This window comes from Nonomuraea dietziae, assembly GCF_014195505.1.
In the GTDB taxonomy this organism is placed as follows: domain Bacteria; phylum Actinomycetota; class Actinomycetes; order Streptosporangiales; family Streptosporangiaceae; genus Nonomuraea; species Nonomuraea roseola.
In genome coordinates, this window is the sequence record NZ_JACIBV010000001.1 from 5,100,495 (window position 1) to 5,155,984 (window position 55,490).

55 protein-coding genes and 1 pseudogene (1 of these 56 only partly in view) are annotated in these 55,490 nt (G+C 70.0%); 15 read left to right on the forward strand and 41 right to left on the reverse strand.

The annotated features are described in order from the left end of the window. Window positions 1-156 precede the first annotated feature (156 nt). On the reverse strand, window positions 157-1,536 hold the full coding sequence (gene lpdA, locus FHR33_RS24245) for a dihydrolipoyl dehydrogenase (RefSeq protein WP_183651916.1): 1,380 nt from the start codon (window positions 1,534-1,536) through the stop codon (window positions 157-159). Between the two features lie 74 nt (window positions 1,537-1,610). On the opposite strand from lpdA, the gene FHR33_RS24250 reads away from it, so the two are divergent. Both FHR33_RS24250 and FHR33_RS24255 read left to right on the forward strand, forming a co-directional pair. Next, window positions 1,611-2,126 carry a TetR/AcrR family transcriptional regulator gene (locus FHR33_RS24250; RefSeq protein ID WP_183651919.1) on the forward strand — a complete coding sequence of 172 codons (516 nt, stop codon included), beginning with the start codon at window positions 1,611-1,613 and terminating at the stop codon, window positions 2,124-2,126. Between the two features lie 75 nt (window positions 2,127-2,201). Next, the gene (locus tag FHR33_RS24255) at window positions 2,202-2,630 is read left to right on the forward strand and encodes a DUF4267 domain-containing protein (protein WP_183651922.1); all 429 of its coding nucleotides are present in this window, start codon (window positions 2,202-2,204) and stop codon (window positions 2,628-2,630) included. A 140-nt stretch (window positions 2,631-2,770) separates the two neighbouring features. Here FHR33_RS24255 and FHR33_RS24260 read toward each other — a convergent pair whose 3' ends face one another. The 3 genes from FHR33_RS24260 to FHR33_RS24270 are packed head-to-tail and all read right to left on the reverse strand — an operon-like array spanning window position 2,771 to window position 4,199. Beyond that, on the reverse strand, window positions 2,771-3,373 hold the full coding sequence (locus FHR33_RS24260) for a DUF3618 domain-containing protein (protein ID WP_183651925.1): 603 nt from the start codon (window positions 3,371-3,373) through the stop codon (window positions 2,771-2,773). Next, entirely contained in the window at window positions 3,349-3,747 is a 399-nt protein-coding gene (locus tag FHR33_RS24265; protein WP_246452064.1) for a phage holin family protein, read from the reverse strand. Before FHR33_RS24265 ends, FHR33_RS24260 begins: the two co-directional genes overlap by 25 nt. Next, complete coding sequence (locus FHR33_RS24270) at window positions 3,747-4,199, reverse strand: hypothetical protein (RefSeq protein WP_183651931.1); 453 nt, start codon at window positions 4,197-4,199, stop codon at window positions 3,747-3,749. The genes FHR33_RS24265 and FHR33_RS24270 overlap by 1 nt, the downstream gene beginning before the upstream one ends. A 240-nt stretch (window positions 4,200-4,439) precedes the next feature. On the opposite strand from FHR33_RS24270, the gene FHR33_RS24275 reads away from it, so the two are divergent. From FHR33_RS24275 to FHR33_RS24295, 5 genes are read left to right on the forward strand one after another with little or no spacing between them, the layout of a single operon-like run. Beyond that, entirely contained in the window at window positions 4,440-5,039 is a 600-nt protein-coding gene (locus FHR33_RS24275; RefSeq protein ID WP_183651934.1) for a biotin transporter BioY, read from the forward strand. Between the two features lie 7 nt (window positions 5,040-5,046). Next, on the forward strand, window positions 5,047-6,363 hold the full coding sequence (locus FHR33_RS24280) for an AMP-binding protein (RefSeq protein WP_183651937.1): 1,317 nt from the start codon (window positions 5,047-5,049) through the stop codon (window positions 6,361-6,363). Window position 6,364: 1 nt separating this feature from the next. Next, on the forward strand, window positions 6,365-7,468 hold the full coding sequence (locus FHR33_RS24285; RefSeq protein ID WP_183651940.1) for a thiolase family protein: 1,104 nt from the start codon (window positions 6,365-6,367) through the stop codon (window positions 7,466-7,468). Then, window positions 7,469-8,143 carry an energy-coupling factor ABC transporter ATP-binding protein gene (locus FHR33_RS24290; protein WP_183651943.1) on the forward strand — a complete coding sequence of 225 codons (675 nt, stop codon included), beginning with the start codon at window positions 7,469-7,471 and terminating at the stop codon, window positions 8,141-8,143. Beyond that, on the forward strand, window positions 8,140-8,736 hold the full coding sequence (locus FHR33_RS24295; RefSeq protein ID WP_183651945.1) for an energy-coupling factor transporter transmembrane component T family protein: 597 nt from the start codon (window positions 8,140-8,142) through the stop codon (window positions 8,734-8,736). Before FHR33_RS24290 ends, FHR33_RS24295 begins: the two co-directional genes overlap by 4 nt. On the opposite strand, the gene FHR33_RS24300 is transcribed toward FHR33_RS24295, so the two are convergent. Beyond that, window positions 8,733-9,557, reverse strand: coding sequence for an NmrA family NAD(P)-binding protein (locus FHR33_RS24300; protein WP_183651948.1), 825 nt, complete (start codon window positions 9,555-9,557; stop codon window positions 8,733-8,735). The two genes, FHR33_RS24295 and FHR33_RS24300, sit on opposite strands and share 4 nt — an antisense overlap. 243 nt (window positions 9,558-9,800) lie before the next feature. On the opposite strand from FHR33_RS24300, the gene FHR33_RS24305 reads away from it, so the two are divergent. Further along, window positions 9,801-10,172, forward strand: a complete 372-nt coding sequence (locus tag FHR33_RS24305; RefSeq protein WP_183651951.1) for a hypothetical protein — start codon at window positions 9,801-9,803, stop codon at window positions 10,170-10,172. A gap of 23 nt (window positions 10,173-10,195) precedes the next feature. Here the strand turns inward: FHR33_RS24305 and FHR33_RS24310 are convergent, their stop codons facing one another. From FHR33_RS24310 to FHR33_RS24330, 6 genes are read right to left on the reverse strand one after another with little or no spacing between them, the layout of a single operon-like run. Then, window positions 10,196-11,458, reverse strand: a complete 1,263-nt coding sequence (locus tag FHR33_RS24310; RefSeq protein ID WP_183651954.1) for a DUF3089 domain-containing protein — start codon at window positions 11,456-11,458, stop codon at window positions 10,196-10,198. Next, window positions 11,458-12,672: a PucR family transcriptional regulator gene (locus FHR33_RS52770; RefSeq protein ID WP_183651957.1), complete on the reverse strand. Its 1,215-nt coding sequence runs from the start codon at window positions 12,670-12,672 to the stop codon at window positions 11,458-11,460. Before FHR33_RS52770 ends, FHR33_RS24310 begins: the two co-directional genes overlap by 1 nt. A gap of 1 nt (window position 12,673) precedes the next feature. Then, the gene (locus FHR33_RS24320) at window positions 12,674-14,737 is read right to left on the reverse strand and encodes a hypothetical protein (RefSeq protein WP_183651960.1); all 2,064 of its coding nucleotides are present in this window, start codon (window positions 14,735-14,737) and stop codon (window positions 12,674-12,676) included. Then, window positions 14,724-16,685 (reverse strand): glycoside hydrolase family 3 C-terminal domain-containing protein, encoded by a 1,962-nt coding sequence (locus FHR33_RS52775; protein ID WP_376773208.1) that lies wholly within the window; start codon window positions 16,683-16,685, stop codon window positions 14,724-14,726. Before FHR33_RS52775 ends, FHR33_RS24320 begins: the two co-directional genes overlap by 14 nt. Further along, a complete protein-coding gene (locus tag FHR33_RS53360; protein WP_376773209.1) occupies window positions 16,655-17,083 on the reverse strand; it encodes a glycoside hydrolase family 3 N-terminal domain-containing protein in 429 nt (142 codons plus the stop codon). The genes FHR33_RS52775 and FHR33_RS53360 overlap by 31 nt, the downstream gene beginning before the upstream one ends. After that, a complete protein-coding gene (locus FHR33_RS24330) occupies window positions 17,080-17,649 on the reverse strand; it encodes a TetR/AcrR family transcriptional regulator (protein ID WP_183651963.1) in 570 nt (189 codons plus the stop codon). Before FHR33_RS24330 ends, FHR33_RS53360 begins: the two co-directional genes overlap by 4 nt. 47 nt (window positions 17,650-17,696) lie before the next feature. Here FHR33_RS24330 and FHR33_RS24335 point away from each other — a divergent pair, with 47 nt between their 5' ends. Continuing rightward, complete coding sequence (locus tag FHR33_RS24335; protein WP_183651966.1) at window positions 17,697-18,626, forward strand: alpha/beta hydrolase; 930 nt, start codon at window positions 17,697-17,699, stop codon at window positions 18,624-18,626. On the opposite strand, the gene FHR33_RS24340 is transcribed toward FHR33_RS24335, so the two are convergent. From FHR33_RS24340 to FHR33_RS24360, 5 genes are all read right to left on the reverse strand, one after another. Then, on the reverse strand, window positions 18,604-19,962 hold the full coding sequence (locus tag FHR33_RS24340; protein ID WP_183651969.1) for a carboxylesterase/lipase family protein: 1,359 nt from the start codon (window positions 19,960-19,962) through the stop codon (window positions 18,604-18,606). The genes FHR33_RS24335 and FHR33_RS24340 overlap by 23 nt on opposite strands. Continuing rightward, on the reverse strand, window positions 19,959-21,305 hold the full coding sequence (locus FHR33_RS24345; RefSeq protein WP_183651972.1) for an MFS transporter: 1,347 nt from the start codon (window positions 21,303-21,305) through the stop codon (window positions 19,959-19,961). Before FHR33_RS24345 ends, FHR33_RS24340 begins: the two co-directional genes overlap by 4 nt. Before the next feature lie 74 nt (window positions 21,306-21,379). Then, the gene (locus FHR33_RS24350) at window positions 21,380-22,015 is read right to left on the reverse strand and encodes a phosphotransferase family protein (RefSeq protein WP_221241222.1); all 636 of its coding nucleotides are present in this window, start codon (window positions 22,013-22,015) and stop codon (window positions 21,380-21,382) included. Window positions 22,016-22,231: 216 nt separating this feature from the next. After that, window positions 22,232-23,218, reverse strand: coding sequence for a CU044_5270 family protein (locus FHR33_RS24355; protein ID WP_183651975.1), 987 nt, complete (start codon window positions 23,216-23,218; stop codon window positions 22,232-22,234). Next, window positions 23,211-23,801, reverse strand: coding sequence for an RNA polymerase sigma factor (locus tag FHR33_RS24360; protein WP_183651979.1), 591 nt, complete (start codon window positions 23,799-23,801; stop codon window positions 23,211-23,213). The genes FHR33_RS24355 and FHR33_RS24360 overlap by 8 nt, the downstream gene beginning before the upstream one ends. A gap of 258 nt (window positions 23,802-24,059) precedes the next feature. Between FHR33_RS24360 and FHR33_RS24365 the strand changes: the two genes are divergently transcribed. Further along, window positions 24,060-24,614: a YceI family protein gene (locus FHR33_RS24365; RefSeq protein WP_183651982.1), complete on the forward strand. Its 555-nt coding sequence runs from the start codon at window positions 24,060-24,062 to the stop codon at window positions 24,612-24,614. Between the two features lie 372 nt (window positions 24,615-24,986). Here the strand turns inward: FHR33_RS24365 and FHR33_RS24370 are convergent, their stop codons facing one another. The 4 genes from FHR33_RS24370 to FHR33_RS24385 form a co-directional block, all read right to left on the reverse strand. Beyond that, window positions 24,987-25,241 carry a hypothetical protein gene (locus tag FHR33_RS24370; RefSeq protein ID WP_183651985.1) on the reverse strand — a complete coding sequence of 85 codons (255 nt, stop codon included), beginning with the start codon at window positions 25,239-25,241 and terminating at the stop codon, window positions 24,987-24,989. A gap of 402 nt (window positions 25,242-25,643) precedes the next feature. After that, window positions 25,644-26,276 (reverse strand): Pr6Pr family membrane protein, encoded by a 633-nt coding sequence (locus FHR33_RS24375; protein ID WP_246453070.1) that lies wholly within the window; start codon window positions 26,274-26,276, stop codon window positions 25,644-25,646. A gap of 62 nt (window positions 26,277-26,338) precedes the next feature. Next, window positions 26,339-27,181: an NAD(+) synthase gene (gene nadE / locus FHR33_RS24380; RefSeq protein WP_183651991.1), complete on the reverse strand. Its 843-nt coding sequence runs from the start codon at window positions 27,179-27,181 to the stop codon at window positions 26,339-26,341. Window positions 27,182-27,352: 171 nt separating this feature from the next. Continuing rightward, window positions 27,353-27,874, reverse strand: a complete 522-nt coding sequence (locus FHR33_RS24385) for a GbsR/MarR family transcriptional regulator (protein WP_183651993.1) — start codon at window positions 27,872-27,874, stop codon at window positions 27,353-27,355. A gap of 90 nt (window positions 27,875-27,964) precedes the next feature. On the opposite strand from FHR33_RS24385, the gene FHR33_RS24390 reads away from it, so the two are divergent. Together FHR33_RS24390 and FHR33_RS24395 are read left to right on the forward strand one after the other, a co-directional pair. Next, window positions 27,965-28,894, forward strand: coding sequence for an ABC transporter ATP-binding protein (locus FHR33_RS24390; RefSeq protein WP_183651996.1), 930 nt, complete (start codon window positions 27,965-27,967; stop codon window positions 28,892-28,894). Continuing rightward, entirely contained in the window at window positions 28,891-30,483 is a 1,593-nt protein-coding gene (locus FHR33_RS24395) for an ABC transporter permease (RefSeq protein ID WP_183652000.1), read from the forward strand. The genes FHR33_RS24390 and FHR33_RS24395 overlap by 4 nt, the downstream gene beginning before the upstream one ends. 54 nt (window positions 30,484-30,537) lie before the next feature. Here the strand turns inward: FHR33_RS24395 and FHR33_RS24400 are convergent, their stop codons facing one another. The 3 genes from FHR33_RS24400 to FHR33_RS24410 all read right to left on the reverse strand — a co-directional run bounded on the left by FHR33_RS24400 (window position 30,538) and on the right by FHR33_RS24410 (window position 33,116). Continuing rightward, window positions 30,538-31,866, reverse strand: a complete 1,329-nt coding sequence (locus tag FHR33_RS24400; protein ID WP_246452065.1) for a serine hydrolase domain-containing protein — start codon at window positions 31,864-31,866, stop codon at window positions 30,538-30,540. A 260-nt stretch (window positions 31,867-32,126) separates the two neighbouring features. Continuing rightward, the gene (locus tag FHR33_RS24405; protein ID WP_183652003.1) at window positions 32,127-32,336 is read right to left on the reverse strand and encodes a hypothetical protein; all 210 of its coding nucleotides are present in this window, start codon (window positions 32,334-32,336) and stop codon (window positions 32,127-32,129) included. Window positions 32,337-32,366: 30 nt separating this feature from the next. After that, the gene (locus tag FHR33_RS24410) at window positions 32,367-33,116 is read right to left on the reverse strand and encodes a L,D-transpeptidase (protein ID WP_312895701.1); all 750 of its coding nucleotides are present in this window, start codon (window positions 33,114-33,116) and stop codon (window positions 32,367-32,369) included. Window positions 33,117-33,206: 90 nt separating this feature from the next. Here FHR33_RS24410 and FHR33_RS24415 point away from each other — a divergent pair, with 90 nt between their 5' ends. After that, complete coding sequence (locus FHR33_RS24415; RefSeq protein ID WP_183652008.1) at window positions 33,207-33,893, forward strand: response regulator transcription factor; 687 nt, start codon at window positions 33,207-33,209, stop codon at window positions 33,891-33,893. Beyond that, window positions 33,890-35,683, forward strand: a complete 1,794-nt coding sequence (locus FHR33_RS24420; RefSeq protein WP_183652012.1) for a sensor histidine kinase — start codon at window positions 33,890-33,892, stop codon at window positions 35,681-35,683. The genes FHR33_RS24415 and FHR33_RS24420 overlap by 4 nt, the downstream gene beginning before the upstream one ends. A gap of 46 nt (window positions 35,684-35,729) precedes the next feature. Here FHR33_RS24420 and FHR33_RS24425 read toward each other — a convergent pair whose 3' ends face one another. After that, window positions 35,730-36,701: a DUF418 domain-containing protein gene (locus FHR33_RS24425; RefSeq protein WP_183652014.1), complete on the reverse strand. Its 972-nt coding sequence runs from the start codon at window positions 36,699-36,701 to the stop codon at window positions 35,730-35,732. 627 nt (window positions 36,702-37,328) lie between these two features. Then, a complete protein-coding gene (gene msrA / locus FHR33_RS24430; protein ID WP_183660263.1) occupies window positions 37,329-37,982 on the reverse strand; it encodes a peptide-methionine (S)-S-oxide reductase MsrA in 654 nt (217 codons plus the stop codon). Window positions 37,983-38,091: 109 nt separating this feature from the next. Between msrA and rarD the strand changes: the two genes are divergently transcribed. After that, on the forward strand, window positions 38,092-38,988 hold the full coding sequence (rarD, locus tag FHR33_RS24435) for an EamA family transporter RarD (RefSeq protein ID WP_183652016.1): 897 nt from the start codon (window positions 38,092-38,094) through the stop codon (window positions 38,986-38,988). 224 nt (window positions 38,989-39,212) lie between these two features. Here rarD and FHR33_RS24440 read toward each other — a convergent pair whose 3' ends face one another. The 16 genes and pseudogenes from FHR33_RS24440 to FHR33_RS24515 form a co-directional block, all read right to left on the reverse strand. After that, window positions 39,213-40,202 (reverse strand): polyprenyl synthetase family protein, encoded by a 990-nt coding sequence (locus FHR33_RS24440; RefSeq protein WP_183652020.1) that lies wholly within the window; start codon window positions 40,200-40,202, stop codon window positions 39,213-39,215. A 9-nt stretch (window positions 40,203-40,211) separates the two neighbouring features. Then, the gene (gene nuoN, locus FHR33_RS24445) at window positions 40,212-41,714 is read right to left on the reverse strand and encodes an NADH-quinone oxidoreductase subunit NuoN (protein WP_246453072.1); all 1,503 of its coding nucleotides are present in this window, start codon (window positions 41,712-41,714) and stop codon (window positions 40,212-40,214) included. 44 nt (window positions 41,715-41,758) lie between these two features. Beyond that, a complete protein-coding gene (locus FHR33_RS24450; protein ID WP_183652026.1) occupies window positions 41,759-43,276 on the reverse strand; it encodes an NADH-quinone oxidoreductase subunit M in 1,518 nt (505 codons plus the stop codon). Then, the gene (gene nuoL / locus FHR33_RS24455; RefSeq protein WP_183660264.1) at window positions 43,276-45,102 is read right to left on the reverse strand and encodes an NADH-quinone oxidoreductase subunit L; all 1,827 of its coding nucleotides are present in this window, start codon (window positions 45,100-45,102) and stop codon (window positions 43,276-43,278) included. The genes FHR33_RS24450 and nuoL overlap by 1 nt, the downstream gene beginning before the upstream one ends. 66 nt (window positions 45,103-45,168) lie before the next feature. Next, window positions 45,169-45,465, reverse strand: a complete 297-nt coding sequence (nuoK, locus tag FHR33_RS24460; RefSeq protein ID WP_183652029.1) for an NADH-quinone oxidoreductase subunit NuoK — start codon at window positions 45,463-45,465, stop codon at window positions 45,169-45,171. Beyond that, a complete protein-coding gene (locus FHR33_RS24465) occupies window positions 45,462-46,295 on the reverse strand; it encodes an NADH-quinone oxidoreductase subunit J (protein ID WP_183652032.1) in 834 nt (277 codons plus the stop codon). The genes nuoK and FHR33_RS24465 overlap by 4 nt, the downstream gene beginning before the upstream one ends. Next, on the reverse strand, window positions 46,288-46,803 hold the full coding sequence (gene nuoI / locus FHR33_RS24470; RefSeq protein WP_183652035.1) for an NADH-quinone oxidoreductase subunit NuoI: 516 nt from the start codon (window positions 46,801-46,803) through the stop codon (window positions 46,288-46,290). Before nuoI ends, FHR33_RS24465 begins: the two co-directional genes overlap by 8 nt. Beyond that, window positions 46,790-48,130 (reverse strand): NADH-quinone oxidoreductase subunit NuoH, encoded by a 1,341-nt coding sequence (gene nuoH / locus FHR33_RS24475; RefSeq protein ID WP_183652038.1) that lies wholly within the window; start codon window positions 48,128-48,130, stop codon window positions 46,790-46,792. The genes nuoI and nuoH overlap by 14 nt, the downstream gene beginning before the upstream one ends. Further along, window positions 48,127-50,499, reverse strand: coding sequence for an NADH-quinone oxidoreductase subunit G (locus FHR33_RS24480; protein ID WP_183652041.1), 2,373 nt, complete (start codon window positions 50,497-50,499; stop codon window positions 48,127-48,129). Before FHR33_RS24480 ends, nuoH begins: the two co-directional genes overlap by 4 nt. After that, window positions 50,496-51,785: an NADH-quinone oxidoreductase subunit NuoF gene (nuoF, locus tag FHR33_RS24485; protein ID WP_183652044.1), complete on the reverse strand. Its 1,290-nt coding sequence runs from the start codon at window positions 51,783-51,785 to the stop codon at window positions 50,496-50,498. Before nuoF ends, FHR33_RS24480 begins: the two co-directional genes overlap by 4 nt. Beyond that, a complete protein-coding gene (gene nuoE, locus FHR33_RS24490) occupies window positions 51,782-52,438 on the reverse strand; it encodes an NADH-quinone oxidoreductase subunit NuoE (protein WP_183652047.1) in 657 nt (218 codons plus the stop codon). Before nuoE ends, nuoF begins: the two co-directional genes overlap by 4 nt. Beyond that, complete coding sequence (locus tag FHR33_RS24495; protein WP_183652049.1) at window positions 52,435-53,760, reverse strand: NADH-quinone oxidoreductase subunit D; 1,326 nt, start codon at window positions 53,758-53,760, stop codon at window positions 52,435-52,437. The genes nuoE and FHR33_RS24495 overlap by 4 nt, the downstream gene beginning before the upstream one ends. 46 nt (window positions 53,761-53,806) lie before the next feature. Further along, the gene (locus FHR33_RS24500) at window positions 53,807-54,484 is read right to left on the reverse strand and encodes an NADH-quinone oxidoreductase subunit C (RefSeq protein WP_183652052.1); all 678 of its coding nucleotides are present in this window, start codon (window positions 54,482-54,484) and stop codon (window positions 53,807-53,809) included. Continuing rightward, complete coding sequence (locus FHR33_RS24505; protein ID WP_183652055.1) at window positions 54,481-55,032, reverse strand: NuoB/complex I 20 kDa subunit family protein; 552 nt, start codon at window positions 55,030-55,032, stop codon at window positions 54,481-54,483. Before FHR33_RS24505 ends, FHR33_RS24500 begins: the two co-directional genes overlap by 4 nt. Before the next feature lie 3 nt (window positions 55,033-55,035). Further along, window positions 55,036-55,395 (reverse strand): NADH-quinone oxidoreductase subunit A, encoded by a 360-nt coding sequence (locus FHR33_RS24510; RefSeq protein WP_183652058.1) that lies wholly within the window; start codon window positions 55,393-55,395, stop codon window positions 55,036-55,038. Between the two features lie 76 nt (window positions 55,396-55,471). Further along, a pseudogene (locus FHR33_RS24515) lies at window positions 55,472-55,490 on the reverse strand (geranylgeranyl reductase family protein) (it continues 1,221 nt past the right edge of the window).

Sequence of the window (55,490 nt, forward strand, 5' to 3'; positions counted from 1 at the left end):
CTCTGGAGAGGATAGACCGCCGGGACGGGAGCGCCGCAAGAAGCAACCGGCTCTGCGAGCCACCGGACGACGACAGACCGCCGGGGCGGGCGGGCGCGAGGAGCGGTGATCGGCTCCTCGGGCCGCTGGGGGCCCGAGGACGCCTGTGTGCGGACGTCACATGTTGATCATGTGGCCCGCGAGGCCGTGGATCGCCTCCTTGACCGCCTCACCGAGCGTCGGGTGGGCGTGCACGTTGCGCGCCACCTCGTGGACGGTGAGGTCCCACTGCTGGGCCAGGGTCAGCTCGGGCAGCAGCTCGGTGACCTCGGGGCCGATCAGGTGGGCGCCGAGCAGCTCGCCGTGCGTGTCGTCGGCGATGATCTTCACGAAGCCCTGGGCGTCGCCGAGCCCGTGGGCCTTGCCGTTCGCGGTGAAGGGGAACTTGACCACCTTCACGTCGTAGCCCAGGTCGCGGGCCTGCGCCTCGGTGAAGCCGAAGCTGGCGATCTGCGGCTGGCAGTACGTGGCGCGCGGGATCATCGGGAAGTCGAGCTCCATGGTCTCCGCGCCGCCGATCGTCTCGGCCGCGATGATGCCCATGGACTCGGCGGCGTGGGCCAGCATCAGCTTGGCGGTGACGTCGCCGATGGCGTAGATGTGCGGCACGTTGGTGCGCCCGCGCCCGTCCACCGCGATAGCGCCCCTGTCGGTCAGCTTGACGCCGGTGTTCTCCAGGCCGTAGCCCTCCACCCGCGGCTGGAAGCCGATCGCCTGCAGCACCTTGTCGGCCTCGAGCACCTGCTGCTGGCCGTCCTTGGAGACCGTGACCTTCACCGAGGCGCCGGTGTCCTCGATGTTGTCGACCTTGGTCGAGGTGAGCACGTCGATGCCGAGCTTGCGGTAGCGCTTGGCCAGCTCCGCCGACACCTCCTCGTCCTCGAGGGGCACCACGCGGTCGAGGAACTCCACGATCGTCACCTTGACGCCGTAGTTGTGCAGGACGTAGGCGAACTCCACGCCGATGGCGCCCGCGCCCGCGATGATGATGCTGCCGGGCAGGTCCTCGGTGAGGATCTGCTCCTCGTAGGTCACCACGCGCTCCGACAGGCTGGTGCCGGGGATGAGGCGGGTGGTGGTGCCCGCGGCGATGATGGCGTTGCCGAAGGTGATGCTCTCGCCGTTCACCTCGATGGTGTTGGCGTCGACGAAGGTGCCGCGACCGTTGTACTCGGTGATCGAGTTCTTCTTCATCAGGTAGTGCACGCCCTTGACGCGCCCGTCGGCCACCTTGCGGCTGCGCTGGAAGGCGGCTCCGTAGTCGAAGCTCACCTCGCCGCTGATGCCGAAGGTCTTGGCCTCCTTGGTGAAGATGTGCGCGAGCTCCGCGTTGCGCAGCAGCGCCTTGGAGGGGATGCAGCCCACGTTCAGGCAGACGCCGCCCCAGTACTTCTCCTCGATGACGGCCGTGCGAAGGCCGAGCTGGGCGGCGCGGACCGCCGCCGTGTATCCCCCGGGCCCCGCGCCGAGGACGACAACGTCGAAGTGAGTGCTCATGCTCCGGACACTATTGGACGCGGATTGTTCCGCCGAACTTGACCCCGTTAGTGATTAGCCACTAACTTTCTTGCATGGTCAGAATGAGCGCCGAGGAACGGCGCGAGAGCGTCATCCGTGCCGCGATCTCCGAGTTCGCGCACGGCGGCTACCACGGCACCTCGACCGAGACGATCGCCCGCCGCGTCGGCGTCAGCCAGCCGTACCTCTTCAGGCTCTTCCCCGGCAAGCAGGCCATCTTCCTGGCGGCGGCCACCCGCTGCCTGTCGGAGACGCGCCGGGTGCTGGAGGAGGCCCGCACCGACGCCGACCCGCACATGTCGATGGCCGCGGCCTACAAGGACCTCATCAAGGACCGCGACATGCTGCTCATGCAGATGCAGGTCTACGTCGCCGTGGCCGCCATGGAGGACGAGTTCGGCGCGGAGATCCGCAAGGTGTGGGAGGACTGGTGGGACTCCATGCACCTGCTCCTCGGCACCGACACGCACGAGACGACCTTCTTCATGTCGTACGGCATGCTCATCAACACCCTCGTCTCCCTCGGCTTCCCCTCCAGCCATCGCGTCTGGGCCGACTTCGCCCCCTGATCCCTCATCGGGGCGCGCCGGCGTCGCCGCACACCCATGAAACTTAGTGACTAATAACTAATCAAGGAGTCTGTCATGAACCGCGTCGCCACTGTCCTCGCCGTTCTCGGCGCTCTGTTCATCGCCTACATCGGCGTCGGCTACCTCTTCGCGCCGCAGGCCACCGCCGCCGGGTTCGGCCTGCCCGTCATCCCGTCCGACAACGGGTTCCTCCAGGTCAAGGGCGTCCGGGATCTGGTGTCAGGGCTCATCGTCGTCGCCCTCCTCGCCACCGGCCAGCGCCGCGCCCTCGGCTGGACGATGCTCGCCATGGCCCTCATCCCGTTCGGCGACGCCGCCCTCGTCCTCGGCCACGACGGGTCGGCAATCATGGCGTACTTCGTCCACGGCCTCACCGCCGTCCTGGTCGCCCTGACCGGCGCGCTGCTCCTGCGGACCGCTCACGGTCGCCCCGCGAACACCTCCGGCGCCCTGCCCCGCCACGACACGGCCTCCACCAGCTGAGCCGCCCCTGAAGGCCAGCCCTTCCCCGCCACATCCGCCCCTCGCCGGGGCCCCCGCCCCGGCGGCCGATCACGAGCGGGTGGTCTGGCAGGAGGGAGCCGTGGGCGTGGGTCCTGGAGCGCGCCCACGGCGGTACCGGTCTAGAAGCCGTCCCTCCTGACGTTCTGGGCCTGCTCGCGCGCCTCCTGTCCCGTCGAGCGGGCGGCGTCGGCGGCGGTCTGCCTGACCTGCTCACCGGCCTGGCGGGCGGCCTCCTTCGCCTCCTGCCCCAGGTGCTGGGCCGATTCCTTCAGCGACTCGGCCATGGGCTCCACGTACTCCCTGGCCTGTCGCGCGGCCTCGCGCTCCGCGCGGGTCTCGGGGATGACGCTGGCCGCGAGCAGCCCCGCGCCGAAGGCGATGAGGCCCGCCGCCATCGGGTTGCCCCGAGCCGTACGGGCCGCCTGGGCGGGAACCGAGGCGACGGCGTCGACCGCCTGGCGTCCGGTCTCCGCCACCTGGTGGGCGGCCTGCCGTCCGGTCTCGGCGGTCTGGTGGGCGGCCTGCCTGCCGGTCTGCGCCGCCTGGGTGGGGACGCCCATGACCCGCTCGCGCCACGTGCGGGCGGCCGCGCGGACGCGGGCGGCTCGGCGCCTGGCGATCCGCGAGGGGCTGGTGCGCTCGGCGAGCCTGTCGACGTCGCCGGTCAGCTCCGCTCGGGTCTGGCTGATCTCTTGCCTTATCTCGTCAGGTCTCGTGCCCATCGAGCATCCTCCTTGAGCGTTTCGACGGTCTGCTCCGGCTTGACGGACACCTCGCGCGCGAGGGTGCGGCCCTTGCCGTACAGCACCGCGCCGGCGACGGCCCAGAGGGCCGCGACGATCAGCGAGGCCCAGCCCGCGTCCATGACGTTGGCCAGCCCGAACACCAGAGCCAGGCTGAGCAGGACGGCGGTCATGACGCCGGCGAAGCCGGCGCCGCCGAACATGCCTCCCGCCTTGGCGGCCTTGCGCGCCTCTTCCTTGATCTCCGCCCTGGCCAGGGCGACCTCCTGCCTGAACAGCTTCGACAGGTCCTCGCCTATCTCACCGACCAGCTCGCCGATCGAGCGGTCGGGCCGACCGATCGGCTCGCTCATCATGGGCCTCCTGTGGTGCTCGGCCCGGTGTACGGATCCCTGACCTGCCGGTGCGTCTCCTCCTGGGCGACGTCGGCCCCTGCCTTGATGATCCGTCCGACGAGGAATCCCACGGCGGCGGCGCCGGCGAGGAAGACTCCTGGACGCGTGCGGGCGAAGTGCTGAACCTCCCGCACGACCCCGGACAGGCCCTGCTCCTCCAGGTAGTCGGCGGCCCGCTGGCCGGTGTTGGCCACCTGGTGAGCCGCCGAGCGCATGGGCGAGTCGGGCTTGCTGCTCTCCGCCATCGAGGCGAGATCGTCGGCCCACTGGCGGATGCTCCGCGCCGCCTTGTGCGTCTGGGAGTCGGCCTCTCTGCCGACTCGGTCCTTGAGGTGTCCCGCGACCCTGCTCGCCTGTGACCTGGCTTCGCCCGTCACCACGGCGGCCTGACGGCGCGCGGTATCTGCCACCTCTGATGCCGGTCTGTTGCCGGTTGACTGATATTCAGTCACCTTGCCTCCAGATGCCTAGCTTTGAACGGCTGCGGCTACCCGGACGCGAGGCGGCGACTCTTTCCGCGAGGACACGGGTCTGTTGCTTGTCCGAGAGGCAGGTACCGTTGTCACGTCCGTGTAGCTCAGACGAACACCGAGAATGTTGTGGGATCTCTCCATGCTTGAACCCAGACGTCCTGGTGTGGGATCAGACGCATGACGAATGAATCCCCCCGCCGCAGGTTCCCTACCGGCGACCTGGCCAGGATCAGCGTGTTCGCGGCTCTGATCGCCGTGCTCGGCCTGCCCGGTGCGCTCAACGTCTTCGGCAACGCCGTCCCCATCACCCTCCAGACGTTCGGCGTGATGCTGGCGGGAGCCATCCTCGGATCGTGGCGCGCCGCCCTCGCGGTCGCCGTGCTGATCCTGCTCGTCGCCGCGGGCCTGCCGCTGCTGGCGGGCGGACGCGGCGGGCTCGGCGTCTTCACCGGGCCCTCGGTCGGCTTCCTGCTCGGCTGGCTGCCCGGAGCGGCCCTGACCGGCTGGATCGTGGAGCGCGGCGGCAGCAACCCCGGCATCGTACGGCTGGTCGTCGCCTGCCTGGCGGGCGGCGTCGGAGTGATCTACCTGTTCGGCATCCCCGTCCAGGCCGCGGTCACCGGACTGCCGCTGGTGCAGGCGGCGCTGCTCAGCCTGGCGTTCGTGCCTGGCGACGTGGCCAAGGCGGTGCTGGCCGCGGTCGTGGCCAGGGGCACCCAGCGGGCCTACCCCGACGCGATCCCCGCCGTCCACAGCGAGCGCGTCAAGGCCGGTTGAGCCGAGCATGCCGGTCGCCGCACAGGTCCTGCGTCACGCCACCGAACGTCCCCACCAGCTCGCGCTGTGCGGCCCCGGAGGCTCGCTCACCTACGCCCAGCTGTGGGAGCGCGTCAGCACCCGGCGCCTGGGCGACAAGGGACTGGTCGCGATCAGCCTGGCCGACCCCGTGGAGCAGCTGGTGACGGCGCTGGCCGCCGACCTGGCGGGCGCCACTCCGCTGCTGTGCGAGGCTGATCAGTTCGCCAGGGTGACGGCCGCGGTCCCCGTGAGCATGCACGTCGAAAGCGCGCTGCCCGAGGCTCCCGACCCCGCTCCCTCGCCCAGCGAAGGGCCCGACGACCTGGCGTGGGCGTGTCTCACCTCGGGCAGCACCGGCAGACCGCGCGCGGTCGTGCGCACCCGCCACTCGTGGACGGGCTCCTTCCCCTACCTGAGCGAGCTGGCGGGCATCGGCCCCGACGACGTGGTGCTGGTGCCGGGCCCGCTGGTCTCCTCCCTGTACGGCTTCGCCGCCGTGCACGCGCTGGCGGCGGGCGCCACGGCCATCGTGCCCGGACGCTGGTCGCCAGGAACGCTGACCGTCCAGCTCAGGCGGGCGAGCGTGGTCCACCTGGTGCCGCACAGGCTGCCGGGCGTCCTGGCGGTGGTGGAGGAGGTCGGCGGGCCGCTGCGCACGGCGGTGGTCGGCGGCGCGGCGCTTCCTGAGCGCTCCCGCGCCATGGCGGCGAAGGCGGGGGTGCGCGTCGTGTCGTACTACGGCGCGACGGAGATGTCCTTCGTGGCCGTGGACGCCGACGGCTCGGGGCTGCGGCCCTTCCCCCAGGTGGAGATCGAGGTCAGGCGCGGCGAGGTGTGGGCGCGCTCGCCGTGGATGGCGAAGGGCTACCTCGCGGGGGCGGCGGGCCCGCTCACGACCGACGCCGAGGGCTGGACGAGCGTGGGCGACCTGGCCGAGCCGTACCGCCCAGGCGAGGTGCTCAGGCTGCGTGGCAGAGGCGACGGCGCGATTCAGACGGGTGGCGCGACCGTGGTGCCCGAGGACGTGGAGGCGGTGCTGCGCGACGTGCGGGGCGTGACCGACCTGGTCGTCATCGGCTCGCCGCATCCGCAGCTCGGCTCGGTCGTCACGGCGGTCGTGGAGGGCTCGCCCTCGCGGTCGGCGCTCGAGACGGCCGCGCGTGAAGGTCTCGACCCCGCGCAGCGCCCCCGCCGCTGGTACGCCATGGGCGCGCTGCCCCGCACGCCCACCGGCAAGCCCGCGCGCGCTCTGGTCGCCGCGCGCCTGGCCGATGACGATCCCGCGATCAGCCGGCTGGTGTGAGATGAGCGAGCAGCCCGTCGTCGTGGCGGCGCGCCGTACCCCCATCGGTACCGCGGGCCACGCCTACAGGTCGCTGACGGCCGACCGGCTCGCCGCGCCCGTCATCGCGGCGGTCGCGGCCGAGGTGTCCCACCTTGCCGTCGAGGACGTGGTGCTCGGCAACTGCATGGGGCCGGGCGGCAACCTGGCCCGCGTGTCGGCGCTGGCGGCGGGGCTCGGGCACGAGGTCCCCGGTGTCACCGTGGACCGCCAGTGCGGCAGCGGGCTGGCCGCGATCCTGCTGGCGGGCCAGGCGATCCGCGCGGGAGACCTGGAGCTCGTCGTGGCGGGCGGGGTGGAGAGCGCCTCCACCGCGCCGCTGCGGACCATGCGCGGCGCGGCCGGGCCGTACCCGAGGGCGCCCTTCACGCCCGAGGGGCACCCCGACCCCGACATGGGGCCCGCGGCGGAGGCGCTGGCGACGGCGCGCGGCGTGAGCAGGGAGCGGCAGGACGCCTACGCCCACCGCAGCCACGCCCTGGCGCTGGCCGCCGACTTCGGCGAGGAGATCGTGCCCGTCGGCGGCAGGTCCGCCGACGAGCGGCCGCGCGCGCTGCGCATGGCCACGCTCGCCCGGCTTCCCTCGGCCTTCGTGCCCGGCGGCACGGTCACGGCGGGCAACTCCTCACCCATCAGCGACGGCGCCGCCGCCGTGGCCCTGGTCCCCGACCGGCTGCGCGAGGGGCTGCCGGGGCTGCGGCTGGTGGCGGGCGCGGTCGTCGGCTGCGACCCCTCTCTGCCCGGCTGGGGCCCCGTGCCCGCCGTACGGCGGGTGCTGGGCCGTACAGGGGTGACGATGGAGCAGGTCGCCGCCGTGGAGATCGTGGAGGCGTTCGCCGCGCAGGTGCTCGCGGTGACCGACGCGCTCGAGGCCGACCTGGACAGGGTCTGCGCCCAGGGTGGCGCGCTCGCCCTCGGACACCCGTGGGGCGCGACCGGCGCGGTGGTCGTGACCAGGCTGTTCAGCAGGCTGGTGCGGGCGGGCGCGCCCCAGGGCACGCTCGGACTCGCGGCGGCCGCGGTAGGCGGCGGCCTGGGCGTCGCGGCCCTGTTCGAGGTGGTGTGAGTGATCGAGTTCACCGACGTCCACGTACGGCTCGGCCGGCGCGACGTGCTGTCCGGCATCACGCTCTCGCTGACCGAGCGCCGCGTCGGCGTGGTCGGCGCGAACGGTTCGGGCAAGAGCACGCTCGCCCGCCTGATCAACGGCCTGGCCATGCCCACCTCGGGCACGGTCACCGTCCTCGGCCACGACACCCGCCGCCACGCCGCCCGCATCAGGCGCGAGGTCGGCTTCCTGTTCACCGATCCCGACGCGCAGATCGTGATGCCCACGGTCGCCGAGGACGTCGCCTTCTCCCTGCGCCGCAAGGGCCTGTCCGCCGCCGAGGTGGCGGACAGGGTGGAGCAGGTGCTGTCGAGGCACGGCCTGGCCGACCACGCCGACCACCCCGCCCACCAGCTGTCCGGCGGGCAGAAGCAGCTCCTCGCGCTCTGCTCCGTCCTGGTGCTCGAACCTCGGATCCTGATCATGGACGAGCCCACCACGCTGCTCGACCTGCGGCACTCCCGCGTGGTGGCCGAGCTCCTGGCCGAGCTCCCCCAGCAGGTCGTCGTGGTCACCCACGATCTCGGGCTGCTCGACTCCTTCGACCGGGTGCTGGTCCTCGACGAGGGCAGAATCGTCGCCGACGGGCTGCCCTCGTCGGCGATCGACCACTATCGCAAGCTCATGTCGTGATCGGGATCTACGTTCCCGGCGACTCGCTCCTGCACCACCTGCCCGCGTGGGCCAAGGTGCTGGGCCTGGTCGTGTCGTGCACGGTGCTCGTGCTGCTCGGCTCCCTCGCCGCGCTCGCCGGGTTCAGCGCCTTCGTCGCGATCCTGTACGTCGTCTCCGGCGTCGGGTTCACCGCCGCGTGGGCGCAGATCCGGCCGCTGCGCTGGTTCGCGCTCGTGCTGTTCGTGATGCAGTTCGTGCTGATGGGCCTCGACACGGCCGTCGTCTCCACGCTGCGCATCGTCCTCGCGGTCGCCCTGGCAGGACTGGTCACCCTCACCACCCGCTTCGCGGACATGATGACCTTCTTCGAGCGCTGCTTCGGGCCGCTGCGCGGGGTGGGCGTCGATCCCTTCCGCGTGTCGCTGCTCCTGTCCCTCACCGTGCGCAGCGTGCCGGTCATCTCGGCGCTCGCCACCCGGGTACGCGAGGCGCAGCGGGCCCGAGGGGTCTCGTGGAGCATGCGCGCCTTCGCCATCCCGCTGGTGGTCAGCGCGCTCCGGCACGCGGACGCCCTCGGCGAGGCCCTGAGCGCCCGCGGCCTGGACGACTAGCCCTGCTGGAAGCGCTCCGCGTGCTCGGCCGCCCACTGGGCGAACGTGCGGGGCGGGCGCCCGATGATCCGCTCGACCGTCGGCACCACCGTGTACGCCTCGGGCGGCGGGTTGCCCTGCCAGTCGGCCAGCAGGTCGATGAGCTCCTCGTCGTAGCCCGCCTTCCTCCAGCGCTCCCTGGCCTGCTCCTCGCTCAGCTCGACGAACTCCAGCCTCCTGCCGAGCACCTCGGCGAGCGTGCTCAGCCGCTGGCGCGCGGTGAGCGTCTCGGGGCCGGTCAGCGTGTAGGACCTGCCGCCGTGCCCGCCGTCGACCAGCACTCTCGCGGAGACCTCGCCGACGTCCGCCTCATGCACGACCGCGCCGGGCACGTCGGCGAACGGCTCCTCCACCCTGCCCTCGGCCTTGATCGCCGATGCCCAGTGGAGCGTGTTGCTCATGAAGTCGACGGCCTCCAGCCTGGTCCACTCCAGGTCGCTGGCCGCGAAGGCCTCCTCGACCGGACCGGTCTTGCCGTTCCACAGCAGGGTGACCCGCCGTACGCCGGCCTTCTCCATCAGCTCGGCGAGCTCCGGTCCTGTGCGCAGCGTGGCGTAGTCGTCCCCGCCCATGGTCAGCAGATGCGCCCCTGTCACGCCGTCGAGCGCGGGCCCGAGGCTGGCGGGGTCGGTGAGATCTCCTCGCACGACCTCCACCCCCTCGGGCAGGTTCGCCTTGGCGGGGTCGCGGGTCAGCGCCCTGACGCGCTGCCCCTCCTTCAGCAACTGGCCGACCACGTGCCTGCCGGCTTTCCCTGTCGCCCCTGTCACGAGAAACGTCATAGCCGTGGACGCTACGCGCTCGTACCCGCGTCCCACCTCGGCCGCCGGGCCGGGCCTGCCGTACGGCTTTGGGCCTAGGACTCACCGGCGCGTGAGGCCGAGGGCGCTGACCCCGGCGGCCGGGGCGAGCGGGACGAGCGGGGACGGCGAAGGCGGGGCGGTGCTGTCGGCGCGATCCTGCGAGGTGACGACGACGGCAAGGATGATCTAGATCTGTCGTAGCCGCTCGCTACCGTCTCGCACATGACCCACGAGAGCGTGATAGCGACCTGGCGGCAGCTGCTGCATCCCGGCAGGTCGTGGGTGCTGTTCGCCAACGGCACCTGCGTGATCCTGATGGAACCCGACGGCGATCTGGCCGGGCAGGCCAGAGACCTGCTCCGCGAGTTCGGCCCCGTCCAGGCGGGCACGCCTGCGGGCGACTTCACCACCATCGGCCTCGACGACGCGCCCGGCTGGGCCGTGACCTGCCACCACCCCGACATCCTGACCTACGTCGCCGACGACGAGCTCGAGGCCGACGACGATCTGACCGTCGGCCTCTTCGGGCGGGGCAAGCGCGACCAGGACGGGCACGAGCTGGTCGTCGTCCATGTCGAGGACAAGCGCTCCTAGCCCGATCGGGGGCACGGCGGCCGTCATGGTCTCCAGACGGCAGCCTGGGCGGCGACGAGCGCGGCCACGTCGCCGAGGACGACGCTGTGGTCGGCCACGTGCAGGCCGAGCACGTGGTCGGGCGCGGTCGAGGGGAACAGGTGGTCGCCGCCGCTGACCTGCAACCAGTTGACAGGCCCCTTCTCGTCCACCGCTCTGGCGCAGCGTCCGCGCAGGGTGTCGGTGTAGCGGTCGTAGCCGGTGGGGTGCCGGCTGAAGCGGTAGCTGCCGAGCAGCAGGGTGAGTGAGCCGTTCGGGGTGAGCGCGTTGCCGTTGAGCAGCTTCCTGGTGGGCAGGTAGGCGTCGAGGTAGGGCTCCTCGCCTCCGCGCAGGAGCTGGGCGGGGTTGACGCAGACGACCTCGTTGCCCGGCGTGGTGGTACGGCCGAAGGCTCCGTCCGGCGGCGCGCCGTCCGGCCTGTTGTAGGCGGAGAAGGAGACCAGGCAGCCGGTCGGCACCGGGTCGGCGGCCGAGGGCCTGCGGCAGACGGGGACACCGCCGTACGCGTCGGTGGCCACCGGCACGTCGATGTTGCCGCCGAGCAGGATCGCCGACACCAGGTTGCGCTGCGAGGGCGTGCCGTCGATCTTGTCTCTGAGCAGCGTGGCGAGCTGCCAGGTGCCCTGCGAGTGACCCAGCAGGACCACGCCTCTGCGCCTGCCCGTGACGGGGTCGGGGTTGTCGTGCGTCCAGTAGTGCTCCCACGCCTGCTGGACGTCCAGGGTTCCCGGACGCATGTCGGTGGGCAGCCCCGTGATGATGCCGACCGCGAGCGCGCTGAGCGGCACCTGACGGTAGACCGGCACGAACAGCCTGCACGTGGTGGCGAGCCTGCCGATCTGCACGAGCGTGACGGCCAGTTCCTCGTCACGCGGCAGCGGGGGCAGCGAGCCGATCTGGAGCAGCGGGTTGGAGACCAGGTCGACGGTGGGATAGGCGTAGAAGCAGTCGACGGGCGGCGGGGCGGCGACCTCGAAGGGCTCGTGGGTGAGCGTGCCGTCCGCGCCGACCCTGGTGGCGTCGAGCGGGGTGGTCGCCCCGCTGGGGTAGCGGGGCAGGGCCTGGGGAAGCCCGGCGGCGTCCTGGCCGCACAGGTTGTTCGGCTTGCCCGGTTCGCACAGCCACACAGGTTCGGCCAGCGGCCCGGTGATGCCGACGGACTCCTCGGGCGCGCCGGCCGCCGCGGGCGGCGCCCCCGCCATGGCGATGACCAGTGCGGAGAGCAGGGCACGTACGGCTCGCGACATCATCGCCTCCAGCGGGGACGGGCTGTCCCCAGATCCTGCTGGAACGATGTTCTGGAGTCACTAGGCCCGGGACGCCGCTTCCGAGCGGACTCCTGTGCGGGCGCACAACCCGTGAGGCGCAGCGCGAGCACTCCCGTGTAGAGCGCGGCCACGTCCTCAGGGCGCTCCAGCGACCTGCCGGTGAGCTGCTCGATCCTGTCCAGCCTGTTGCGGACCGTGTTGCGATGACAGTAGAGCCGCCTGGCCAGGTCGGCGGTGGACTCCCCTGTCTCCAGCCAGATCTCGAGCACCTCCAGCAGGCGGGCGCTCTCCCTGCTGCCGAGCAGCGGGCCCAGCACCGTGCCCGCCAGCCGTTCGGCGAGGTCGGGGCTTGCGGCCAGCAGCGCGCCCACGGGCCGAGCGTCCACCGTGGCCACGCCCGGGACACCCTCGGGCAGGCTCGCCCGCGCCAGCGTGGCAAGACGCAGCGCCGCAGCCGTCTCGGTCAGCCGCTCGTACGGCGGGCTGACCCCTGCCCTGCCGTCCATGCCCTCGAAGGCGCGGACGGGCAGCACCCCCACCTGGTCCTCGGCGCGCAGCCGCCACGCGCTCCCCCTCGGCATCGTCACGCCGGGGTCGGCGACCACGCACAGGTAGGGGCCACTGGCGGGCAGGCCGAGCGCCTGCGCGCTGCCGTCGAGCGCCGTCCAGTCGCTCACCCTGCCCTCGATGAGCAGGTCCAGCAGCACCAACCGTTTCCGCTCGTCGTGCCTGGTCAGCTCGACCACGGTCTCCCTGTAGCTCTCGGTGACCGCCACCGAGTAGGCGTCGACGAGGGTCCAGACCGTGGTCATGGAGGTGGCCAGCGTGTCGACGGGGTAGCGGGGATCGGCCGTCGCCCGCTCCACCAGGCTCTCCCAGACCACCCTGAACCCGATCCTGTAGGCGTGGAGCAGCGCCCCCAGCGGGAAGCCCTGCGCCGCCCGCAGGCGAGCGGTCTGCCTGGCCGCCTCCGTGGAGGGCGGGCGCTGCTCGGCCAGGTCGGTCAGCTGCGTGACGAGGTTGCGCCTGTTGTGCTCCCTGACCTCGGCCAGTCTTTCTGTGTCGAGCGCGGCGTAGGTCGCGTCCTCGGCCACGATCGCCGTGAAGACCCTGCGGGTCAGCTCGGGAACCTCCCGCAGCAGACCGGCGGCCAGCCGGGCCACGGGAGGGTGGTCCACCCTGTGCGGTCGCACATCATCCCCCTGAGGAGGGGTCTGCGTCGGAGGGGAAGTCGCCCAGCCCCTCGTGGCGGACCCGCCAGGAGCCGTCGCGGGGGAAGCCTTCCTGTTTGGCCATCATCGCGACGGCGGCGAGCAGGCCGCCGTTGGCGGGCAGGTAGACGCTCAGCCCTCCAGGGAACTGCGGCACCTGCCCGCTGACGAGTGTCATGTTCTTGCCGGTGTCCATGAGCAGCGCGTCGACCGCCGAGGCGGGCCTTCCGAGCTTGGTGGCGCACATCGCCAGCACGGGGTAGTCCCAGCCCCAGGTGGTGCAGAAGTCCCAGCGGGCCAGCACGTCGTCGTAGGTCGCCGCCATGGTCTCCAGGTCGATCAGCGGGGTCCTCGGCAGGAAACCGAGCGCCATCAGCATCGAGGGATGGTCGTCGGGCAGCGTGTAGGGCTCGACCGCCACCGCCGCGTAGCGGCCCTCTCGGACGGCGGGCCTGGCCAGGCCGTCTATGACGGCGTCCCAGTCGACGCGTCTTTCCATGCCGAGCCGCTCCCTCCAGCTCTGCGCGACGCCCAGCGCCCAACGCCAGTAGGCCAGCTCGAACGTCGGGTCGGCCGTACGCGCCCTGCCCGGGTAGTAGGTCTCCTGCGCGGGCACGACGGGCGGCCCGAGATGGCAGGTGCCGCCGTCCCACTCGGCGAAGTCGGCCATGAACTCGGCGGTCTCGAAGACGATCTCCTTGTGCCGCTCCAGCACGTCGGGGTCGTCGCCGTTCAGCCTGAGCAGCTCGGCGTAGTAGATCGGGTGCGGCTGCTGCCAGATGATGAACGCGCCCACCTCGGACGGCGACTCGCGCCCGTCGGGGCCGGTCTGCTTGGGCCAGCGCACTCCGGCGTAGCCCTGCCGCCGCGCGCTCTGCCTGCCCACGCCGAGGATCGACCCGTACCAGCCGAGACCCCTTTCGAGCAGGTCGGGCCTGCCCCACACGGCGAAGTGCGCGGCGTGCCACCAGTGCATCTCCAGGTGGAACTTGCCGCCCCACGAGTTGTGGACCAGCCCCGACTCCTGCGGCGGCAGCACGCCCGCGCTGTGGACGGCGGTGAGGTAGCGGGACAGCACGACCCTGCGCTCGAGCTCGGGGGCGCGGGGGTCGGAGCTGCCCTCGAAGCTCACGGCGGCGCCGCGGGTCCAGAAGTCGCGCCAGTGCGCGGCGGCCGCCGCCCTCACCTCCTCGAAGCCCGGCAGGTCGCCTGTCCGCACCGGGCCGAAGGCGACCGTGGCGTGGAGGGCGGGGGCTGCGGTGGAGAGCTCCAGCTCGGGGCCGATCACGCCGTCGGTCGCCACCCGCACGACGTAGCAGGCGTCGCCGACCGTCCGTACGGCCGACGCCCTGCCGTACACGGTCTCCTGCGTCAGCCGTTCGTCCTTCGCCAGAGGGTCGCCCTGGTCGGGGAAGGACAGCCTGAGCCGCAGCTCCCCTGCTGCCAGGAGCGGCGACTCCACCCTGGTGGCCACCAGGGGGAGGCGCGGGTGGGCGACCGTCCACACCTCGACGGGGCGGCCCAGCACCTCGAAGCGCGCGTGCACGCAGCCCGTCCACAGGTCGAGCTCGACGCGCGTGGCCTCAAGGTCGCCGAGCGCGACCCGTCCGCAGGGGAAGTCGAGGCCGAGCCTGCCGAGGTCGAGCCTGCGTGGGTTGGCGTACAGCCACGCCGCCGCCTCGGGCACGGGACCGAGCCCGTCGGGATAGCGCACCTCGCCCCGCCTGGTCGCGTAGCCCGTGGAGGCCTCGTCCAGGGTGTACGGCGCGGCAGGCTCCGTGGCGTACCACCCCCACGTGGACTGGGTGCGCAGCGGCACGGGGAAGTCGTCGAGGTCGAACTCCTTCACGGGCAGCCGCCTGACGCCGTGCTCGTCGGTCACCAAGGCCGGCCTGGGCAGCAGCTCATGCTCGGCGGGGAAGGTCTGCAGCCCCGTGACGTCCACGTTGAAGGCGAAGTCGCCGTTGCCGACGCTCAGCGTCGAGGAGGGATGCCACGCCGTCACGACGACGTTGTGGGCGCGGACCAGCCGCTCACGGTCGATCATCGCGCACCCTCGCCGCCAGTTCCTCGAGGCTGTCCGGGTCGATCTTCGAGCCGGGGAACCTGGCCAGGCGGCTCAGCGGGATGGAGCCGAGGGTCCTGGCGTACTCCTCGCTCAGGAAGCGGGACGGCTCCCGCGCCACGCCGAGCAGCGCCGTACGGCCCGCGTCGTCGGCGAACCAGTCGCCGAGCGGCGAGTCCGGCGTCAGCGGCGGCCGCCTGCCCGCCACGTCGAGGGTGACCTCCGTGTGCAGGCGCAGGTCCCTGGACGAGGCGCCCACGTGGACGCTCGCCGTGCCGGGTTCGGCCGCCCATCGGCCCTCCCGCACGTCGAAGTAGGAGAAGTCGCGATAGCCGAGGGCGAAGCGGATAACGGCGCTCTCGCCCGGCTCCAGCGCGACCTTGGTGAAGCCGCGCAGCTCCCTGACCGGCCGTCTGACCGTGGCGCTCGGCGCCGACACGTAGAGCTGCGCCACCTCGCGCCCCTGCCTGCCGCCCGTGTTGGTGACGCGGGCCGCGACCTCGACCTCGATCTCCTCGTCGGCTCCCTTCACCGACACCGTGAGGTCGGAGTAGGCGAAGGTGGTGTAGGACAGGCCGTGGCCGAAGGGGTAGCCGACCTCGCCGCGCACGGCGTCGTGGTAGCGGTAGCCGACGAAGACGCCTTCGCCGTACCTCACCTGGTCGGGGTCGCCGGGGAAGTTCAGGAAGCTGGGGGTGTCCTCCAGGCGGAGGGGGATCGTCTCGGCCAGCCGTCCCGACGGGTTGGCCACGCCGTACAGCAGGTCGGCGAGGGCGCCGCCGCCCGCCTGGCCGAGCAGCCAGCCCTCCAGGATCGCGGCCACCCGCGCGTCCCATCCCGACACGGCCACCACGCCGCCGTTGGACAGCACGACCACCGTCCTCGTGCCCGTGGCGATCACGGCGTCGAGCATCGCGCGCTGGCCTGCGGGCAGGTCGAGGTGGGCGCGGTCGTAGCCCTCCGACTCCTCGCCCTCGGGCAGGCCGAGGAAGACCACCGCGACCTGCGCCGCGGCGGCGACCTCACGGGCCTGCTCGACGAGCGCCTCGTCGGGCTCGCCGTGGTCGAGGCGGTAGCCGGGGGCGAAGGGAAGGTCGGCGCCGGCGAGGGCGCGCATCTCGGTGAGCGCGTCGTCCAGCCTGGTCGGCACGATCTGCGAGCTGCCGGCGCCCTGGTAGCGGGGGGTGCGGGCGAGCTCGCCGAGGACCGCGACGGAGGTGGAGGTGGCCAGCGGCAGGACGCCGTCGTTCTTCAGCAGCACCGCGCACTGCGCGGCGACCTCGCGAGCCAGCCGGTGATGCGCGCAGGCCCGCACCCCGTCGATCTCGACGGCCCCTCCGCCCTCGGCGACCATCACGGCTCCGGGTCGCGCGCCGGGGGCCGACGCGAGGAAGGCTTCGGGCTGGGCGGAGGAGGACTCCGCGAGGAAGGCTTCGGGCTGGGCGGCGCCGGCTTTCACGACGAAGGCTTCGGGCTGGGCGGCGCGGGCTTTGGCGACGAGGGCCACGACGCGCGAGACGGCGAGGTCGAGCAGGGCGGGGTCGAGCCTGCCGACCCTCACGGCCTCGACGAGCAGCGCGTCGGTGATGCCGCCCGAGGTGGGCATCTCCAGGTCGAGTCCGGCCCACACCCCCGCCACCCTGTCGTCGACCGCGCCCCAGTCGGACATGACCAGGCCGTCGAACCCCCATTCCTCGCGCAGGACGGTGGTGAGCAGCCAGCGGTTCTGGGAGGCGTACTCGCCGTTGACCTTGTTGTAGGCGCACATCACGGTCCACGGCCTGGCGCGCTTCACCACGTGCTCGAAGGCGGCCAGGTAGATCTCGCGCAGCGTGCGCTCGTCCACCTCGGCGCTGACCCTCAGCCTGTTGGTCTCCTGGTTGTTGGCGGCGAAGTGCTTCAGCGCGGCGCCGACGCCGCTCGACTGCACGCCCTCGACGAGCGCCGCCCCGAGCAGCCGCTGACCAGCGGATCCTCCGACAGGTACTCGAAGTTGCGACCGCACAGCGGCGAGCGCTTGATGTTGATGCCGGGGCCGAGCAGCACCTGCACGCCCAGCGCTCGCGCCTCGGCCCCGAGAGCGGCGCCCATCCCGCGTAACAGGTCAGGGTCCCAGGAGGAGCCGAGGGCGACGGCGGGCGGCATGCAGGTGGCGGGGATGCTGCGGCCGATGCCGAGATGGTCGCCGCCCGTGAGCTGACGGCGCACCCCATGGGGGCCGTCGCTCAGCGTGATCGAGGCGATGCCCGCGCGTTCGACGGGCTTGGTGGTCCAGAGCGACGCTCCCGAGGTCAGCGCCGCCTTCTCGGTGAGGGTCAGGTCGTTCACGGCGTGATCGTGTCCAGGTAGGCCTCGAGCGAGGCGAGCAGGTCGAATTCGGGGTCGATCAGCCACTGGGTCTGCAACCCGTCGAGGACGGCGATGAGCACGGGACCCGTGGCCCTGACGGCGACCTCGCCCCTGCTCTGGGCCTTGGCGAGCGTGGTGGAGAACAGTTCACGGCTGGTGCGGTAGCGCTGCACGAAGAAGTCGTGGGCGGGGTGCTCGGGATCGCAGGCCTCGGCCGAGAGGGTCACGAACAGCCGCATGACGCCCGCGGTGTCCATGTTGCGGATCATGAGCTCGCGGACCGCGAGGCGGAAGCTGCCCAGCTCCTCCCACGTCTCCTCGAACCAGGTGGTGTCGGCCTCGCTGCGCTCCTGCAGCAGCGCGGCGAGGAGCTCCTCCTTGGAGGGGAAGTAGTGCAGGACGCCCGCGAGCGTGAGCCCGACCTGGGCGGCCACGTCGCGCAGGGAGGCTCCTCTGTAGCCCTTGAGACTGAACAACTCGCGGGCTGCGGCGAGGATCTGCTTTCTGCGTGCGACGCCCACGGAGGAGGGCTTTCGAGCGGTCATGAGATCAAGGCTAACAAAAACCACCAATCAGTTGGTAGGTTTTTTGCATGCCCCTCGACCCCCTGCTCGTTCCGCTGCTCGAGGTCCACTCCTCACTGCCTCCCGCCCCCGAAGGGAAGAGCGCCGCCGAGCGCCGCCGCGAACGCGACGAGGCCAGGCGATCGGCCGATGGGAGCCCCTACGCCAGGTACATCGAGGCCGCGCCCGACGTGGACGAGGTCTACGAGGACAGCGTCCCGCCCGACGGCGTCGCCGTCCGCGTCTACCGTCACGGACTCGTGAGTGCGGGCACGCTCGTCTACTACCACGGCGGCGGCTGGTGGTCGGGCCACCCCGACGACTCCGACACCCGGTGCAGGACCATCGCCGCGGGCACCGGCCTGACGGTGGTCAGCGTCGACTACCGCCTCGCCCCCGAACACCGCTTCCCTGCCGGGGTGGAGGACTGCTACCGCGCGCTGGAGTGGGCGGCCGAGAGCTTCGGCCCCGGCTGGCTGGGCGTCACGGGAGAGAGCGCGGGCGGCAACCTCGCCGCGGTCATGGCGCTGCTGGCGAGAGAGCGCGGCGGGCCCTCGCTCGATCTCCAGATCATGGAGATCCCCGCCTTCGACCTCACGCTGTCCTCCCCCTCGATCGCGACGTACGCCGAGGGTTACGTGCTGACGGCCAAGGAGCTGCGCTGGTGCGTCGAGAACTACCTCGGCGGCCACGACCCCGCCGACCCGCTCGTCTCCCCGCTGTTCGCCGACGACCTGACAGGGCTGCCTCCCGCGGTCATCCTGACGGCCGAGTGCGACCCGCTCGCCGACGACGGCAGCCGCTACGCCGCACGACTGCGTGAGAGCGGGGTGCCCGTGACGCACGTGGAGTTCGAAGGGCAGGTCCACGGCTCGCAGATGCTCACCGGGCTCCTGCCCGTCGCCCGCGCCTGGCGGGAGACCCTGCTCGACTCCATCAGGGCGAGCCTGAAGTCCTGACCACACCGCCGCCCGGTGAGTCGAAGACCATCACCGGGCGGCCCTCGTCCCACGCGGGCCAGCCCGGGTCGCCGTCCTTGACGAAGCGCACCCACGCGGCGTGCATCCTGTCGGCCAGCTCCCGCGGACGGCCGGGCCCGCCGATCATCTCGGCGTCGGAGCTGTCGAGCGTGTCGAAGACGTAGGCCAGCTCCGTCGCGTGCGCGGCGCCGAGATCCATGACGGGCGAGCGCCACGCGAACTCGTACATCCACGTGCGCCCTCGGCGGGCGTCGGCCAGCGTGTTCATCGGCCTGCGCAGCAGCGCGTCGGTGACCAGCGCGCCGAAGACGTCGCCGCTGCTCGCACCTCGGCGGGCCGCGAAGTCCCTGAAACGCACCCTGGCAGCCAGCACGTGGAGCCGGCCGATCTTGTCGATCTTCCCTGTGGGCACCGTCCACAACCTGAACTCCTCGGCCGTGTGGCCCATCATGAGCGGGATGCCCGCGCCCGCGCCCGCCAGCAGGGCGGTGCCGGGGTCCGAGGGAACCAGCTCGTCTCCCGGCACCACGCCGAAGCCCACGCCCTTGGCCAGCACCCGCGTCTGGCAGGCCAGCAGCTCCTCGGGCGGCACCCGCGCGAACGCCTCCCGCGTCGCCCGCACTCCGAGCTCCTTGGCCATCAGGCGGGTGATCCGCCTCGCCTTACCCGCCCGCCCCGGAGCCAGGGGACCGCTCTGCACGACGGCCTGGGCGAACAGCTCGCCCGCCGAGGGATGGGCGAGCAGCGCGGCCACCGCCCCGCCGCCCGCCGACTGGCCCGCCACCGTCACCCTGCCCGGATCCCCTCCGAAGGCCGCGATGTTGTCGCGCACCCAGCGCAGCGCGGCGAACTGGTCGGCCAGCCCCAGGTTGGCGGGCGCGTCGTCGAGCACGGAGAAGCCCTCGGCGCCCAGCCGGTAGTTGATCGACACCAGCACGACGCCGTCACGGGCGAAGGCGCTCCCTTCGTAGGTGGCGAGGGCGTTGCCACCCCTGGTGAGCGCGCCGCCCGGCACCCACACCATGACGGGGTGCCCCGTGCCCTCCGCCGGCGCCCAGACGTTGAGGTTGAGCACCTCCTCGCCGTGGATGATCACGCTGGGCAGGACCTTCTCCAGCCCTCCGGCGTACGGCACCTGCGGCGGCGTGGGGCCCATGCTCCTCGCCTCTCGCACGCCGGCCCACGGGTCGTGCGGCCTGGGCGGCGCGAACCTGTCGGCCCCGTACGGCGCGGCGGCGTAGGGCACGCCGAGGAACCTGGCCACGCCACGCTCCACCGTCCCTCGCACCCTGCCCTGGGCGGTCTTGACGATCATGCCGGCTCCACCACGGCCGTGCGCCGCTCGGCCAGCCGCCGCGAAGCCTCGCGCGCCACCTCACCGCTGATCGGGTAGAGGAGGAAGGCCAGCGCGCCCACCAGGCCGATCCCCGCGGGAACGAGACTCTGCGCCATGAGGATGCCGTCCAGCGTCTCCTCGCTCTGCGCCACTCCGCCGCTGCGGTAGCCGGTCAGCGCCAGCGTGTACGCCAGCAGGCCGCCGCCCACGCCCCCGCCCGCCTTGGTCGCGAACGAGGTCATCGCCGCGAGTGAGGCCTCGGTCCTGAAGCCGTGCTTCCACTCGGTGTAGTCGGTCAGCTCGGCCAGCAGCACCAGGCTGAGCGACACCGCCCCGCCCAGGCCCACCCCCGTCAGGGCGAAACAGGCCAGGACAGGCACGGGATCGGGCGGCACGGCCATCAGCGCCGCCAGGCCCGTGATCGACACGCCCAAGCTCGCCACGTAGAGCGGCTTGGCCCCGGCCCGCCTGGCCAGCACGGGCACCGCCACGGCCCCCGCCACCATCGGGATCGCCATCACGAACGCCGCCGCCGACAGGTACACCGTGTCGCCGATGTAGTAGAGGAAGAAGTACGGCATCGCCGCCGTGAGCGCCCCGCCGGCCGCCTGCACCGACACCTTCGACAGCAGCAGGATCGGTACCGCCCTGCCGGAGAAGAACACCCTGCGCACGTCCGACAGGCGGTAGCGCTCGGGCGAGAGCGGCACCACCCTCTCGCGCACCCGCAGCACCATGACGACGACCAGGCAGAACCCAAGGATCGCGGAGCCGATGACGTAGGTGAGCCATCCGCGCGTGCCCCCTCCCAGCAGGTTCACGACCGGCAGCGTCAGCCCCGTGGCCAGCGCCGCCGCGAACAGCCCCGTGACACCGACGATCGCGGCGAGCTGGCCGCGCGCTCCCTGGTCTGCGCTCATCGCGGGCACCAGCGAGGTCATCGGGATCTGGAACAGGTCGAGCAGCAGGCCCCACAGCAGGTAGGTGATCCACAGGGCGACGAGCGCGTCGGGCAGGAGCGCGGGAACGACGAAGAGCGCGATGACGCAGCACACGCATAACACCGCGCCGACCAGCACGTACGGTCTGAACCTGCCCCATCGCGTGGGAGGGAGATGGTCGACGAGGTAGCCCATGATCGGATCGCTGGCGCCGTCGGCGACCCTGGCGACCAGCATGAGCGTGCCGACGGCCGCCGCGCCCAGGCCCACGATGTCGGTGAGGTACAGCAGGAGGAAGCCGGAGCCCGCGCCCATCAGCACGCCACCCCACACCCCCGAGAAGAAGGCGAACTTCTCCGCCATGCCGGGTCTGTCGTCCATCCCGCCACTCCTCGTTCGAAGACCTACCAACTGATAGGTAGATGCTTCAGGCTAGAGTCGGGCGTCATGCACCGTCAATGCTCGCCGCGCTCCAGCAGGCGCACCGTCGACTCGACATGACGATCGACCACGTGTGGCGGCTCGCCGTTCACGAGGGCCGAGCCGACCTGCTCGATCGCGAACGTCCCCGCCCACACGCGCGCTCTCCTGTAGGTCTCGCCGTCCACCGCCGACCTCACGGCGTCCCACCCGTGCCAGGCCAGACAGGCGGCGTCCACAGCGGGATCGAAGGGCTGGGCGAGATCCCAGTCGAGCACCCCGATCAGGTCGCCGTCCGAACTCCAGTGCACGTTGTCGCCGCCCAGATCCCCATGAACCAGACTCGCCGTGACCTTGTCGAGCTCGAGGGCCGCCTCGATCCTGCGCCGCGCCTCCGTCCGCACATGGACGGGCAGCCGGGGCAGCACCTCCTCCACGAGGATCTCCTCCCAGCGCTCCCTGCCCGCGTAGGCGTGCGGCTCGTCCAGCACGTCCTCCACCAGCCGGAGGTCCACGGAGGCGAGGGCGTCGAGCAGGCCGCGAAGCTTCGCGGGATCCCCGCTCCCCCGAGGATGCGCGGTGCCGTCCACCCAGCTCACGGCGACGGCCACGCGGCCTGCGACCGTGGAGACGGGGACGAGCGGGGTGGGCACCTGGAAGGGCAGGTCCATCCGGGCCAGCCGAGCCAGCAGTCGGCGCAGCGGGGCAACGAGGCCGCCGCCGCTTCCGTACGCGCGACACGGACGGCGGCCGCGCCGGGGAGGAGAACCACGTCGTGGAACTGCCCTCCGCCGAACCGCGCTCCGTCGAGGGACACGCCGGGCAGCAGCTCGGCCGCCAGGTCGAGAAGGTGGGGAGAGGGGGAGATCGACATCCGCCGACACTACCTACCCGGGGAGCTCGCCGGGCTCGTCCACGACGCCCGCCGCGACTTCGGCACTGGCGTAGAAGCTCCCCGCGGTGAAGACGACGTCGCCGTTGATGACGTGGTCGCGCACGTAGTCCACCCGCCTGCCGAGGAACTCGTAGGTCGTGGCGTCGAGGACCAGGTACGACCTGGCCACCACCTGGCCGTTCGCGTCGCGCTCGGTGCCGACGCCTGGAGCACCCCACTCGTAGGCGATGCCGATGCCCGTCCTGCCCGCCGCGTCACGTACGCCGGAGTCCACCCGCACGCCGGGGATCTCGGCGAGGGCGCGGAAGATCGCTCCCCGCAGCCTGGGCGGCACGGGCACCTCCTGCTCGAGGTACACCGACAGCACCCGGAAGGCCCGCGCGTCTGGATGCTCCCCGAGGCCCGCCTCCTCCTTCGGCTTGGTCGCCCAGTGCCTGTCGCCCTTGACGTGCGCCAGGAGCCTGCTGGGGTCGGTGGGCAGCTTGGCCAGCCTGGCCGCGTACCCCCGCGGGCTCAGGTCGTCGTCATCCGGGTCCGGCCTGTGGCGGTGCTCCTCCAGCGGGCCCTGCCCCTGACGGACGGCCTGCCGGGTGCCGTCGTAGCGGGTCCAGTACTCCTGGACCTCGGCCGTCGCTTCGCCCGGCTGCTTGACCAGGGTCTTGCGGTACAACCACTGGTCGGGGCGTGGCGCCGGGGCGGGAGCGCGCCGCTCGGAGACCTGAGCGGCCTGTCTCAGCACAGCCTCCGCGCTCATGGGCACCGTCCCGGTGATGACGATCGGGCGCGTGCCCTGGGTGGGCGCGCCGATGCCGCTCACCACCGCCGCCGCCGCCAGCGCCCCGGCCACCGCGAGCAGGGACGGCGCCATCCAGAACCGGCGCCGGCGCCTCAGCGCCCGGACGCGCAGGGCCTTCAGCCGCTCCACCCCGGGCTCGGGCGCGTCCGCTCGCATGCCGCTCAGCAGCTCCAGGTCATCCACGGGTGGTCTCCTCTTCGACAGCGGACGGGTCGACCCCGCCCAGAGCCGCACGGGTCTTCCTCCGGGCCCGGTGCAGGCGCGAACGCACCGTGCCGACAGGGATGCCGAGCGCCCGTGCCACCTCCTCGTAGCTGAAGTCGGCCCAGGCGATCATCAGCAGGACCTCGCGGTCCTCGGGCGACAGCACCGCGAGCGCCTCCGCCAGCTCCTGGTGCGCCGCCGAGGCCGACACGCGGGCCTCCACTCTGTCGGCGTAGCTCTCCGCCACCTCGTCCGTCCCGGTTCTGGCCAGCGCCAGGTACGCCCTGACCTCGGCGCGGCGGTGTTTGCCGATGAGGTTGGCGGCGATGCCGTACAGCCACGGGCGGGCGTCGCGGTGGGCGGTGTCGTAGCGGGTGAGCCGGCGGAAGGCCGCCAGGAACGTCTCGGCCACGACGTCGTCGGCCAGCGAGTCGCCCAACCGGCGGGTCACGTATCGGTGGAGCGCGGGAGCGTGCCGGTCGAACAGCACGGAGAAGGCGGCGGGATCTCGCCGGGCACGGTCGATCACCTCCGCGTCGTCCGGTTCGCCATGGGTGATCAAGCGTGAGCTCCGTTCCTTGGGGCCGATCACTCCCTTTCACCCGCAAGCGGCGATCGAGTTCTCATCGCGTGTCCGGCGTCGCCCACCGAGGGACCGGCCCCTGACGTTGTCAGCAGCCCACGCCAGTTGGACCAGCCATCATCATGGTGCGCACCCTCCAGCAGAGCACGCAGGCGACGAGAGACGCGCGCCGCCGCCCGCCGAATTAGGCGCCGAGCGGGATACTGCAGACCCTCCAGCCGGAGCTAGCCTGGAAAGGTGAGCATCACCGCTGGTGGCTACGCGTGGGGACCCGAGTCTGGTCGGCTCCTGGTCAATACGACGCGTACCGGGCTGGGCGCGAAGGCCGGCCATGATCTCACCATCGGGGTCACGCGCTGGCGCGGCGACGCCACGGTCGACCCCGCCGACCCGGCCAACTGCTCGGTGACCGTCGAGGTCGACGCCGAGTCGTTCGAGGTCCAGGAAGGAACCGGCGGCGTCAAACCGCTGACGAGCTCCGATCGTGAAGAGATCGCGAAGATCGTTCGAGAGAAGGTCCTTCACAGCGGCCGCCATCCCACGATCACGTTCAGGTCGTCACGGATCGAGGGAAGCGCGGAGTCGTTCCGCATCGAGGGCGACCTCACCATGGTCGGCGTCACCCAACCTGTGACGGTGCAGGGCGCGCTGACCGAGGGCCGCGTACACGGCTCGGCGACCGTCCTGCAGTCCCGCTGGGGAATCCGGCCCTACTCGGCGTTCTTCGGCGCCCTCAGGGTCAGCGACGAAGTCGAGATCCACTTCAACCTCACCCTCACACCGAAGCAGTAACCCCGACCGCGCACCCGACTCCTCAGCGCGGGCATCGGATCCGCCCGACAGGAGCCCGCTCGAACGGGTCACCTAGCTTGACGTTGGCACCGCCGATTTCGCGGTACCCGTTGGGGGCCTGGGTATGGACTTCGCGCGTACGGTCACGTCTGCTCGTCGGGCGTGAAAGGCCAGACGTAGCGTGAAGGTGTCCAAGGTGAACAGGTGGGCGCCGTCCCAGTCGAAGCATTCGACTTGCCCAGGCGGGGCGTCAGACTGAGCGGCCATGCTGTCATGACCTTGCCGGCGAACTCGGTCACGGACATGAGCACATGGTCCTACAGACGGAAACGGCTTGGGCAGGCTCCGAGCAGTGCCAGCGGTGAAGTCTCCCTACCGCCAGAACGCGTGACTGGATCGGTTGTCCTCCGCGCGGTCGTAGATCGCGCGAAGCCACGGTTGGCGAACCTGCGGCAGCCGGGCCAGCGTGTGGAGGAACACCCCTCGGTCGGCCCGGAACGAGAAGGCCGGCAGCAGCGGTGGAGGGTCGTCGCGATAGACGCCCTCGGGTAGCCCGCCCGACGCGGGGCAGAGTCGCCGATCGCGGTTGAAGGCCAGATACATCCACACATCGGCAGCCAGCGGCACCGTCGCTCCCGCGCCGGACGACCACGTCTCCCCGGTCTGCGGATGCCGCGGAACCAAGGTGATGTCCGCGGCCGTGGCGGGCAGGCCCGGCCCGGCCAGGGCCAGGCTCTTCCCCGGCGACCTGGGTGGGAGCAGGGCATCGAGCGCCGGACGGAACGCATCAGCGACAGGGCCATCGGGAGGTCATGGCCGTAACGCTGATGGGCGTGGGCGGGGAGCACGACCTGCGACACCGGTGAGGTCAGCACGGTGCCACAGCCGGCGCACGCGAACACAGCCATTTCCATCCAGCCTCACCGTGCCTGGATCATCCTTGCTCAGAGCCGGTCTTGAGGGAACCGCTCGACGCTGATCCAGCGCCAGTCACACGCTCACAGGGCACCCGCCCGCGCATCGACCACTTCACATGGAGTCGACCGCCGTACGGTTCCGGTGATTGACGAGGCGGTGGAGGGCGATCAGCCCATAACCGAGCAGCGCGAAGCAGACGGCCAGCGCCACCGCCATGAGCAGGACTCCGCCGTACCCGAACCTGTCCACGTTCAGAAACGGATAGGGGTATCGCTTCCATGCGTGTGGAGGCAGCAGGGCGCCCCGGACCAGGGCAAAGACCATATACACCACCGGATAGGCCAGCCAGGCAGGGGCCGCCGCCCACCTCGGCCGAGGGGCGGTCCTGTCGAAGGCCAGCCAGTCGATCACGGCCATGATCGGTGTCACGTAATGGAGGAGGAAGTTGCCGAGGCCGGGACCGGTGAGAGAGAGGTGCTCGAAGGGGTTGGCTCCACGCATGCGCAGAAAGTGCCACACCAGCCCGGTTATCACGATGTAGAGCGTCACCGCCCCCTTGACCCCGGTGGAGGGCCGCCGTCTGGTCACCACCCGCCAGGAGCAATATCCCGCGAGCATCAGATTGCTCTGCACGGTGAAGAGCACGAGCGGGTTCAGCGGGTCGGCCAGGGCCATCCACGTACAGCTCAAGCCGGTCACCGCGACCAGGATCAACACCAAGCGGAACATCGTCGCCCAAACCATGAAGATCACGGTCGCACGCCCATGTCGTCCGCGCTGAAGAATCGACAGCGGTTACCGCGGGATCAACTGCGCCACCAGTCGTCGAGGGGGGTGACCGGAACGGTCCGCTTGTGCCGGGTCGCGAGGTAGGCCGACTCCACCTTCGCCGCCAGGTCCGGCGCGACGTCGAGACCTTCCAGATAGTCGTCGATCTGGGTGTACGTCAGGCCGAGCGCCACCTCGTCGGGCAGCGCGGGCCGGTCGTCCTCGAGATCGGCGGTCGGGACCTTCTCCCAGACACTCGGCGGTGCGCCGAGCTCCTGCAGCAGGGCGGCGCCCTGGCGCTTGGTCAGTCCGGTCAGCGGGGTGAGGTCGACACCGCCGTCGCCGTACTTGGTGAAGAAGCCGGTCACCGCCTCGGCGGCGTGGTCGGTGCCCACGACCAGCATGCTCAGCTGACCGGCGATCGAGAACTGGATCACCATGCGTTCGCGGGCCTTGATGTTGCCGCGCACGAAGTCCCGCAGTTTGGGCTCATCGCCCAGCAGCTCCCGCAGGCCCAGCGCCGTCTCGGCGGCGACGGCGTCCGCGCCCGGCTTGACGTTCACCGTGATCGTCCGGTCGGGCTGGATGAACTTCACCGCGATCTGCGCGTCGTGCTCGTCGGCCTGCACGCCGTACGGCAGCCGCACCGCGATGAAGGTGGCCTCATGCCCCTCGGCCCGCAACTCCTCGCTGGCGAGCTGGCACAACCTGCCGGTCAGCGTGCTGTCCTGGCCGCCACTGACCCCGAGCACGTAACCCTTGGCCGAGGTCGACCGCAGGTAGTCCTTGAGGAAGTCGATCCGTTGCCGGATCTCGACCTTGGGCACGATGGTCGCCTTGACGCCGAGTTCGGCGAGAATCTGCTCCCGTAGGTTCGCCATCCGCGTACTGTACTGGCCGGGATCGAACCACGCGAAGACGGGTCTGCGCGGAGCGACCCGACGGCGATGTCGTGTCGGACCGGTACGAGCGATCGGGCCCTCAAGCTCAGCGGTCGCCGCCGACCCGGAGGCGACCGGCCGTACGGGGCCCTGGCCGACACCAGATGCGACTCATCGGACGGCTCGATCCGGATCGCCTGACTGCTCCGCGGGCTGGGCGTTCACCTCGTTCCACTTGTGCAGCAGTTGGGGGACCTCCCTGCGCAGGAACGCGAAGAAGCGCCGGGTCTCGTCCATCCGGGCGCCCGCGGGCGTGTCCGTGCCGAGCACCTCGACCCCATCGCGCGCGCCCTCCTCGAAGCGACGGAACACCTCGTCACTCGACGCCGCCGCCTTGTACCACGCCGTCTGGTCGACACGGTAATGATCGCGACGCTCACCGGGGTCCCGCTCACGGGTCACCATCCCGACCCGCATCAGGTACTTCACCGCGCCCGAGACGGCCGACGGGCCGACCTGCAGCATGTCGGCGAGTTCAGCGGCGGTACGCCGGCCGTCGTCGGCGATGAGGAGCGCCGCGAGCACGCGTGCGGCCATGCGCGGGTAACCCGAGTCGGACATGATCACGGCGAAGCGTTCGAGGAACCTCAGCGCGTCGGCCGTGCCGCTCTCGTCGTCAACTCTCTTGGTCATGCACACCCTCTGCGCGTCGTCTCCGGCAGGCCCCAGGCTACAGACTATCGATAGTTCACGAATTTCGTGAATTTCATGTAGCCTGCAAACATGTCCAACATGATCTCCGTGTCCGGTCTGGTCAAGACCTTCGGCCGGACACGGGCACTCGACGGTCTGGACCTGACGGTCCGGGCCGGTGAGGTGCACGGGTTCCTCGGCCCGAACGGGGCCGGCAAATCCACCACCATCCGGATCCTGCTCGGCCTGCTGCGCCAGGACGCGGGCACGGCTCGGCTGCTGGACGGCGATCCGTGGCAAGACGCGACCGCACTGCATCGCCGACTGGCGTACGTGCCAGGCGACGTGACCCTGTGGCCGGACCTGACCGGTGGAGAGACGATCGACCTGCTCGGCCGGATGCGCGGCGGGCTCGACCCCCGGCGCCGAGCCGAGCTGCTCGAGCGCTTCGAGCTGGATCCACGCAAGAAGGGGCGGGCCTACTCCAAGGGCAACCGGCAGAAGGTGGCCCTGGTCGCGGCGCTGTCCTCGGATGCCGACCTGCTCATCCTGGACGAGCCCACCTCCGGCCTCGACCCGCTGATGGAGGCCGTCTTCCAGGAAAGCATCCAGGAAGAGCGGAACAAGGGACGCACGGTGCTGCTGTCCAGTCACATCCTCGCCGAGGTCGAGGCCCTGTGCGACAGGGTGAGCATCATCAGGCGCGGCCGTACGGTGGAGACGGGCACGCTCACCGAGCTGCGTCACCTCACCCGCACCTCGATCACGGCCGAGCTCGCCGGTCCCGTCCCCCAGCTCGCCGGATCGGTCGGCGTGCACGACCTGTGGACACAGGGCAGCCGGTTGCGCTGCCAGGTCGACGGCGACGCGCTCGACCCGCTGCTGGGCGAGCTCGTGAAGGTCGGTGTGCGGAGCCTGGTCAGCCGGCCGCCGACGCTGGAGGAGATGTTCCTGCGCCACTACGAAGACGATCTGTCCGGCGCGGGCGCGACCGGAGAGCACGCGGCGGTACGGCGATGAGCACTCTCACCGGCACCGGCGGACTGATCCGGCTCATCCTGCGACGCGACCGGGTGAGGTTACCGGCCTGGTTCGGGCTCGTGGCGATGCTCGTGATCGGCGTCGCGAGCTCGGTGGCCGCTGCCTATCCCACCGAAGAGGCGCGGCAGGCGTTCCTCCACACGACCAACGGCGACCCGACACAGCTCATGATGATCGGCCCGATCTACGACTCGTCCGCAGGAGGGCTCGCCGCGTGGCGAGTACGCGGGCAGGCAGCGCTGCTCATCGCGCTGGCGAGCCTGTTGCTGGTGATCCGCAGCACCCGCGCGGAGGAGGAGGCGGGCCGGAGCGAGCTGCTGGGCTCGACCGTGGTCGGCAGGCACGCGGCGCTGACGGCCGCGCTGACCGTGGCGTTCGCCGCCAACCTGGTCACCGCCCTTGTCGTGGCACTGGGTCTCATGGGCCAGGGGCTGCCTCCGCGGGGCTCCCTGGTGATGGGGCTGTCGGTCGCCGCCGCCGGCTGGGTCTTCGCCGCGGTCGCGGGCCTGGCGGCCCAGCTGACCGAGAGCTCTCGTACCGCCGGCGGCCTCGCCGCCATGGCGATGGGCATCCTGTACGCGGTGCGCGCGGGCGCGGACGTCGAGAAGAGCTCCTGGGTGTCCTGGCTGTCGCCGTTCGGCTGGACCCAGCACATGCGCCCCTTCGCCGGTGACCACTACTGGCCGCTCCTGCCTGTCGTCGGCCTGATCCTGCTGCTGGTGGCAGGCGCCTACCGGATGTCCGCACGCCGGGACCTGGGGGCCGGCATCCTCCCGCCCCGGCTCGGTCCGGCCGACGCGGCGCCGAGCTTGCGCACCTCGATTGCCCTGGCATGGCGGCTGCAGCGGGGCACGCTGCTCGCCTGGGCCATCGCGTTCACCGCGTTCGGCGCCGGCCTGGGAGGCGCCGCGCGGAGCGCCGCCGACCAGCTGAACGCGAGCGAGGCCCTCAGGGAGCTGATCGAGCGGATGGGTGGTGGTGGCCGTCCCGCCGACGGCTTCTTCGCCTTCGTCATCTACCTGATGAGCCAGGTCATCACGCTCTACGCGATTCAGGCGACCCTGAGACTGCGGGCGGAGGAGATCTCCGGCCGTGCCGACCTCATCCTGACCGGCCCGGTCGGCAGACTGCGCTGGGCAGGCGGTCACCTGGCCATCGTCGCGGCCGGGTCGGGGATCGTGCTCGCCGGGCTCGGCGTTGGTATGGGTCTGGTCCACGGGCTCTCCACGGGAGATCCGGGCGGCGAGATCGCACGGCTGGTGGGTGCGAGCCTGACGCGATTGCCCTCGGTCCTGGTGCTGGCCGCCGTCTCGACGCTGGCGTACGGCCTGCTGCCACGGCTCGCCGCGATCATCCCCTATGCCGCGCTCGGCCTGTGCCTCGTGCTCGAGTTCGCGGTGGAACTGCTGGGCGCCGACCCGTCGATCTTGCAGGTGTCGCCGTTCGCGCAGACCCCTGGCCTTCCGGTCGCCGCGTTCACCGTGACGCCGCTGGTCCTGCTGACCGTCGTCGCCACCGGGCTCACCGCCGTCGGGCTGGCCGGGCTCCGCCGTCGTGACCTCGGGTGACCCTGAAGGCCACCGGGCAGTTCACCGTCCGCCGAACACAGGGACGCCATCAAGCTAGTCAGCGACGGTGGGGAGGGAGAGGCCGGCGTAGATCTGGTTGAGGGCCGTGGGCAGCAGGGCCTGGGCCGTGGTCTTGCCGTCCGGCGACAGGGTCAGGTTCGTCCAGATGACGAGCGTGACCTCGTTGTCCGGGTCGTGGCCGATGAAGGAGTTGAAGCCGGGCAGCTCACCGCCGTGGTAGTACATCGAGGCGCTCGGACCGAAGCGCTGGTAGGCGATGCCGTAGCCGTACTTCTGCCCCTCGGGCGCGGCCGGGTCCTGGGCTTGCGGGCTGTGGAGCCACTGCTGCTGGAAGTGAGGATGGAGGACCTTGCCCGTCACCAGGGCCCGGATCCAGGTGGCCAGGTCGTCGGCGGTGGAGATGACGCCTCCGGCCGCGGTGGCGTAGGAGGGGTTCTGGTGAGTGTAGTCCGCCGGCCGGAGCTTGCCCGACCTGGCCGCCGCCTGCATGTCGTCGGGGTAGGGCCGGTCGACCAGCGCGTAGGCCGATCCTCCGTACATGTAGCCGTGGGAAGAGGGGGCGGGGAGGGACAGGTCGTCGGCGGCGGGCAGCGAGGTCCCCACCAGTCCCAGCGGGACGAACAGCCGGTTTCGGAACTGCTCGGCCAGCGGGTGGCCGCCCGCCTTCTCGGCGACGAGGCCCAGCAGCGCGTAGTTGGTGTTGCTGTACTCGTAGGACGCGTCCGGCGCGAAGTTCGGCGGGCGCCGGAACGCGATGTCCAGCATCGCCTGCGGCGTCTCGACCCTGCGCGGGTCGGCGTCCAGTGCCGCCGCGAGTTCGGGCGCGCTGGTGTAGTTGTAGAGTCCGCTGCGCATCTTCAGCAGGTCGGCGATGGTGATGTGTTCGCCGTTGGGCACTCCGGGGACGTAGGCGGAGACCGGGTCGCTCAGCCGGAGCCTGCCGTCCTGGGCGAGGAGGATGATCAGCGCCGAGGTCATGGTCTTGGTGTTGGAGGCGATCCTGAAGTGGTCGCCCGTGGTGGGCGCCTTGGCCGTGCCCAGCTCGGTGGTGCCGACGGTCGCCCTGAAGGTTCCCTGCGGGGTGCGGAGCAGGACCACCGCGCCGGGAACCATGAGCTTCCTCGCCGCACGCTCGACGGCGGACTGGAACGCGGCCGGATCCACGGGCTTCAGCGCCGACGGGGTGGGGCTGGGGGCGCTCGCGGCCGCCGCAGGTGCGGGCGACATGGCGGATACGGCCGTGAAACTCGCCTCTGACGGCAGGGCGCAGCTCGCGATCAGCAGGGCGGCGCACGGTGCCAGCAGAGCCACGCGGCGGGCGGCGCGGTTCGGCGCGTCGTCGTCAGCTCGGGACATCTTCATGCCGGCATCACAGCCCCCGCGCTCGGCGGTCCGGTACCGCGGTCAGGGTGATACGAAAGCGAGGCGGCACGACCAAAGAGGCACAAAACGGAATAAGAGCTGCAATTCTATCGTCTTCGAGCCCGCGCAGGCGGTGTGGACGCACGGGGTCCTGCTCCTGCCCGCGATGGCCTGGTCGCTGACGCGACCGCGGGCAGGAGAGGGCTGCGGGCGCCGGGGCGCGGCGCCGCAGACCCGGGGGCTGCGGCGCCGTACCACGATCAGCCGGTGTAGGCCGGCCTGGCGACGACGGGTTCCTCCGGACCCGCTGGCGTCTTGACCGCGGGCCGCTCGGCCGGCGCCGGGGCGGGCGTGGCGGGCGTGGCGGACGGCTTCTTGGGATCGGCCGCGGCCGGGCCCGAGAAGCCTGAGAGTCCTGCGGTCAGGGCCAGCACCGCGCCGATGCCGATGAGCGTGGCTTTGATCTTCATATGGGTTCCCCTGTTCATTCGAGTCGGGCTTCAGCCCTGTACGACGACCGGAGTACCGATCGCCAAGTTCTTCGCCATCCAGGTGATGTCGTCGTTGCTGATCCGGACGCAGCCGTGGCTGGCCCGCGTGCCGATGCCGGAGGGCCTGTTCGTCCCGTGGATCGCCAGCTGGCCCGGGCCACCGGCGAAGCTCTTCAGCACCGGCGAGAAGCCGCTCAGCCCGAAGGCGTAGGCGCCGTAGGCCCCGCCCTGGTCGACGGGCTTCACCAGCTCGGTGAAGAAGTAACGACCCGGAGGTGTCGGCGTGCCCGCTTCGCCCGTCGCGACCTTGCCCGTCCTGACGGCCCTGTCGCCGTCATAGACCGTGAACCTGAACGCCCCGCGATCGATCTCCACCCGGTAGGAGGTCTCCGCGAGCGTCACGTCGGTGGCCTTGATCCAGCCCTTGCTGCCGTTCGGCCGGATCGGCAGCAGCACCTGGAGCCACTCGCCCTCGTCACGTTCCACCAGGAAGACACGCCTCGCGCCGTAGTCGTTGGGACTCGTGATCGTCCTCTGTGCCACCCCTTCCTTGGTTCCGTAGACCGTGATCCGAGACCCCTTGACGCTCGCGATCTTCGACCTGGCGCCGGTCGCCGGCACCTGCCGCACGGCGCTGCTCGCGGAACTGGCGCCGGTCGCCGGCTCGCGCCCTACGGCGCTGCTCGCGCTGCCCGCACAGCCGGCCAGCAGGAACGCGAGTGCCGCCGCGGCAGCCGTACGAAGCAGGTTGGTTCTCACCTGACGCAGCCTGGCGACAGAATGTGTGGAACCTGTTTGGTTGTCATGCGGATCCCATGTGCACCCATGAGATGGACATAGCCTCAGCCCATGTGCGCGTACGTGCTGGTCGCCGAGGACGATCCCAAGCAGGCCGAACTGCTCAGGCGGTATCTGGAGCGGGAGGGCCATGAGGTCCTCGTCGTGCACGACGGGCGTTCCGCGATCGACGAAGCGCGGCGGGCCGATCCCGACCTCGTGGTGCTCGACGTGATGATGCCGAAGGTCGACGGGTTGGACGTCTGCCGGGTGCTGCGTGCCGAGTCCGACCTGCCGATCCTGATGCTGACCGCCAGGTCCACCGAGGATGATCTGCTGTTGGGGCTCGACCTCGGTGCTGACGACTATGTCGCCAAGCCGTACAGCCCGCGTGCGCTGATGGCTCGCGTGCGGACCCTGCTGCGCCGTACCGGGAAGTCCCAGGACGCCGACCGGCAGGTGTTCCAGGCGGGCGACCTCCTCGTGGACCCGGTCAGGCACACCGTCACCGCGGCGGACACGCTGGTGGACTGCACGCTCGCGGAGTTCCGGATCATCGAGACGCTGGCTGCCGAGCCGGAGCGGGTGTTCACCAGAAAGCAGCTGCTGGAGCGCATCCACGGCTTCGACAGGTTCATCACCGAACGCACGGTCGACGTGCACGTGATGAACCTGCGCAAGAAGATCGAGCCTGATCCGCGCCGCCCGGTCCGGCTGCTGACCGTGTACGGCGTCGGCTACAAACTGACCAACGCATGAGGTCATTGTTCGTCAGGCTGCTCACGAGTTCGGCTGTCGTGGCGGTCTGCTCGATCACGGCGACCGCGTGGCTGGCTGCCAGCAGCACCTCCGGCGCCATCCAGCGCGAGCAGGGCCAGACACTGGCCAGCGACGCACGGATCAACAACAGCCTGCTCGGCTACGCCTCGCGCCATTCGGACTGGTCGGGCGTCGCACCCACCCTGCGCGATCTCGCCGCCCAGACCAGCCGCCGCATCGCGCTGACCACCGAGAACGGCGCCCTCATCGCGGACTCGGCGACCGCCGGGACCCCACTGCCCGCCAAGGTGTCGGCCGTCGTCGACCCGCTGGCCGTGGACGTGACCCTGGTGCCCGGGGCGGCCAGGGACCGCATCGATCCACGAGCGGTGGGCCCTTTCCTGCTGTCCGCCCGCGATCGCACCCGGCTGAAGAAGGCCGCCGACACCTATGCCGTCTGCGCGCGCCGCACCGGGCAGGCCGTACAGGTGAGCGTCTCGAACACCGGCAGGCCCCTCGTCACGACGCTCGGCCAGGAGGTCAGTCAAAAGCCGAGCCCGGTGCGCAGCCCGATGCCGGTCGCGACCCCCGTCGTGATGGGCGTCTGTGACGCGACCACCTTCAGCACGCCGACGCGCGCCGAGAAGGCCGCGTTGAAACAGCTCAACCTCCTGGTCAGCAGGTGCCTCAAGGGCAAGGGCGCGGAAAGGGGCTCGGTCGGACTCGACTTCACCTGGGTCTCCAAGGAGAAACCGCCGATGGCGCCGGTCGCCGAACCCGATCAGGTGATCTCCTCCTGCATCGTCAGGGCCCGCAAAGAACAACTCGATCCCTACGTCGCACCCGCGGCGTACCTGTACATCGGCTCCCCCGCCGAGGCCACCGGCCAGCGCATCCCGCTGCCCTCGATCGCCGGTGCCGCCCTCCTCGTGCTCGTGCTGACGGTGGGCGTGAGCGTCATGGCGGCCAGGCGCCTGGTCAGACCCGTCAACGCGCTCACCCACGCCGCGCAACGGATGCGTGACGGGGACAGCTCCGCCCGCGTCACGGTCAGGACCACCGGCGAGATCAGCGAGCTCGCCACGGCGTTCAACGAGATGTCGGAGCACCTCCAGCGCATGGAGGAGCAGCGCAAGGCCATGGTCAGCGACGTCTCCCACGAGCTGCGCACCCCGCTGAGCAACCTCAGGGGCTGGCTGGAGGCCGCCCAGGACGGCGTCGCCGAGCTGGACCCGGCGCTGATCGCCTCGCTGGTCGAGGAGATCCTGCTGCTGCAGCACATCGTCGACGACCTCCAGGAGCTCGCCCTCGCCGACGCGGGCAAGCTCCGTCTGCACGTCGAACCCGTCCACCTCGGCGACCTTCTCGACCAGGTGGCCACCGCTCACCGGGGCCGGGCCGAAGCCGCAGGGCTCACGCTGACCACCGAGGTGACCGATGACCCCCAGCTGACCGCGGATCCGGTACGGCTCCGCCAGGCCATCGGCAACCTGGTGACCAACTCCCTGCGCTACACGCCACGCGGCGGGCACATCACGCTGGGCGCCCGCCAGGATGGCGACCAGGTCGTCATCGAGGTGACCGACACGGGCATCGGGATCCGCGCCGAGTACCTTCCCCACGTCTTCGACCGGTTCTGGCGGGCCGAGAAGTCCCGCAACCGCCAGACCGGCGGCAGCGGGCTCGGGCTCGCCATCGTGCGCAACCTGGCCGAGGCGCACGGCGGCACAGCCACGGTCGCCAGCGTGCCAGGCGTCCGCACGACGTTCACCCTGCGCCTTCCGTCGTAGCGGAGCCCACGGTCAGCAAGCAGGTGTCGGCGTGCGCCTCCGGTAGTCAAGAGATCGTAGAAATGCGCAGGGATGAGCGGTGGGCCCAGGTGGCCCAGCGCCAGAGCCACTCGATGGGGCCCTGGCGGTGGCGGCGCAGCCAGAGGGTGGACAACAGCCACTGGGCCGCCAGGATGGCTCCCGCCGTCCAGGACGCCGCCGTCAAGGACTGACCGATCGGCAGGCCGAGGATGTGACTGGCCGCCAGAACGAGGAGTGTGGCGGTCAGATAATTGGTCAGTGCCATCCGGCCCAGGGGCGCGAAGACGAACTGCAGCGCCGGTCGCAGGGGCGTTCTGAGCAGGACCAGCATGCCGCACACGTACACACCGACGAGCAGTAGATCAGCAAGGCTGGACGTGGAAGACAGGTACGTCGTGGCCCCCACGGCCCGCATGCTGGCCTGCACCCACAGGGCAGAGGCCAGTCCCGCCGCGAAGACCAGGCCCAGCAGGAGCGGTCCTCGGGTGGACCGATCGATCTGCGCGATCACTCCGTAGCGGACCAGTGCCGAGCCCAGCAGGAACAACCCTGCGATCAGCAGAGGCCCGCCCCCGCTGAGGATCAGCGCCGCCGGGATGAGTACAGCGGCGAGGCCGGCCATGGCCCACCGGGGCAGCCAGGTCGAGGGCAGCAGCACCAGGATGCCGACGACGGCGTAGTCGGTCAGGATCTCGCCCGGCCATAGCAGCATGTGCACGAGGCCGATCGCGAGCAGCGCCCCCAGCCGGCGCAGCAGAGCCAGGCGTGGGCGGGGGACGCGGCTCGCGGCGGAGTCCAGCAGCAGCGCGAACCCGATGCCGAACAGCAGGGAGAAGATCGGCATTCCGAGCCAGGGGTCCCAGTCGCCCATGGGCTGCGTCACGACGGCGGAGCTGCCGGTGGCCATGAGCTGGATGTTGGCGAACAGGATCTCGCACAGCGCGAACCCGCGCAGGACGTCGAGCGCGACGATACGCGATCGGCCGGGCGAGGTCATCGCGGAGCCTCCCCTGCCGTCGCCTCGGCGCGGGTGCAGGGGACACCGGGAGCGCCGGCCATATCTCCGGCATTAAGTCCCGGAGCGTGATTCTTTAAGGGCATAGGGCCCGATTCTCCGGATGCGGCCCAGTGCGAACATCGACCGCAAGACGGGGCGCGCGATCTCCCGGCCGTACTTTCGGCCGATTCAGCGCACCCAGATGACCAGAGCATCCGCGGAGCCGCAGCGCGGCCAACGACCGCCCGCCGCGTGCCGGGTCGCCGCAGGCGTGCCGGCCTTGACCTTGTAGAGATTGTCGCCGGTGTTACTGCCTGTGACGCTCTTCCAGCGTTGCCCGGCCCAGGATCAGGCCTGTGATGTGCACTGATCGGGCCACGAAAGCTCGCGCCTCTCGACCACGGACCCGCCTGAGTACCCAACGAAGATCACGGGCGCATGAGCTCAAGATACGCCGTTGCTCCTCCGTGAGAACGCCACGCTGAGAGCCGACATACGAGGTCACGATGCCCGCCATGTAGGCATCCGCGAGCACGAAGTCCGAGAAGACGTCGTCCCCCATGCCAGGAAACGGCTGGCCGAGGTGCTCGGCCCAGAGGACCGAGACCTCGTTGAAGACCGCTCGGTTCACTCACCAGCAGGCGCGATGCCTACCGGGCAAGTGACCCCGGTCCCTCCAATCCCGCAGTAGCCGTTAGGAACCTTGTGGAGGTACTGCTGGTGATAATCCTCCGCGTAGTAGAACGGGCCTGCTGGGGCGATCTCTGTGGTGATGTCGCCGTACCCCGCCCCCTTCAGCACCTCCTGGTAGGAGTCGCGCGACGTCAGTGCCGCCTTCTCCTGCTCAGGTGAGTGGAAGTACACGGCTGAGCGGTACTGCGTCCCCGCGTCGTTGCCCTGGCGCATCCCCTGCGTAGGGTCGTGCGCCTCCCAGAACACGCGCAGCAGTTCCCCGTACGACACCTTCGCAGGGTCGAAGAAGACCCGTACGACCTCCGTGTGTCCCGTGCGCCCTGAACACACCTCCTCGTACGTCGGGTTGGGGGTGTAGCCGCCCTGGTAGCCCACAGCGGTCGACACCACGCCCGGCGTCTGCCAGAAGATGCGCTCGGCGCCCCAGAAACAGCCCATCCCGAAGTCCGCGATCTCTCCGTTCGCGCCCTCGAGGGGAGCGTCCAGGACCGCGTGGCGAGCGGGCACCGGCATCGGGGTCGGACGGCCCGGTAGAGCATCCGAGGGGTCCACCATCGATGACTTGTGCGTGCCGAACAGCCAGCCCATCATCCACCTCCTCCATCGACTCTACGCGACAACACTTAAGCGGCCCTACATCATCCCAGATAGCAATACGCATTTGTATTTAATGGAGTAAGGCGTAAAAATCGGTTACATGCCTGACCAACGTCGCGGAGTCCTCTACGGGGTGGCCGCCTACGTCCTGTGGGGACTCTTTCCGCTCTACTGGCCCCTGCTGAAGCCCTCGGGAGCGATCGAGATCCTCGCCCACCGCATGGCGTGGTCGCTGGTCGCCGTGGTGGCGATCCTGGCGGTGCGCAGGCACTGGTCGTGGTTCAGGCAGCTGACGCGCAGGCAGCTCGGACTGCTCGGGCTGGCGGCGATGCTCATCACGGTCAACTGGGGCACCTACATCTACGGCGTCAACTCGGGACACGTGGTGGAGTCGGCGCTCGGCTACTTCATCAACCCGTTGGTGAGCGTGCTGTTCGGGGTGATCCTGCTCAAGGAGCGGCTGCGGACCCTGCAGTGGGTCGCGGTGGGGTTCGGGACGCTGGCCGTACTCGTGCTGACCATCGACTACGGCCGGCTGCCGTGGATCGCGCTCACGCTCGCGATGAGCTTCGGCATCTACGGGCTGGTGAAGAAGAAGGCGAACGTCGGGGCCGCGGAGAGCCTGACGGTCGAGACGCTCGTGCTCCTGGCCCCCGCGCTGGCCTACCTCGTCTACCTGGAGCAGTCGGGCGGTTCGACGTTCGGCGACCACGGTCCGTGGCACGCGCTCCTGCTGGCGGGCGGCGGCGTGGTGACGGCGGTGCCGCTGCTGTTCTTCACGGCCAGCGCGATCAGGGTGCCGCTGACGACCATCGGCCTGCTGCAGTACATCGCCCCGATCCTGCAGTTCCTGGTGGGCGTCCTGATCGTGAAGGAGACCATGCCGCCGAGCCGGTGGGCGGGGTTCGCGATCGTGTGGCTGGCGCTGGCGGTCTTCACCTACGACAGCCTCCGCTCGGCGCGCGCCCGGCGCGCGGCCGAGCTGCAGCCGGCCTGACCGTCTCAGGGAGCCCCCGTACGGCAAGCCCCCCACGGCGCCCCCGTGGTCACAGGGTTCCCCCCACCGCGGGCGCGCCGCCCAGCAGAACTCCGGTCCCCGCCGTCACGGCGTCCGAAGAGGTCGTCACGGCGGGGCATCCAACGAAGCCGCCAGGGCATGGGGCATCCAGAGAAGTCGTCACGCCCCCCGGGGATGCCGTCACGGCACCCAGGGAGAAGGCGTCAGCCCGACCGCTCCACCACGTAGTCGCACAGCGACAGGAACGCCGACCTGGCCGGGATGTCAGGCAGCTCCGCCAGTTGGCTCCGAGCCCTGTTCACCCACGAGTCGAGCTCCTGCCTGGCCCGTGCCATCCCCTGGTCCGCCCTGAGCAGCTCCAGTGCCTCGTCCACGTCGGACTCCGCCACGGGCGCGCTCAGCAGCGAGCGCAGCCGTGAGGAGGGCGACGACTCCAGCGCGTAGAGCACGGGCAGCGTCCTGATGCCCTCACGCAGGTCGGTGCCGGGCGTCTTCCCCGACTCGGAGGAGGTGGAGGCGACGTCCAGCAGGTCGTCGCCGAGCTGCCAGGCCACGCCGATCGCCTCGCAGGCGTTGGAGAGCCGCTCCACGACGTCGGGGGAGGCCCCCGCCAGCAGCCCGCCGAAGCGGCCCGAGGTGGCGATGAGCGAGCCGGTCTTGTCGGCCAGGACCCTGATGTAGTGCGCCACGGGGTCGTCGCCGGCGGAGGGGCCGATCGTCTCGCGGATCTGCCCGCGCACGAGGCGGGAGAACGTCTGCGCCTGGATCTTGATGGCCTCGGCGCCGAGGTCGGCGAGGATCTCCGACGCCTGCGCGAACAGGAAGTCGCCGGTGAGGATCGCCACGGTGTTGTCCCACCTGGCGTTGGCGGAGGGCGAGCCCCTGCGGACCGGCGCCTCGTCCATGACGTCGTCATGGTAGAGCGTGGCCAGGTGGGTCAGCTCGATCACCACCGCGGCGGGCACGACGCCCGGCGCGGAGGGATCGCCGAACTGCGCGGCCAGCAGCACCATCATCGTCCTGAAGCGCTTGCCGCCCGCCTCGATCAGATGCTTGGACGCCTCCGTGACGAAGGCGTCCTCGCTCTCGACCGACGTGCGCAGCAGCTTTTCGACAGACGCGAGACCGCTGGCCAGGTCTTGCGCCAACCGCTCATCGTCGATGGGCAGATCAACAACCGGTGGCGCGGACATACATTCCCCTTAGCGGATAAACAAGGCAGAGGCAGCCTTGTCGGCGAGATCCAGGACAGGCTGCGGGAAAACCCCCAGCACTACCGTAACTGCTGCCGCAAGAGTGATAACAGCCGCGGTGGCCGCAGTGGGCACCGCGATGGTGGGACCGTCGGCCGCGGGCTCGCTGAAGAACATCAGCACGATCACGCGAACGTAGAAGAACGCGGCGATCGCCGAGGAGACCACACCGACGACGACCAGCGGCGTCGCGCCGTTGGCCACGGCGGCCGCGAAGACCGCGTACTTCCCGAAGAACCCGCTGGTGAGCGGGATTCCGGCGAAGGCCAGCAGGAAGAAGGCGAACACGCCCGCCAGCATCGGCGACCGTCTGCCGAGCCCGGCCCACCTCGACAGGTGAGTGGCCTCGCCGCCCGCGTCGCGCACCATCGTGACGACCGCGAAGGCGCCGACCGTGGTGATCCCGTAGACGAGCAGGTAGAACATGATCGCCGACAGCGAGGTGGCGTTGCCCTCGGCGTCGGGGCTGGTCGCGATCACGCCGATGAGCAGGAAGCCCGCGTGCGCGATCGAGGAGTAGGCCAGCATGCGCTTGATGTCGGTCTGGGTGATGGCCAGAACCGCACCGACGATCATGGTCAGGATCGCGACGCCCCACATGACCGGACGCCAGTCCCAGTCGAGGTTGCCCAGAGCCACCCAAAAGACCCTCAGGACGGCCCCGAAGGCCGCGACGAGGGTACCCGAGGCCATGAGGGCCGTGACGGGGGTCGGGGCGCCCTGGTAGACGTCAGGCTTCCACGCCTGGAACGGCGCGGCGCCGATCTTGAACAGCAGGCCGACGCCGAGCAGCCCCAGGCCGATCAGCAGCACCGTGTCCAGCCCGCCGACCGTGCCGAGCGCGTCGTTGATCTTCGACAGGTCGACGGAGCCGGCGAAGCCGTACACGAACGCCATGCCGTACAGGAAGAAGGCCGAGGAGAACGCGCCGAGCAGGAAGTACTTCATCGACGCCTCCTGCGACAGCAGGCGGCGACGGCGGGCGAGGCCGCACAGGAGGTACAGCGGCAGCGACATGACCTCGAGGCCGACGAACATCACCAGCAGGTCGTTCGACGAGGCGAACAGCAGCATGCCGCCGACCGCGAACAGGATCAGCGGGTAGACCTCGGTGTGCGCGCCACCAGAGATCTCCGCCTCCTCCTCGGCCGCGCTGCCCGGCACGGCCGCGGCCGAGGCCACGAAGTGCTCGTCGTCGATGACCAGCAGCACGCTCACGAAGGACAGGACGAGGATGACGCCCCAGAAGAACAGCGCGGGACCGTCCACCGCGACGGCGCCCATGGCCGCCGCCGTGGTCGGAACACCGCTGATCACCTGGAAGATGACCAGCACGAAGGCGCCGGCCGTGCTGAGCAGCGTCAGCGGCACGTGGATCGACTTGCGCAGGTAGCGCGGCGCGAACGCCTCGACCAACACGCCGATGACCGCCGCGCCGAAGATGACGAGCATCGGCGCGAGCGCGCCGTACTCGATCGTCGGCGCTTGGATGCCATTCACTGTCCGGCCCCCTTCTCGGCAATCGCCGGGGTGAACTTCTCCACCTGGACGGAGACCAGGGTGTGGTCCACGGCCGGGTTGATCACGTCAAGCAGCGGCTTGGGGTAGAAGCCGAGCCCGATGATCAGGGCGATCAGCGGGGCGACGACCCACAGCTCGCGGCCGTTGAGGTCCTTGAACTCCTTGACGGGCTCGGCCGTCGGACCGCCCGCGACGCGCTGGTACATCCACAGGATGTAGATGGCCGCCAGGACCACGCCGCTCGCGGAGATGATCGCGGGGACCATGTACCGCTCGGCGGTGCCGATCAGCACCATGAACTCGCTGACGAAGGACGACAGCCCGGGCAGGGCCAGACCGGAGAGGCCGGCGATGAGGAACACGCCCGCCAGCTTCGGTGTGACCTTCTGCACGCCTCCGTAGTCCTCGATGTGCGGCGAGCCGCGCCGCGCGATGAGGAACCCGGCGATCAGGAACAGCGCGCCGGTCGAGAAGCCGTGGTTGACCATGTAGAGCGTGGCGCCCGCGCCCGCGTCGTTCGTCATGGCGAACACGCCGAGGGCGATGAAGCCGAAGTGCGAGATCGAGGTGTAGGCGATCAGGCGCTTCATGTCCGTCTGTCCGATGGCCACGATCGCGCCGTAGATGATGCCGACCACCGACAGCACGATCACCAGCGGCGTGAAGAACTTCGACGCGTCAGGGAACAGCTCCAGGCAGAAGCGGAGCATGCCGTACGTGCCGACCTTGTCCAGCACACCGACCAGCAGCACGGCCGCGCCCGCGGGAGCCTGGGCGGCCGCGTCGGGCAGCCAGGTGTGGAACGGCCACAGCGGCGCCTTCACCGCGAACGCGAAGAAGAAGCCGGCGAACAGCCACTTCTGCGTGGTCGGGTCCTGGATGGCCCCGATCAGCTCGGGGAACATGAAGGTGTTCTTGCCCGCGACCACGTAGAGGCCGATGACCGCGACCAGCATGAGCAGGCCGCCGAACAGCGAGTAGAGCAGGAACTTGACGGCCGCGTAGGACCGCTGGGCGCCGCCGTACGACCCGATCATGAAGTACATCGGGATCAGCATGGCTTCGAAGAAGACGTAGAAGAGGAAGATGTCGGTCGCCGCGAAGACGCCGATCATCATGGCCTCGAGCACCAGCAGCAGCGCGAAGTACGTCTTCACCGAGCGCTTGGCGCTCGGCGCGTCGGCGTCGTGCCACGAGGCCAGCACCACGATCGGCACCAGCACGGCGGACAGCGCGATCAGCACCAGGGCGATGCCGTCGACGCCGACGCCGTAGTGGACGCCGAAGCGCGGGATCCACTCGTAGGTCTCGACGAACTGGAAGCGGTCACCCTTCGGGCTGAACTGCACCGCCATCGCGATGGTCAGCGCCAGCACCACGACGGAGACGGCCAACGTGAGCTGCTTGGCCAGCTTGTCGTTGCCCTTCGGCGTGAGGGCCACCAGGACGGCGCCCACCACGGGCACCGCCATCAGGATCGTAAGCCAGGGCATCACAGGTTCCCTACGAGGAGCAGAGCGCCCGCCAGTACGGCAGCGCCGAAGAGGATGGACAACGCGTACGTCCGCGCGAAGCCCGTCTGGAGGCGGCGAAGCCGTCCCGACGAGCCGCCGATCGTCGCAGCCAGCCCGTTGACCAGGCCGTCGATGCCGCGGTTGTCGAAGAACACCGCGATGCGGGTGAGCCACTGACCGGGGCGCATGAGCAGCGCCTCGTTGAGGGCGTCGCCGTACAGGTCACGCCGCGCGAAGACGGTGACGAACGAGCCACGAGGAGCGACCTCGGGGACCTCCGCCTTGCCGTACTTGAACCACGCGAGCACGGCGCCAACGGCCACCAGCGCCAGCGTCGCGAGTCCCGCGACGCTGTTCCAGTGGAAGACGGGCAGTTCCTCCGGCCGGCCGACAGCGGGGGCGAGGAAGAGCATCAGCCTGTTGCTCAGCACAAGGTAGCCACCGAGGAAGATCGAGCCGATCGACAGGATGATCAGCGGGACCGTCATGACGGCGGGCGACTCGTGCGGGTGCGCCTCGGAGTCCCAGCGACGCTTGCCGAAGAAGGTCATGAAGACCATCCGCGACATGTAGAAGCCGGTGAGGCCCGCGCCGGCGACGGCGAGCCAGCCGAGGATCTGGTTGTGGTGCATCGCGGTCTCGATGATGCCGTCCTTGGTGAAGTAACCGGACAGCAGCGGGAAACCGATGATCGCCAGATAGCCGATGATGAAGGTCACCGCGGTCACCTTCATCACGGAGAACAGGCCGCCGTACTTCCTCATGTTCACCTCGTCGTTCATGCCGTGCATGACCGATCCGGCGCCGAGGAACATGTTGGCCTTGAAGAAGCCGTGCGTGATCAGGTGGCCGATCGCGAACGCGTAGCCGGCGGGGCCGAGGCCCGCGCCGAGCATCATGTAGCCGATCTGCGACATCGTCGAGCCGGCCAGGCCCTTCTTGATGTCGTCCTTCGCACAACCGATGATCGCACCGGCCAGCAGCGTCGCGACGCCGACGATGGTGACGACCAGCTGCGCGGTGGGCGCGCCCTCGAAGATGAAGCCGGAGCGGACCACCAGGTAGACACCGGCGGTGACCATGGTCGCGGCGTGGATGAGGGCCGAGACCGGGGTCGGGCCCTCCATCGCGTCCAGGAGCCACGACTGCAGCGGCAGCTGGGCCGACTTGCCGCAGGCACCGAGCAGGAGCAGCAGGCCGATCGCGGTCAGCGTGCCCTGCGAGGCCTCGCCGACCTTGCCGGAGATGTCACCGAAGGCGAGCGAGCCGAACGTGGTCCACATCAGGAAGATGCCGACCAGCAGGCCGAAGTCGCCGACACGGTTGACGATGAAGGCCTTCTTGGCCGCGGCGGCCGCCGTGGGCTTGAACTGCCAGAAGCCGATCAGCAGGTAGGAGGCGAGACCGACGCCCTCCCAGCCGATGAACAGTCCGACGTAGTTCGACGACAGCACCAGCAGCAGCATGGCCGCGACGAACAGGTTCAGGTAGGCGAAGAACCTGCGACGGTCGGGGTCGTGCGACATGTAGCCGATCGAGTAGATGTGGATCAGTGAACCCACACCGGTGATCAGCAGGCAGAAGCTGATGGACAACGGGTCGACCAGCAGGCTGATGTCGGCGATGCCGGGAATGAAGTCGAAAAGGCGGATGCTGTAACGACCACCAGCGAGCTGGAGGAAGGCGAGCACCGCGACGACGAACGAACCCAGTGACATCAGGACACCGAGGTAGTGCCCCCATGCGTTGGTACGGCGCCCGCCGAGCAGGAGGATCGCCGCGCCCAAGAGGGGCAGTGCGATCATCAGCCAGGAGGCCCCGATCACTCCACCGGAGTGCGGGATGATCTCAGCCGGTTCCACTGTCACCTCTTAGTACTTCAGCAGGTTGGCATCGTCCACGGATGCCGACCTGCGGGTTCGGAAGATCGTCACGATGATGGCCAGACCGATCACGACTTCCGCGGCGGCCACGACCATCACGAAGAACGCGATGATCTGACCGTCGAGGTTGCCGTGCATCCTGGCGAAGGTGACGAACGCGAGGTTGCAGGCGTTGAGCATGAGCTCGACGCACATGAAGACCACGATCGCGTTGCGCCTGATCAGCACGCCGAGCGCGCCGATCGCGAAGAGCAGGGCCGACAGGACCAGGTACTCGGTGGTCACTTGGTCACCTCGGCCTGCGAGTCGGTTTCCTGCGACGAAGCCTGCTCGTGCCTGTGGCTCCGCTCGGTCACGGGCTCCTCCTCGACCGCGTGCTTGAGCGCCTCGGCGAGCTTGGGGTCATCGGGCAGGTGGCCCCGCTCGACGTCGTAGCGCGCGATGTGGCGGTTGACCGACAGCTCGGAGACCGAGCCGTCGGGCAGCAGCGCGGGCATGTCGATGGCGTTGTTCCTGGCGTACGTGCCCGGTGCCGGCAGCGGCGAGGGGTCGCCCTCGGCGAAGCGGGCGCGAGCCATGTCCTTCTGCGTGGCCTTCGGCTCGAGCCGCTCGCGGTGCGCCAGCACCATCGCGCCGAGCGCGGCGGTGATGAGCAGCGCGGAGGTGACCTCGAAGGCGAACACGTAGCGGGTGAACACCAGCCTCGCCAGCGCCTGGACGTTGCCGCCCGCCTGCTCGGTGGCGGCGGCCAGCCCCGCGGGCTCGGGCACGAACAGCGCGTTGCCGATGGCCAGGATCACCAGGACGGCGAAGCCGATCCCGGCGAGGCCCGCCCAGACGCGCTGCCCTCTCAGGGTCTCGACCAGCGAGTCGGCCGAGTCGACGCCCACCAGCATGAGCACGAACAGGAAGAGCATCATGATCGCGCCGGTGTAGACGATGATCTGCACCGCGGCGAGGAAGGGCGCCTCCTGCACGGCGTAGAGCACCGCGAGGCACAGCATGACGCCGCCGAGGAGGAGCGCCGAGTAGACCGCCTTGCGGCTGAAGATCATTCCGAGCGCCGCGCCGACGGAGACGACGGCGAGCACCCAGAACGTAATGGTCTCACCCATTATCGCGCCCCAAGCGGTAGTAGTCCTCTTCGGTGTCGCCGAGCCGCATGGGGTGCGGAGGCTGCTCCATGCCCTGGGTGAGCGGCGCGAGGAGCATCTCCTTGGTGTAGATGAGGCTCTCTCGGCTGGAGTCGGCGAGCTCGTACTCGTTGGTCATCGTGAGCGCCCTGGTCGGGCACGCCTCGATGCACAGACCGCACAGGATGCACCGCAGATAGTTGATCTGGTAGGTGCGTCCGTAGCGCTCGCCGGGCGAGAACCGCTCGTCCTCGGTGTTGTCCGCGCCCTCGACGAAGATCGCGTCCGCGGGGCACGCCCATGCGCACAGCTCGCAGCCGACGCACTTCTCCAGGCCGTCGGGCCACCTGTTCAGCTGGTGACGACCGTGGAAGCGAGGAGCCGTCGGCTTCTTCTCCTCCGGATAGTTCGTCGTGACCGGCTTCTTGAACATCGTGTGAAAGGTCACGCCGAACCCCTTCACGGGGTTCAGAAAATCAGTTAGTCCCACTGGGAACCTCCTTGCGCTCCACCCCGTGGTAGTGCGGCAGGTCAAGCGGCGGCACAGGGAAGCCACCGGCCGTCGGCTCGGCGGCGAGCTGCTCGAACTCGGCGGCGACCTTTGCCTTCTCCGCATCCTTGCGGCGCTGGTTCACGGTGTCGAAGCGCCACCAGATGGCGAAGGCTCCGACGATGACGATCGCTCCGATGATCATCACTGGCGTCTTGTCGACGGCGCCGGTCTCGTCCCTCATCAGCTTGACGGTGGCGACGAGCATGATCCACGCCAGGTTCAGCGGGATCAGCACCTTCCAGCCCAGCGCCATCAGCTGGTCGTAACGCACTCGCGGAAGCGAGGCGCGGACCCAGACGACGAAGGAGAAGACCAGGATGAACTTGATGAGGAACCACAGGAACGGCCACCAGCCGGTGTTCGCGCCGTCCCAGAGCGAGATCGGCCACGGTGCCCGCCAGCCGCCGAGGAACAGCGTGATCGCCATCGCCGAGGCGGTGAACGTGTGCAGGTACTCGCCCATCATGATCAGCGCGAACTTCAGCGACGAGGAGTACTCGGTCTGGAAGCCGCCGACCAGCTCGCCCTCACCCTCGGGCAGGTCGAACGGGATGCGGGCGGCCTCACCGAAGGCGCAGACCACGTAGATCAGGAAGGACGGCAGCAGCAGGATCACGTACCAGGAGGGCATCGGGATCCCGAAAAACTCCCCTCCCGAGGCCTGGGCCGCCACGATCTCCGAGGTGGACAGCGTGCCCGCGAACAGGAAGACCGCCACGAACGACAGACCCATCGCGATCTCGTAGGAGACCACCTGGGCCGCCGACCGCAGACCGCCGAGCAGCGCGTACGGCGAGCGGGACGACCATCCGGCCAGCACCACACCGTAGACCGACACGGCGCCCATCGCCAGCATGAACAGCACCGCGACCGGCAGGTCGACCAGCTGCAGCGGCGTCTGCACGCCGAACATGTTCACCATGGGGCCGAACGGCGTGATCGAGAAGGCCAGGAAGGCCGGGATCACCATGATGACCGGGGCCAGCAGGTAGAGCACCTTGTCCACGGTGTTGGGAAAGATGTCTTCCTTGAGGCCCATCTTGATGCCGTCGGCCACCGACTGCAGCAGGCCGAACTTGCCCGCCCTGTTGGGGCCGTAGCGGTTCTGCATGCGGGAGATCAGCTTGCGCTCGTACCAGACGCCGAACAGGATGCCGAGCATCAGGAAGGCGAAGACGCCGACCGCCTTGATGATGGTGATCCAGAGCGGGTCCTTGCCGAAGTCGGCAAGGGTCGGATCGACCGCGAGGACTGGCAGGCTCATGAAGCACTCCCGATCTTGACGATGTCGCCGGCCACCGCGCGCAGGTCGCGCGAGACCGAGCTGCCTGCGGAGTTCGCCGGCACCCAGACCACCCGGTCGGGCAGGTCGGCGACGCGCACGGGCAGTGACACCGTCTCACCGATAACGATCTTGTCGCCGTCGACCACGCCGATCTCGGCGGCGGTGCTCTCCGACAGCAGCGCCTCGACGGCGCGAGCGGTGCCCGCGAGGTACGGCTCGCCGTCCTGCAGCCTGCCCGCGTCGAGGAGCTGGTGCCAGGTGGCCAGCACGGCCTCGCCCTGCTGGGGCGAGCCCTGGGCCCTGGCGTTGACGTTCGGCGCCGAGACCCGCGTGCCGCGCCAGGCGCCGAGAGCGCCGAGCTCCCTGCGGACCGAAGCGGCGTCCGGCAGGCCGAGGTGCACGTCCATGTGGTCGGCGATGGCGCCGATCACGCCGAGGTCACTCATGAGACCGGGGACCCTGAGCGCGCGCTCGAACGAGCGGCCCCTACCCTCCCAGTTCACGAACGTCCCCGCCTTCTCGGCCACCGCGGCGACCGGCAGGACCACATCGGCCCTGTCGGTGACCGCGCTGGCGCGGATCTCCAGGCTGACGATGAACGGCGTGTTCTCCAGCGCGGTCAGCGCCGCCTCGGGGTCGGCGAGGTCGTGCGGGTCGACGCCCGCGACGAGCAGCGCGTCGAGCTCCTCGTTCAGCGCCGCGGCGAGCATCGCGTCGGTGCCGCGACCGGGGGCGGCCGGCAGGGAGCCGACGTTCCACGCTCGGGCGACCTCGGCCCTCGCCGACTCGTCCTCGACCGGGCGGCCGATGGGCAGCAGGTTGGGAAGCGCGCCCGCCTCGACGGCTCCGCGCTCGCCCGCCCTGCGCGGGATCCAGGCCAGCTTCGCGCCGGAGGCGGCGCTCAGCCGTACCAGCGCCGACAGGGCGCCGGGGACGGCGGCCAGCCGCTCGCCCGCCAGGATGATCGTGCCCTCGGCCACGGAGCCGAGCTCGTCGAGCGCGTCGGCCTCGCCGCCCGGCGTGGTCCTGATGAGCGTGCCGCCCATCTTGGCCAGGCCCTCGGTGGCGAACGGGGCGATCGAGGTGACCTTGAGGCCCTTCTTCCTCCACGCCTTGCGCAGGCGCAGGAAGACGATGGGCGACTCCTCGTCGGGCTCGAACCCGACCAGCAGGACGGCGGGCGCCTGCTCGAGGTCGGTGTAGGAGATCTCGATGCCCTTGCCGGCGACCGCGTGCGCCAGGAACTGGGCCTCCTCGGCCGAGTGGGGCCTGGCGCGGAAGTCGACATCGTTGGTGCCGAGCGCGACGCGGGCGAACTTGGCGTAGGCGTAGGCGTCCTCGACGGTCACCCTGCCGCCGACCAGCACGCCCGCCTTGCCTCGCGCCTTGGCCAGACCGGCGGCCGCGACGGCGAGCGCCTCAGGCCACGACGCGGGGACCAGCAGGCCCTCCTCGTTGCGGACCAGCGGCGTCTTGAGCCGGTCGGGCTGCGTGGCGTAGGTGAAGGCGAAGCGGCCCTTGTCGCAGTTCCACTCCTCGTTGACCTGCATGTCCATGCCGGCCAGACGACGGGTGACCTTGCCGCGGCGGTGGTCGGTGCGCAGGGCGCAACCGGACGCGCAGTGCTCGCAGGCGCTCGGGGTGGAGACCAGGTCGAACGGGCGGGCGCGGAAGCGGTAGGCACCGCTGGTCAGCGCGCCGACCGGGCAGATCTGGATCGTGTTGCCCGAGAAGTAGGAGTCGAACGGCTTGCCGTCGGCGACACCCACCTGCTCCTTGGCCCCGCGCTCGAAGAAGTCGATGAGCGGGTCGCCCGCGATCTCGTCGGAGAAGCGGATGCACCGCGCGCACTGCACGCAGCGCTCACGGTCGAGCAGGACCTGCGTCGACAGCGGCAGCGGCTTGGGGAAGGTGCGCTTGTGCTCGTGGAAGCGCGACTCGCCCTGCCCGTTGGACATCGCCTGGTTCTGCAGGGGGCACTCGCCGCCCTTGTCGCAGACCGGGCAGTCCAGCGGGTGGTTCATGAGCAGCAGCTCCATCGCGCCGCGCTGCGCCTTCTCGGCCACCGGCGAGGTGAGCTGGGTCTGCACGACCATGCCCTGGGCGACCTCGATCGCGCACGACGGCTGCGGCTTGGGGAAGCCGCGGCCGTTGCCCGCGTCGGGGATGTCGACCAGGCACTGGCGGCAGTTGGCGGCGGGGTCGAGCAGCGGGTGGTCGCAGAACCTGGGGATCTGGATGCCCAGCAGCTCGGCCGCTCTGATGATCAGCGTGCCCTTGGGCACGGAGATCTGGAAGCCGTCGATCGTGAGGGTGACGACCTGGGTCTCTACGGCTGTCGTTGTCACTTGTCACCCCACACGGTGGACTTCTTGTGGTCGAACGGGCAGCCGCCGACCTCGAAGTGCTTGAGGTACTCGTCGCGGAAGTACTTCACCGACGAGTGGATCGGGCTGGTGGCGCCGTCGCCCAGGGCGCAGAAGGAGCGGCCCAGGATGTTGTCGGCGATGTCGGTGATCAGCGAGAGGTCGTCCTCGGTGCCCTGGCCGGCCTCCAGGCGCTTGAGCACCTGCTTGAGCCAGTAGGTGCCCTCACGGCACGGCGTGCACTTGCCGCACGACTCGTGGGCGTAGAACTCGGTCCAGCGCAGCACCGTACGGACCACGCAGGTGGTCTCGTCGAAGATCTGCAGCGCCCGGGTGCCGAGCATCGAGCCCTTCGCGCCGACCGCCTCGAAGTCGAGGGGGACGTCGAGGTGCTCGTCGGTGAAGATCGGCGTGGAGGAGCCGCCAGGGGTCCAGAACTTGATCTGGTGCCCCTCGCGGATGCCGCCCGCCATGTCGAGCAGCTCGCGCAGCGTGATGCCGAGCGGGGCCTCGTACTGGCCCGGCCGGGTGACGTGGCCGCTCAGCGAGAAGATGCCGAAGCCCTTGGACTTCTCGGTCCCCATCGAGGCGAACCAGTCGGCGCCGTTCGCGATGATCGAGGGAACACTGGCCACGGACTCCACGTTGTTCACCACAGTGGGCGACGCGTACAGGCCCGCCACGGCTGGGAACGGAGGCTTGAGGCGCGGTTGACCCCTGAAACCCTCCAGCGAGTCGAGCAGCGCCGTCTCCTCGCCGCAGATGTAGGCGCCCGCGCCGCTGTGGACGACCAGCTCCAGGTCGTAACCGGAGCCGAAGAGGTCCTTGCCGAGGTAGCCCTTCTCGTACGCCTCGCGCACGGCCGCGTGCAGCCGGCGGATGACGTGCAGCACCTCGCCGCGCACGTAGATGAAGGCGTGGTTGGCGCGGATGGCGTAGGAGGTGATGATGATGCCCTCGACCAGCGAGTGCGGGTTGGCCATCATCAGCGGGATGTCCTTGCAGGTGCCGGGCTCCGACTCGTCGGCGTTGACGACGAGGTAGTGCGGCTTGCCGTCGCCCTGCGGGATGAAGCCCCACTTCATGCCGGTGGGGAAGCCCGCGCCGCCTCGGCCGCGCAGACCGGAGTCCTTGACGGCCTGGATCACCGCGTCGGGGTCCATGCCGAGCGCCTTCTTCGCCGCGTCGTAGGGCCCGTAGCCCTCCAGCGTGAAGGAGTTGGCCTGGTCCCAGTTCGCGGTGAGGACCGGAGTAAGGGTGGTGCTCATGCCTCGGGGGCCTTCCATCCGTTGGCCTTGGCGACCTTCAGGCCCTCGAGCGAGGGACCTGCCGCCGACGGGCCGTCACCGGCCAGGTCGTCGGGCAGGCCCGAGAGCACCCGCGAGGCCTCCTTGAAGGTGCAGAGCTTCTTCGGGCCGCGCGTGGGCGAGACGCTCTTGCCGTCGCGCAGGTCGTCGACGAGCTGCTTGGCCGACTCGGGCGTCTGGTTGTCGAAGAACTCCCAGTTGACCATCATCACGGGCGCGAAGTCGCAGGCGGCGTTGCACTCGAGACGCTCGAGCGACACCTTGCCGTCGGGGGTCGTCTCGTCGTGGCCGACGCCGACGTGCTCCGACAGCTCCTCCCAGATCTGGTCGCCGCCCAGCACGGCGCACAGCGAGTTGATGCAGACGCCTACGTGGTAGTCGCCCATCGGCTTGCGCTTGTACATGGTGTAGAAGGTCGCGACACCGGTGACCTCGGCCTTGCTCAGGCCGAGCATCTCCGCGCAGAACTCCTGTCCGTGCTCGGAGACGTAACCGTCCTCCGACTGCACCAGATGCAGCAGCGGCAGCAGAGCCGAGCGCGTCTTCGGGTAGCGCCCGATGATCTCCTTGGCGTCTCTCTCGAGACGCTCCCGGACGTCCGGCGAGTAACTCACCGGTCAACACCTCCCATGACCGGGTCGATGGATGCCACAGCCGCGATGACGTCGGCGACCTGGCCACCCTCGCAGGTTGCCGGTACGGCCTGCAGGTTCGTGAAGGACGGCTCGCGGAAGTGGACGCGGTACGGGCGGGTGCCGCCGTCGCTGACCACGTGCGCGCCGAGCTCGCCGCGGGGGGACTCCACCGCCGCGTACGCCTGGCCTGCCGGGACCCTGAAGCCCTCGGTGACCAGCTTGAAGTGGTGGATCAGCGCTTCCATGGAGCTGCCCATGATGTGCGCGATGTGGTCGGGCGAGTTGCCGAAGCCGTCAGGGCCCAGCGCGAGCTGCGCGGGCCAGCCGATCTTCTTGTCCTCGATCATGACCGGCTTGTTCTTCAGCGGTCCCGCGATGCGGTCGAGGGCCTGCTCAATGATCTTGAGCGACTCCTCCATCTCCTGCATGCGGACGAGGTAGCGACCGTAGACGTCGCAGCTCTGCTGCGTGGCGACGTCGAAGTCGTAGGTCTCGTAGCCGCAGTAGGGCTGCGACTTGCGCAGGTCCCACGGCAGTCCGGCGGCCCGCAGCATGGGGCCGGTGATGCCGAGCGCCATGCAGCCGGTCAGGTCGAGGTAGGCCACGTCCTTGGTGCGACGGGTGTAGACCGGGTTCTCGTCGAGCAGCTTGCGGGTGTCCCTGATGCGCTTGGGCATCTCCTTGAGGAACTCGCCGACCTTGTCGACCGTGCCCGCCGGCAGGTCGACGCTGACGCCGCCCGGCCTGACGTAGGCCATGTTCATCCGCAGACCCGTGATGTACTCGAACAGGTCCATGATCATTTCACGGTCGCGGTAGCCGAAGAGGAACGGCGTGGTCGCGCCCAGCTCCATGCCGAACGTGCCCATCGCGACCAGGTGCGAGGAGATCCGGTTGAGCTCCATCATCATGACGCGGATGGCCTGCGCCCGCTCGGGGATGCGGTCCTCGATGCCGAGCAGCCTCTCCACGCCCATGCAGTACGCGGTCTCGTTGAACAGCGGCGCGAGGTAGTCCATGCGGGTGACGAACGTGGTCCCCTGGGTCCACGTCCGGTACTCCATGTTCTTCTCGATGCCGGTGTGCAGGTAGCCGATGCCGGTACGGGCCTCGGTGACCGACTCGCCGTCGAGGGTGAGGATCAACCTGAGCACGCCGTGCGTGGAAGGGTGCTGCGGGCCCATGTTGATGACCAGGCGCTCGTCCTCGGAGTCGCGCACCGCGCCGACGACGTCGTCCCAGTCGGCGCCGTTGACCGAGTAGACCTTGCCCTCGGTCGCCTCGTCATATCCGGTGCTCACGCGTACTCCTCGCTTCGCTCGTCAACGCTCAGCTCGTCAAACTCGCTCACGCGTAAGACCTCCTGTTGTCCGGGGAGGGAACCTCGGCGCCGCGGTACTCGACGGGGATGCCGCCGAGCGGGTAGTCCTTGCGCTGCGGGTGACCGTCCCAGTCGTCCGGCATCATGATCCTGGTCAGCGCGGGGTGACCGTCGAAGATGATCCCGAAGAAGTCGTACGTCTCGCGCTCGTGCCAGTTGTGCGTCGGGTAGACGCCGACCGTCGAGGGGATGTGCGGGTCGGAGTCGGGCGCGCTCACCTCGACGCGGATGCGCCTGTTGTGCGTGATGGAGCACAGGTGGATGACCGCGTGCAGTTCCTCGCCCGCCAGGTGCGGGTAGTGGACGCCGCTCACGCCCAGGCTGAGCTCGAAGCGCAGCTCGGGCTCGTCGCGCAGGCGCTGGCAGATCTCGACCAGCTTCTCGCGCTTCACGTGAAGGGTCAGCTCGCCGCGGTCGACGACCACGCGCTCGACGCCGTCCTCGACGAAGGACTCGAGCTTGTCGACGACCTCGTCGAAGTAGCCGCCGTAGGGGCGGGGGGTCGACAGGCGGGGCGCCCGCCGTACGACGAGGCCGGCGTAGCCGGAGGTGTCGCCGGTGCCACTGGCGCCGAACATGCCCTGGCGGGCCACCGGCTCCTCGGGCACCTGCTCCTTGGGCACCTCGGGGAGGTTCTCGCTCACTTGGAGGCCTCCTGGTCGATCAGGGGCAGCGTGCGGAGCGCCTGCAGCTCGAGCTCCTCGATCTGCTTGGCACGGTGCGCGCCGAACTTCATGTTCTGGATCTTGTCGTGCAGCTTCACGATCGAGTCGATCAGCATCTCGGGCCGCGGGGGGCACCCCGGCAGGTAGATGTCGACGGGCACGATGTGGTCGACGCCCTGCACGATGGCGTAGTTGTTGAACATGCCGCCGCTGGAGGCGCACACGCCCATCGCGATGACCCACTTGGGCTCGGCCATCTGGTCGTAGATCTGGCGCAGCACCGGCGCCATCTTCTGCGAGACGCGGCCGGCGACGATCATCAGGTCGGCCTGGCGAGGAGACGCCGAAGCGCGCTCCATGCCGAAGCGCGCCAGGTCGTAGTGCGATGCACCGGTTGCCATCAGTTCGATCGCGCAACAGGCGAGGCCGAACGTGGCCGGCCACACGGAGTTCTTCCTGGCCCACCCGGCGGCCGCTTCGACCGTGCTGAGGATGAACCCGCTCGGGAGTTTCTCTTCAAGTCCCATTATCTAGTCCCAGTCCAGACCCTTGCGGCGCCACACGTAGGCATAGGCCACGAGCACGGTGACGATGAACAGCACCATCTCGACCAGCCCGAAGACCCCGAGCATGTCGAACGACACGGCCCACGGGTACAGGAAGATGATCTCGATGTCGAACACGATGAAGAGCATCGCGGTGATCATGTACTTCAGCGGGAAGCGTCCGCCACCGACAGGCTGGGGCGTCGGCTCGATGCCGCACTCGTAGGCGTCGAGCTTCGCGCGGTTCCAGCGCTTGGGACCGGTGAACGGGGCGATCGCCACCGAGAAGAGCGCGAAGCCCCCCGCGACAATGGCGAGCACCAGGATGGGCACATAAAGATCCATCGCTACGCCTCCTCTCCCATCTCCACGCGCGCGAGCGCGCGGACAGAACTGTATGTGTGCCGGGTGGATGAACGGTTCATGCTGGTGGGGCGACC

Excerpts from the sequence above, each read along its gene's own strand:
- FHR33_RS24450 (WP_183652026.1), bottom strand. The coding sequence starts at position 43,276 with ATGCCCTGGCTTACGATCCTGATGGCGGTGCCCGTGGTGGGCGCCGTC.
- FHR33_RS24395 (WP_183652000.1), top strand. The coding sequence starts at position 28,891 with ATGAGCACTCTCACCGGCACCGGCGGACTGATCCGGCTCATCCTGCGA.
- nuoL (WP_183660264.1), bottom strand. The coding sequence starts at position 45,102 with ATGATCGCACTGCCCCTCTTGGGCGCGGCGATCCTCCTGCTCGGCGGG.
- FHR33_RS24335 (WP_183651966.1), top strand. The coding sequence starts at position 17,697 with ATGCCCCTCGACCCCCTGCTCGTTCCGCTGCTCGAGGTCCACTCCTCA.
- nuoF (WP_183652044.1), bottom strand. The coding sequence starts at position 51,785 with ATGAGCACCACCCTTACTCCGGTCCTCACCGCGAACTGGGACCAGGCC.
- nuoH (WP_183652038.1), bottom strand. The coding sequence starts at position 48,130 with ATGAGCCTGCCAGTCCTCGCGGTCGATCCGACCCTTGCCGACTTCGGC.
- FHR33_RS24255 (WP_183651922.1), top strand. The coding sequence starts at position 2,202 with ATGAACCGCGTCGCCACTGTCCTCGCCGTTCTCGGCGCTCTGTTCATC.
- FHR33_RS24275 (WP_183651934.1), top strand. The coding sequence starts at position 4,440 with ATGACGAATGAATCCCCCCGCCGCAGGTTCCCTACCGGCGACCTGGCC.
- FHR33_RS24510 (WP_183652058.1), bottom strand. The coding sequence starts at position 55,395 with ATGGATCTTTATGTGCCCATCCTGGTGCTCGCCATTGTCGCGGGGGGC.
- FHR33_RS24310 (WP_183651954.1), bottom strand. The coding sequence starts at position 11,458 with ATGTCGCGAGCCGTACGTGCCCTGCTCTCCGCACTGGTCATCGCCATG.
- FHR33_RS24320 (WP_183651960.1), bottom strand. The coding sequence starts at position 14,737 with ATGATCGACCGTGAGCGGCTGGTCCGCGCCCACAACGTCGTCGTGACG.
- FHR33_RS24415 (WP_183652008.1), top strand. The coding sequence starts at position 33,207 with ATGTGCGCGTACGTGCTGGTCGCCGAGGACGATCCCAAGCAGGCCGAA.
- FHR33_RS24330 (WP_183651963.1), bottom strand. The coding sequence starts at position 17,649 with ATGACCGCTCGAAAGCCCTCCTCCGTGGGCGTCGCACGCAGAAAGCAG.
- FHR33_RS24250 (WP_183651919.1), top strand. The coding sequence starts at position 1,611 with ATGGTCAGAATGAGCGCCGAGGAACGGCGCGAGAGCGTCATCCGTGCC.
- rarD (WP_183652016.1), top strand. The coding sequence starts at position 38,092 with ATGCCTGACCAACGTCGCGGAGTCCTCTACGGGGTGGCCGCCTACGTC.
- FHR33_RS24420 (WP_183652012.1), top strand. The coding sequence starts at position 33,890 with ATGAGGTCATTGTTCGTCAGGCTGCTCACGAGTTCGGCTGTCGTGGCG.
- FHR33_RS24375 (WP_246453070.1), bottom strand. The coding sequence starts at position 26,276 with ATGGTTTGGGCGACGATGTTCCGCTTGGTGTTGATCCTGGTCGCGGTG.
- FHR33_RS24305 (WP_183651951.1), top strand. The coding sequence starts at position 9,801 with ATGACCCACGAGAGCGTGATAGCGACCTGGCGGCAGCTGCTGCATCCC.
- FHR33_RS24280 (WP_183651937.1), top strand. The coding sequence starts at position 5,047 with ATGCCGGTCGCCGCACAGGTCCTGCGTCACGCCACCGAACGTCCCCAC.
- FHR33_RS24345 (WP_183651972.1), bottom strand. The coding sequence starts at position 21,305 with ATGGACGACAGACCCGGCATGGCGGAGAAGTTCGCCTTCTTCTCGGGG.
- FHR33_RS24350 (WP_221241222.1), bottom strand. The coding sequence starts at position 22,015 with ATGGACCTGCCCTTCCAGGTGCCCACCCCGCTCGTCCCCGTCTCCACG.
- nuoN (WP_246453072.1), bottom strand. The coding sequence starts at position 41,714 with ATGCTCGTCATCTTCGGCGCGGCGGTCATCGGCGTGTTGGTCGAGGCG.
- nadE (WP_183651991.1), bottom strand. The coding sequence starts at position 27,181 with ATGGCGAACCTACGGGAGCAGATTCTCGCCGAACTCGGCGTCAAGGCG.
- FHR33_RS24390 (WP_183651996.1), top strand. The coding sequence starts at position 27,965 with ATGTCCAACATGATCTCCGTGTCCGGTCTGGTCAAGACCTTCGGCCGG.
- FHR33_RS24260 (WP_183651925.1), bottom strand. The coding sequence starts at position 3,373 with ATGGGCACGAGACCTGACGAGATAAGGCAAGAGATCAGCCAGACCCGA.
- FHR33_RS24505 (WP_183652055.1), bottom strand. The coding sequence starts at position 55,032 with ATGGGACTTGAAGAGAAACTCCCGAGCGGGTTCATCCTCAGCACGGTC.
- FHR33_RS24465 (WP_183652032.1), bottom strand. The coding sequence starts at position 46,295 with ATGGGTGAGACCATTACGTTCTGGGTGCTCGCCGTCGTCTCCGTCGGC.
- FHR33_RS24400 (WP_246452065.1), bottom strand. The coding sequence starts at position 31,866 with ATGAAGATGTCCCGAGCTGACGACGACGCGCCGAACCGCGCCGCCCGC.
- lpdA (WP_183651916.1), bottom strand. The coding sequence starts at position 1,536 with ATGAGCACTCACTTCGACGTTGTCGTCCTCGGCGCGGGGCCCGGGGGA.
- FHR33_RS24405 (WP_183652003.1), bottom strand. The coding sequence starts at position 32,336 with ATGAAGATCAAAGCCACGCTCATCGGCATCGGCGCGGTGCTGGCCCTG.
- FHR33_RS24300 (WP_183651948.1), bottom strand. The coding sequence starts at position 9,557 with ATGACGTTTCTCGTGACAGGGGCGACAGGGAAAGCCGGCAGGCACGTG.
- FHR33_RS24265 (WP_246452064.1), bottom strand. The coding sequence starts at position 3,747 with ATGAGCGAGCCGATCGGTCGGCCCGACCGCTCGATCGGCGAGCTGGTC.
- FHR33_RS24340 (WP_183651969.1), bottom strand. The coding sequence starts at position 19,962 with ATGATCGTCAAGACCGCCCAGGGCAGGGTGCGAGGGACGGTGGAGCGT.
- FHR33_RS24425 (WP_183652014.1), bottom strand. The coding sequence starts at position 36,701 with ATGACCTCGCCCGGCCGATCGCGTATCGTCGCGCTCGACGTCCTGCGC.
- FHR33_RS24440 (WP_183652020.1), bottom strand. The coding sequence starts at position 40,202 with ATGTCCGCGCCACCGGTTGTTGATCTGCCCATCGACGATGAGCGGTTG.
- FHR33_RS24385 (WP_183651993.1), bottom strand. The coding sequence starts at position 27,874 with ATGACCAAGAGAGTTGACGACGAGAGCGGCACGGCCGACGCGCTGAGG.
- FHR33_RS24285 (WP_183651940.1), top strand. The coding sequence starts at position 6,365 with ATGAGCGAGCAGCCCGTCGTCGTGGCGGCGCGCCGTACCCCCATCGGT.
- msrA (WP_183660263.1), bottom strand. The coding sequence starts at position 37,982 with ATGGGCTGGCTGTTCGGCACGCACAAGTCATCGATGGTGGACCCCTCG.